This is a genomic window from uncultured Alsobacter sp., from assembly GCF_945952055.1.
Classification (GTDB): domain Bacteria; phylum Pseudomonadota; class Alphaproteobacteria; order Rhizobiales; family Beijerinckiaceae; genus Alsobacter.
In genome coordinates, this window is sequence record NZ_CAMFHB010000047.1 from 1 (window position 1) to 47760 (window position 47760).

At 69.9% G+C, this 47760-nt stretch carries 40 protein-coding genes; 24 read left to right on the forward strand and 16 right to left on the reverse strand.

Annotated features, from left to right (window positions below; genetic code table 11):
- Window positions 1–225: 225 nt before the first annotated feature.
- The gene (locus tag Q0Q47_RS25105) at window positions 226–813 is read right to left on the reverse strand and encodes a L,D-transpeptidase (RefSeq protein WP_293866621.1); all 588 of its coding nucleotides are present in this window, start codon (window positions 811–813) and stop codon (window positions 226–228) included.
- Between the two features lie 231 nt (window positions 814–1044).
- Between Q0Q47_RS25105 and Q0Q47_RS25110 the strand changes: the two genes are divergently transcribed.
- Window positions 1045–1977: a histone deacetylase family protein gene (locus Q0Q47_RS25110; protein WP_293866624.1), complete on the forward strand. Its 933-nt coding sequence runs from the start codon at window positions 1045–1047 to the stop codon at window positions 1975–1977.
- A gap of 72 nt (window positions 1978–2049) precedes the next feature.
- Here Q0Q47_RS25110 and ribB read toward each other — a convergent pair whose 3' ends face one another.
- The 5 genes from ribB to fabI all read right to left on the reverse strand — a co-directional run bounded on the left by ribB (window position 2050) and on the right by fabI (window position 10284).
- On the reverse strand, window positions 2050–3333 hold the full coding sequence (gene ribB / locus Q0Q47_RS25115) for a 3,4-dihydroxy-2-butanone-4-phosphate synthase (RefSeq protein WP_293866627.1): 1284 nt from the start codon (window positions 3331–3333) through the stop codon (window positions 2050–2052).
- 108 nt (window positions 3334–3441) lie between these two features.
- Complete coding sequence (gene aroC / locus Q0Q47_RS25120) at window positions 3442–4530, reverse strand: chorismate synthase (protein WP_293866630.1); 1089 nt, start codon at window positions 4528–4530, stop codon at window positions 3442–3444.
- A gap of 78 nt (window positions 4531–4608) precedes the next feature.
- Window positions 4609–8646, reverse strand: coding sequence for a Pls/PosA family non-ribosomal peptide synthetase (locus Q0Q47_RS25125; RefSeq protein ID WP_293866633.1), 4038 nt, complete (start codon window positions 8644–8646; stop codon window positions 4609–4611).
- A 216-nt stretch (window positions 8647–8862) separates the two neighbouring features.
- Window positions 8863–9450, reverse strand: a complete 588-nt coding sequence (locus Q0Q47_RS25130) for a histidine phosphatase family protein (protein WP_293866636.1) — start codon at window positions 9448–9450, stop codon at window positions 8863–8865.
- A gap of 3 nt (window positions 9451–9453) precedes the next feature.
- Window positions 9454–10284, reverse strand: a complete 831-nt coding sequence (gene fabI, locus Q0Q47_RS25135; RefSeq protein WP_293866639.1) for an enoyl-ACP reductase FabI — start codon at window positions 10282–10284, stop codon at window positions 9454–9456.
- Window positions 10285–10508: 224 nt separating this feature from the next.
- On the opposite strand from fabI, the gene Q0Q47_RS25140 reads away from it, so the two are divergent.
- The 3 genes from Q0Q47_RS25140 to Q0Q47_RS25150 all read left to right on the forward strand — a co-directional run bounded on the left by Q0Q47_RS25140 (window position 10509) and on the right by Q0Q47_RS25150 (window position 13964).
- A complete protein-coding gene (locus Q0Q47_RS25140) occupies window positions 10509–11015 on the forward strand; it encodes an RNA polymerase sigma factor (RefSeq protein WP_293866642.1) in 507 nt (168 codons plus the stop codon).
- Window positions 11012–11821 carry an anti-sigma factor gene (locus Q0Q47_RS25145; RefSeq protein ID WP_293866645.1) on the forward strand — a complete coding sequence of 270 codons (810 nt, stop codon included), beginning with the start codon at window positions 11012–11014 and terminating at the stop codon, window positions 11819–11821. Before Q0Q47_RS25140 ends, Q0Q47_RS25145 begins: the two co-directional genes overlap by 4 nt.
- Before the next feature lie 133 nt (window positions 11822–11954).
- Window positions 11955–13964, forward strand: a complete 2010-nt coding sequence (locus tag Q0Q47_RS25150) for a potassium transporter Kup (protein ID WP_293866648.1) — start codon at window positions 11955–11957, stop codon at window positions 13962–13964.
- A gap of 363 nt (window positions 13965–14327) precedes the next feature.
- On the opposite strand, the gene Q0Q47_RS25155 is transcribed toward Q0Q47_RS25150, so the two are convergent.
- On the reverse strand, window positions 14328–15281 hold the full coding sequence (locus Q0Q47_RS25155) for a J domain-containing protein (protein WP_293866651.1): 954 nt from the start codon (window positions 15279–15281) through the stop codon (window positions 14328–14330).
- A 143-nt stretch (window positions 15282–15424) separates the two neighbouring features.
- Window positions 15425–15877 carry an RT0821/Lpp0805 family surface protein gene (locus Q0Q47_RS25160; protein ID WP_293866654.1) on the reverse strand — a complete coding sequence of 151 codons (453 nt, stop codon included), beginning with the start codon at window positions 15875–15877 and terminating at the stop codon, window positions 15425–15427.
- Window positions 15878–15983: 106 nt separating this feature from the next.
- Here Q0Q47_RS25160 and pdxH point away from each other — a divergent pair, with 106 nt between their 5' ends.
- The 4 genes from pdxH to Q0Q47_RS25180 are packed head-to-tail and all read left to right on the forward strand — an operon-like array spanning window position 15984 to window position 18389.
- Entirely contained in the window at window positions 15984–16598 is a 615-nt protein-coding gene (gene pdxH / locus Q0Q47_RS25165) for a pyridoxamine 5'-phosphate oxidase (RefSeq protein WP_293866657.1), read from the forward strand.
- Window positions 16599–16649: 51 nt separating this feature from the next.
- The gene (locus Q0Q47_RS25170; RefSeq protein WP_293866660.1) at window positions 16650–17405 is read left to right on the forward strand and encodes an SDR family NAD(P)-dependent oxidoreductase; all 756 of its coding nucleotides are present in this window, start codon (window positions 16650–16652) and stop codon (window positions 17403–17405) included.
- The gene (locus Q0Q47_RS25175; protein WP_293866663.1) at window positions 17359–17859 is read left to right on the forward strand and encodes an NUDIX hydrolase; all 501 of its coding nucleotides are present in this window, start codon (window positions 17359–17361) and stop codon (window positions 17857–17859) included. Before Q0Q47_RS25170 ends, Q0Q47_RS25175 begins: the two co-directional genes overlap by 47 nt.
- On the forward strand, window positions 17856–18389 hold the full coding sequence (locus Q0Q47_RS25180) for a TIGR02301 family protein (RefSeq protein WP_293866666.1): 534 nt from the start codon (window positions 17856–17858) through the stop codon (window positions 18387–18389). Before Q0Q47_RS25175 ends, Q0Q47_RS25180 begins: the two co-directional genes overlap by 4 nt.
- 219 nt (window positions 18390–18608) lie before the next feature.
- Here Q0Q47_RS25180 and Q0Q47_RS25185 read toward each other — a convergent pair whose 3' ends face one another.
- Window positions 18609–19949: a dihydroorotase gene (locus tag Q0Q47_RS25185; RefSeq protein ID WP_293866669.1), complete on the reverse strand. Its 1341-nt coding sequence runs from the start codon at window positions 19947–19949 to the stop codon at window positions 18609–18611.
- Between the two features lie 105 nt (window positions 19950–20054).
- Here Q0Q47_RS25185 and Q0Q47_RS25190 point away from each other — a divergent pair, with 105 nt between their 5' ends.
- From Q0Q47_RS25190 to Q0Q47_RS25215, 6 genes are all read left to right on the forward strand, one after another.
- Window positions 20055–20930, forward strand: a complete 876-nt coding sequence (locus Q0Q47_RS25190; RefSeq protein WP_293866672.1) for a folate-binding protein — start codon at window positions 20055–20057, stop codon at window positions 20928–20930.
- The gene (locus tag Q0Q47_RS25195; protein ID WP_293866676.1) at window positions 20927–21541 is read left to right on the forward strand and encodes a DNA-3-methyladenine glycosylase I; all 615 of its coding nucleotides are present in this window, start codon (window positions 20927–20929) and stop codon (window positions 21539–21541) included. The genes Q0Q47_RS25190 and Q0Q47_RS25195 overlap by 4 nt, the downstream gene beginning before the upstream one ends.
- A gap of 47 nt (window positions 21542–21588) precedes the next feature.
- A complete protein-coding gene (locus Q0Q47_RS25200; protein ID WP_293866735.1) occupies window positions 21589–22182 on the forward strand; it encodes an HD family hydrolase in 594 nt (197 codons plus the stop codon).
- 11 nt (window positions 22183–22193) lie between these two features.
- Entirely contained in the window at window positions 22194–22706 is a 513-nt protein-coding gene (locus Q0Q47_RS25205) for a tyrosine phosphatase family protein (protein ID WP_293866680.1), read from the forward strand.
- Between the two features lies 1 nt (window position 22707).
- A complete protein-coding gene (locus Q0Q47_RS25210) occupies window positions 22708–23706 on the forward strand; it encodes an NAD regulator (protein ID WP_293866683.1) in 999 nt (332 codons plus the stop codon).
- 161 nt (window positions 23707–23867) lie between these two features.
- A complete protein-coding gene (locus Q0Q47_RS25215; protein ID WP_293866686.1) occupies window positions 23868–26660 on the forward strand; it encodes a DUF2339 domain-containing protein in 2793 nt (930 codons plus the stop codon).
- On the opposite strand, the gene ald is transcribed toward Q0Q47_RS25215, so the two are convergent.
- Window positions 26627–27745 (reverse strand): alanine dehydrogenase, encoded by a 1119-nt coding sequence (ald, locus tag Q0Q47_RS25220; protein ID WP_293866689.1) that lies wholly within the window; start codon window positions 27743–27745, stop codon window positions 26627–26629. The genes Q0Q47_RS25215 and ald overlap by 34 nt on opposite strands.
- Window positions 27746–27874: 129 nt before the next feature.
- Between ald and Q0Q47_RS25225 the strand changes: the two genes are divergently transcribed.
- The 3 genes from Q0Q47_RS25225 (at window position 27875) to dxs (ending at window position 30739) form a co-directional block, all read left to right on the forward strand.
- A complete protein-coding gene (locus Q0Q47_RS25225; protein WP_293866692.1) occupies window positions 27875–28342 on the forward strand; it encodes an Lrp/AsnC family transcriptional regulator in 468 nt (155 codons plus the stop codon).
- A gap of 115 nt (window positions 28343–28457) precedes the next feature.
- Entirely contained in the window at window positions 28458–28715 is a 258-nt protein-coding gene (locus Q0Q47_RS25230) for an exodeoxyribonuclease VII small subunit (RefSeq protein ID WP_293866695.1), read from the forward strand.
- Window positions 28716–28819: 104 nt separating this feature from the next.
- On the forward strand, window positions 28820–30739 hold the full coding sequence (gene dxs, locus Q0Q47_RS25235; RefSeq protein WP_293866738.1) for a 1-deoxy-D-xylulose-5-phosphate synthase: 1920 nt from the start codon (window positions 28820–28822) through the stop codon (window positions 30737–30739).
- Between the two features lie 211 nt (window positions 30740–30950).
- Here the strand turns inward: dxs and Q0Q47_RS25240 are convergent, their stop codons facing one another.
- Complete coding sequence (locus tag Q0Q47_RS25240; RefSeq protein ID WP_293866698.1) at window positions 30951–31472, reverse strand: superoxide dismutase family protein; 522 nt, start codon at window positions 31470–31472, stop codon at window positions 30951–30953.
- A gap of 304 nt (window positions 31473–31776) precedes the next feature.
- Here Q0Q47_RS25240 and Q0Q47_RS25245 point away from each other — a divergent pair, with 304 nt between their 5' ends.
- From Q0Q47_RS25245 to Q0Q47_RS25265, 5 genes are read left to right on the forward strand one after another with little or no spacing between them, the layout of a single operon-like run.
- A complete protein-coding gene (locus Q0Q47_RS25245; RefSeq protein WP_293866701.1) occupies window positions 31777–32535 on the forward strand; it encodes a TlyA family RNA methyltransferase in 759 nt (252 codons plus the stop codon).
- Window positions 32532–33812 carry a class I SAM-dependent RNA methyltransferase gene (locus Q0Q47_RS25250; RefSeq protein WP_293866704.1) on the forward strand — a complete coding sequence of 427 codons (1281 nt, stop codon included), beginning with the start codon at window positions 32532–32534 and terminating at the stop codon, window positions 33810–33812. Before Q0Q47_RS25245 ends, Q0Q47_RS25250 begins: the two co-directional genes overlap by 4 nt.
- On the forward strand, window positions 33809–35269 hold the full coding sequence (locus Q0Q47_RS25255) for an FAD-binding oxidoreductase (protein WP_293866707.1): 1461 nt from the start codon (window positions 33809–33811) through the stop codon (window positions 35267–35269). The genes Q0Q47_RS25250 and Q0Q47_RS25255 overlap by 4 nt, the downstream gene beginning before the upstream one ends.
- Before the next feature lie 38 nt (window positions 35270–35307).
- Window positions 35308–36996, forward strand: a complete 1689-nt coding sequence (locus Q0Q47_RS25260) for a flagellar hook-length control protein FliK (RefSeq protein ID WP_293866710.1) — start codon at window positions 35308–35310, stop codon at window positions 36994–36996.
- On the forward strand, window positions 36993–37265 hold the full coding sequence (locus Q0Q47_RS25265; protein WP_293866713.1) for an EscU/YscU/HrcU family type III secretion system export apparatus switch protein: 273 nt from the start codon (window positions 36993–36995) through the stop codon (window positions 37263–37265). Before Q0Q47_RS25260 ends, Q0Q47_RS25265 begins: the two co-directional genes overlap by 4 nt.
- A gap of 159 nt (window positions 37266–37424) precedes the next feature.
- Here Q0Q47_RS25265 and smpB read toward each other — a convergent pair whose 3' ends face one another.
- Complete coding sequence (smpB, locus tag Q0Q47_RS25270; RefSeq protein ID WP_293866741.1) at window positions 37425–37898, reverse strand: SsrA-binding protein SmpB; 474 nt, start codon at window positions 37896–37898, stop codon at window positions 37425–37427.
- A gap of 25 nt (window positions 37899–37923) precedes the next feature.
- Complete coding sequence (dapA, locus tag Q0Q47_RS25275; RefSeq protein WP_293866716.1) at window positions 37924–38817, reverse strand: 4-hydroxy-tetrahydrodipicolinate synthase; 894 nt, start codon at window positions 38815–38817, stop codon at window positions 37924–37926.
- Window positions 38818–39196: 379 nt separating this feature from the next.
- Here dapA and Q0Q47_RS25280 point away from each other — a divergent pair, with 379 nt between their 5' ends.
- Both Q0Q47_RS25280 and Q0Q47_RS25285 read left to right on the forward strand, forming a co-directional pair.
- Window positions 39197–41332, forward strand: a complete 2136-nt coding sequence (locus Q0Q47_RS25280; RefSeq protein WP_293866719.1) for a lytic transglycosylase domain-containing protein — start codon at window positions 39197–39199, stop codon at window positions 41330–41332.
- The gene (locus Q0Q47_RS25285) at window positions 41329–42249 is read left to right on the forward strand and encodes an alpha/beta hydrolase (protein WP_293866722.1); all 921 of its coding nucleotides are present in this window, start codon (window positions 41329–41331) and stop codon (window positions 42247–42249) included. The genes Q0Q47_RS25280 and Q0Q47_RS25285 overlap by 4 nt, the downstream gene beginning before the upstream one ends.
- A 369-nt stretch (window positions 42250–42618) precedes the next feature.
- On the opposite strand, the gene Q0Q47_RS25290 is transcribed toward Q0Q47_RS25285, so the two are convergent.
- The 3 genes from Q0Q47_RS25290 to Q0Q47_RS25300 all read right to left on the reverse strand — a co-directional run bounded on the left by Q0Q47_RS25290 (window position 42619) and on the right by Q0Q47_RS25300 (window position 47154).
- Window positions 42619–43935 (reverse strand): porin, encoded by a 1317-nt coding sequence (locus Q0Q47_RS25290; protein WP_293866725.1) that lies wholly within the window; start codon window positions 43933–43935, stop codon window positions 42619–42621.
- 324 nt (window positions 43936–44259) lie between these two features.
- Window positions 44260–45660 carry a porin gene (locus Q0Q47_RS25295; RefSeq protein ID WP_293866729.1) on the reverse strand — a complete coding sequence of 467 codons (1401 nt, stop codon included), beginning with the start codon at window positions 45658–45660 and terminating at the stop codon, window positions 44260–44262.
- Between the two features lie 129 nt (window positions 45661–45789).
- A complete protein-coding gene (locus Q0Q47_RS25300) occupies window positions 45790–47154 on the reverse strand; it encodes a porin (protein ID WP_293866732.1) in 1365 nt (454 codons plus the stop codon).
- Window positions 47155–47760 lie beyond the last annotated feature (606 nt).

Sequence of the window (47760 nt, forward strand, 5' to 3'; positions counted from 1 at the left end):
AACGAGTGTTCACCATGTCTCCGGTCTGTACACTTGGCCCGGCCACCCACGAATTCGGCACGGCCCCGGCAAAGTCGTGGATGCCCGGGCCAGGCCCGGGCAGGACGACGGAGAGGTGGTGGCGCGCTGGAGAAGCCAGATGCAACGCCGCAACTCCACAACTCTCAGGGTGAGGAACGTTGTTTTGTCAGAGGCAGGCTGCCGGAAACGCGGACGCGAAAGGCCTCAGAGCACAATCACCTTCGAGCCGGCCGGGACGCGGTTGTAGAGGTCGATCACGTCGACGTTGCGCATCCGGATGCAGCCCGACGACACCGCGCGGCCGATGGTCTCGGGCTCGTTGGTGCCGTGGATGCGGTACAGCGTGTCGCGGCCGTTCTGGTAGAGGTACAGCGCGCGCGCGCCCAGAGGATTGTCCGGACCGCCCTTGGTGAAATGGACGTGCGGCCAGCGCTTGATCATCTCCGCCGGCGGCTGCCAGTCGGGCCACTCGGCCTTGCGCTGGACGGTGGCGGTGCCAGACCAGCCATAGGCTTCGTCGCCCACGGCGACGCCGTAGCGGATGGCCTTCTTCCCGGGCAGCACGAGATAGAGGAACTTGTTGCGCGTATCGACGACCACGGTGCCCGGCGCCTCGCCGGTCGGATCCTCGATGCGGTAGCGCTCGAACGGCAGGTGCACCTGGTAGGTGGGCACCAGGGCCATGTACTCGCTGTCCTTCGAGCTCAGCGAGGGCTCCGGAACCGGCTCGTAACGGCAGCCGCCGACCAGCAGGGCCAACGTCACAAGGGCGAGTCGCGTCCGGATTGTCATGCCGCCAAAATTCCTCGTGCGATTGAAGCGGCAACAATCAAGCCGCAGTATGGTTAATGTTGGGCTAACGTCTTCGCATCCGAAAAGCGAAGTGGGTCTGCACGGCGCCGTTATGACGGCCGCCATGACCCAGATCAACCCTGGAAAGCCGTAGATTGTTCGATGGACGCGGGGGCGTGCATGACGGACACTATGCGCAACGAACGCCATCGAATGGGTCCCGGAGACGCCGTGAGCACTCTCTACATTTCGCATCCCTGCTTCGTCCGCCACCTGACGCCCGCTGGCCACCCCGAGCGCCCCGACCGGATCCGAGTCGTCGAAAGGATCCTGGAACACGAGCGGTTCCAGCCGCTTGCGCGCGAAGCTTCACCTGTCGCGACGCTCAAGACGCTGTCGCTCGCCCACCCGGAAAGCTACATCCGCTCGATCGAGGAGGCCTCGCCCGCCGAGGGCCTGCTGCAGATCGATGCCGACACGGCCATGTCTCCAGGGACCCTCGAGGCGGCGCAGCGCGCGGCCGGCGGCGCGGTCCTCGCTGTCGATGAAGTGATGACGAAGAAGGTCGCCAACGCCTTCTCGGCGGCGCGCCCGCCCGGCCACCACGCCGAGCGCGCGACGGCCATGGGCTTCTGCTTCTTCAACAACGCCGCCGTCGCGGCACGCCACGCGCAAAAGGTGCACGGCGCCGAGCGAGTCGCGATCATCGACTGGGATGTGCATCACGGAAACGGCACGCAGGACATCTTCTGGAGCGATCCCAGCGTGCTCTACTGCTCGACCCACGAGATGCCGCTCTACCCCGGCACCGGCGCGGCCAGCGAGACCGGCGAGCACAACACCATCGTCAACGTGCCGCTGCGCGCGGGCGACGGCGGCGCCGAGTTCCGGGAGGCGTTCGAGGTGGGCATCCTGCCCCGGGTCGAGGCCTTCCGCCCCGACCTGATCATCATCTCCGCCGGCTTCGACGCCCATGTGCGCGACCCGCTCGCCAACCTCAATCTCGTCGAGGCCGATTTCGGCTGGGCGACGGCACAGCTCATGGACATCGCCGACAAATCCTGCGAGGGCCGGGTCGTGTCGCTGATGGAAGGCGGCTACGACCTCGAGGGCCTCGCCCGCTCCGTCGCCGCCCACGTCATGACGCTGATGCGGGGCGGATAGCCCGCCCTCTCGTCACGCCCCAACCTCCTCATCCTGAGCCGGCCGCGAAGCGGCCGAGTCGAGGCGCGCTCCTTACCCCTCCAGCGGCTCCGTCCCGGCGATCTCGATGCCGAAGCCCGCGAGGCCCACATAGGAGCGCGCCGAGCTCGACAGGTTGACGATGGACGTCACGCCGAGGTCGCGCAGGATCTGCGCGCCGAGGCCGATCTCCCGCCACTGGGCCTGCCGCTGGCTCTCGGAGCTCGATTCATCGTGGCTCTTCACCGGCACACCGGCGGTGCCGTCGCGCAGGTAGACGAGCACGCCGCGGCCGGCCTTGCGGAAGCGCGCGAGCGAAGCCTGGATGGTGACGCCGCCACCCAGCGTGTCGGCGATGACGTCCGCCCGGTGCAGGCGCGTGAGCACGCCCCGGCCATCGCCGATGCCGCCATGGACGAAGGCGAAGTGCTGCACCGTGTCGAAGGGCGTGCGGAACGCGTAGCCGGTGAGTTCGCCGTCCTCGGTCTTGACCGGAAACGTGGCCACGCGCTCGACGAGCTTCTCGCGCGCCTGGCGGAAGGCGATGAGGTCGGCGACGGAGATGCGCTGCAGCCCGTGCTTCTCCGCGAACTCGACGATCTGCTGGCCCTTCATGACCGTGCCGTCGTCGTTGGCCATCTCGCAGATCACGCCCACGGGCGGCAATCCCGCGAGCTTGCACAGGTCCACGGCCGCCTCGGTGTGCCCGGAGCGCATCAGCACGCCCCCGTCACGCGCGATCAGCGGGAACACGTGCCCGGGCCGCACGAAGTCGGAGGCGCCCATGTTGCCGTTGGCCAGGGCGCGCACGGTGTTGGAGCGCTGCTCGGCCGAGATGCCCGTGGTCAGCCCATGCTTCACGTCGACAGACACGGTGAACGCGGTCCCCAGCGGCGCATCGTTGGCGGCGACCATCGGGTTCAGGTGGAGCCGCCGCGCATCGGACGCCGTCACGGGGGCGCAGACGATCCCGCAGGAGTGGCGCACGATGAAGGCCATCTTCTCGGGCGTGCACAGGGAGGCCGCGCAGATCAGGTCTCCCTCGTTCTCGCGGTCGTCGTCGTCGGTGACGATCACGATCTCGCCGCGCTTGAGGGCGTCGATGGCTTCGGTGACGGATTTCTGCACGGTGTGATCCTCCGGCGCGGCCAGGCCGATGAAGTCGTTGGGGGTGACGGCCCCGGCCGTGACACGCGCGATCGTCTCGGCGACGTCGCGCGACATCCAGGCTGCATCGTTGTTGCAGAGCGCCGTCACGGAAGCGGGCGACAGGCCGACGCGGCGCGCGAAATCGATGCGCGCGATGCCTTCCCGCTTGAGCCAGTCCGCCAGTTTCATGGGACGAACTTAGGAGAAACCGGCCATTTCAGTCAAACTGAAATGCTTGCGTCACCGTCGGTTCGCGCTTGCTGAAACGCACAGGCTGATTGCTCAGCCCCCCTGCGCTCAGCCCACCTGCGCCCGGTGCCGCAGGAAGTGGTCCGCGATCACGCAGGCCACCATCGCCTCGCCCACCGGCACGGCGCGGATGCCGACGCAGGGATCGTGGCGGCCCTTGGTCATGACGTCGACATCGTGGCCTTCCCGGTCGACGCTGCGGCGCGGCGTGAGGATCGACGATGTGGGCTTCACGGCGAAACGGGCCACCACCGGCTGGCCGGTCGAGATGCCGCCCAGGATACCGCCGGCGTTGTTCGACAGGAACACGGGCGCCCCGTCGTTGCCGGCGCGGATCTCGTCCGCATTGTCCTCGCCGGTGAGTTCGGCCGACGCGAAGCCCGCGCCGATCTCGACCCCCTTCACCGCGTTAATGCTCATCAGGGCCGCGGCGAGGTCCGCGTCGAGCTTGCCGTAGACCGGCGCGCCGAGCCCCACGGGCACGTTCTCGGCGACCACCTCGATCACGGCGCCGACCGAGGACCCCGACTTCCGGATCTCGTCGAGGTAGGTCTCGTAGAAGGCGGCCGCCTCAGCGTCGGGGCAGAAGAAGGGATTGTTGGCGATCTCGTTCCAGTTCCAGCGGCTGCGGTCGATCTTGTGCGGCCCCATCTGCACCAGCGCGCCACGAACCGTGAGGCCCGGGACGACCTTGCGGGCGATGGCGCCGGCCGCCACCCGCGCCGCCGTCTCGCGCGCCGAGGAGCGCCCGCCGCCCCGGTAGTCGCGCACGCCGTACTTCGCGTCATAGGTGAAGTCGGCGTGGCCGGGCCGGTACTTGTCGCGGATCTCGCCGTAGTCCTTGGAGCGCTGGTCGACGTTCTCGATCAGCAGCGCGATGGGCGTCCCCGTCGTGACCGGGCCGCCTGTGCGGTCGTCCTCGAACACACCCGACAGGATCTTCACCTGGTCGGGCTCGCGGCGCTGGGTGGTGAACCGGGACTGCCCGGGCCGGCGCCGGTCGAGCTCGGCCTGGATGTCGGCCTCCGTCAGCGGGATCCGCGGCGGGCAGCCGTCCACGACGCAGCCCAGCGCCGGCCCGTGGCTCTCGCCGAAGGTCGTGACGCGGAAAAGGTGGCCGAAGGTGTTGTGCGACATGGCGAGCGGTCCCGGCGGAAGGCTCGCTCATAGGGGCAAAGGCCGCGGCAGGTCAAACCCACCGCGGCATTTGCAACCTCATGCGGCGTCTCGGACCAGCTTCAGGACCGGCGCGCTGTGGCGCGGCACGGCGGACTGGGGCACGGCAGGGGCACCGACCCAGGCGGAGTTGGCGGGCAGGCCCTCGCCCTTCATGACCAGCGTCAGCGGACCGAGGCGGGCGAAGTCGCCGACTTGGGTGTCGTAGAGCACCGTGGAGCCGGCGGCGATGGTGACGCCCTTGCCCACGTTGACCCGGCCGACCTTCATGACGCGGTCTTCGTAGAGGTGCGTCTGCAGCGAGGACATCTCGTTCATGGCCACGTAGTCGCCGATGTTCACGCAGTCGAACTCGGTGAGGTCGGTCATGTTGAGCCACACGCCCTTGCCGATCTTCACGCCGAACAGGCGCAGGGCCCAGGGCAGCATCGGGGTGCCGCGCAGGTGGTCCAGCAGGACCTTGCCGGCGAGGCCCCAGTACATGACGGCGACGGCTTCCGTGCGCAGGGCCCACCACGACCACATGGGCTTCATGGTGGGAACGTAGCGGCCCATCAGGGTCCACTTCACCGCGGCCACGACGAGGGTCATCACGACCGGGATCACCACCGAGGCAGCCACGAAGAGGAGCGCGAAGGTGCCCCAGTGCTGCTCGACGACGGAGGGCAGGAACACTTCCACCGCGAGCGTGCCGAAGGTGATGAAGAGCATGGTCGGCAGCGACAGGTTGAAGGCTTCGAACACGGCGCGGCCGATGCGCGCGGCGCGCGAGGGCTCGAAGGTCCAGGAGGCGGCGATCCCGTCGACCTTCTGGCGGGTCGGCAGCTTGATCGGCGGGCTGCCGAACCAGGTGTCGCCCGCGGCCATCTCCTCGTTGGCCGGCGGCTTCGACTTGATGCCGATGAGCACGCCGTCCGGGATGGACGCGCCGGGAGGAACGACGCCGTCGTTGCCGACGAACACACGCGAGCCCGTCTTCACCGGAGCCAGCGTCATCCAGCCGTTGCGGATGTCCTCGTCGCCCAGCACCACCTCGTCGGCGATGAAGCACTTGTCGCCGATCTCGGTAAGGTCGTAGCGGCCCGACAGGTTGGAGGAGATCTCCGAGCCCCTGCCGATCTTGGCCCCCATCAGCCGGTACCAGTGACGCATGTAGACGGTGGCGTAGAGCGACGACAGCGTCTCCAGCGTCACCTCCGTGGCGAGCGCCACGATCCACTTGCGGACGTAGAACCAGCTGTGGACCGAGTAGGTGCCCGCCCGAACCCGCGGCAGGACGGTCCAGCGCACGGCGGCGATCAGGAACACGGTGACCGCGATCATGGCCATGGCCGTCGGCCAGGCGAGGAGCGGCAGGTAGTTCAAGTAGCTCGTCTCCACGAAGCGGGACACGAGGTCATCGATCCGGTCGAAGAGATAGAAGGCCGGGAAGATCGGCAGCAGGCTCACCGGCGGCAGAGCGAGCAGCGCGGCGACGTAGGCGGCCGTCTGCAGGGTGCGGCGCGTACGGCTGGCCAGCGGGGGAACCGGAAGCTCGTCGCGATCGACCTCGCCGACGCGGCGGCCGGGCGAACCGTCCCACATCTCCCAGGCTCCGACGCGGACGTCCTCGCCCACCGAGGTAAGGTCGGCCAGTTCGGCCCCGCGCCCGATCACGGCGCCCTGGCCGATCACGCAGGAGGTGCCCACATAGGCGCCCGCGCCGATCTCGACCGGCCCGATGACGAGCTCGTTGCCGATCACGTCCGCCGTGCACAGCACGACCTTGCCGCCGATCGAGGCTCCCGCGCCGATGGTGACGAGGTCGAGGGCGCCCGACTCGATTTCGCAGACGATCGCGTCGGCTCCGACCTTGGCGCCGAGCGCCCGCAGGTAGCCCCGCATGACCGGGGTGCCCTGGAACCACTTCATGTGGGTCAGGCTGAGCAGGCGCTGCACCAGCCACCAGCGGTAGTAGTAGGCGCCCCAGAGCGGATAACGGCCGGGCTTCGTGCGGCCGAGGATGAGCCACTTGCCGGCGATGGCGATGACCACCGTGGCGACGTTGATGCCCATGTAGACGCCGAGCAGCATCAGGATGCCGGCGAGCACCGTGGTCTCCTCGCCACCCAGCAGCATGTAGGTGACGAAGACGCCCAGCCACTGGGCCGTCATCAGCGCCAGGATGAAGGGCATCGCCGCGGCCTGGGCCAGGCCGCACAGGAACCGGCGGCGCAGCGAAGGCGGCGCGAACGAAAGGTCCTGCGGCTCGGCGTGCCCGCCGGCCGGGGCGCGCGCGTCCAGCGCCGCGGCCATGGCGCGCAGCGAGCGACCCGCATAGACGTCCTGAAGGGTAATGCCCGCGAGCGCCGGGGTCTCGCGAACCGCCGAGATGTAGCGGGCGGCGATCAGCGAGTGGCCGCCGAGATCGGTGAAGAAGTCGGCGTCGAACGGCAGGGCCTGGCCCGGAAACACCCGCTGCGCGGCGGCGAGCAGCAGCGCCTCGGTCGGCGTCTGCGGCGCCTCCTGCTCCTCGCCGCGGTCGGCACCGGTGGCGAGCGGCATGGCCTTCAAGGTCTTGCGGTCGATCTTGCCGGAGACGAGCCGCGGAACGGCCTCGAGCAGCTCGAAGCGGGACGGCACCATGTAGGAGGGAAGCTGCTCGGCGAGCGACAGGCGGAGCTGCATCCGGTCCACGCCGGACCCAACCTCGGGCACCACGAAGGCCACGAGGCGGTCAATGCCGTCGTCCTGCCGCAGCACGACCGCCGCCTGCGCGACGCCCGGAAGCGCGTCGAGGCGCACCTCGATTTCGCCCAGCTCGACGCGGAAGCCGCGGATCTTCACCTGGTCGTCGATACGGCCGTGGAAGACGATGCGCCCGTCGGCATCGAGGCTCACGGCGTCGCCCGAGCGGTACAGGACCGGATCGATTCCGTCCGTCGCGAACGGGTTGGGAATGAACTTCTCGGCCGTCAGCTCGGGGCGCTTGAGGTAGCCCGAGGCGACGCCGGGGCCACCGATCAGCAGCTCGCCCTGCTGGCCCGGGGCGAGCAGCGAGAGGTCCTCGCCCACCACGTAGCAGGTGTAGTTCGGGATCGGACCGCCAATGGTGACGGGCTCGCCGCGCACGACCTCGCAGGCGGTAGCCACGACGGTCGCCTCGGTCGGCCCGTAGGTGTTGAAGATGCGCCGGCCGGGCTTCGACCAGCGCTGCACCACGGACGGCTGCAGCGCCTCGCCGCCGAGCAGGATGAGGCGGAGGCTGGGCACGTCGCGGGTGAACATCGACAGCAGCGTCGGCACCGTGTCGACGGCGGTGATGCCGGCGCCGGCCATGACGTCGGCGAGCGTCTCGGTCTCGGCCAGCACCTCGGGCGTCGCGACCCACAGGGTCGCGCCGACGAGGTAGGGGATCCAGATCTCTTCCATGGAGAGATCGAACGCCACCGAGGCGCTCTGGAACATCACGTCGGTCTCGTCGAGCCCGTAGAGGGCATTCCCCGAGCGCAGATAGTGGCAGATGTTGCGATGGCTGATGACGATGCCCTTGGGCATGCCGGTCGAGCCGGAGGTGTAGATCAGGTAGGCCGGATGATCCGGCGTCAGGCCGAGGCCGCGGGCGTCGACGGCGGCGCCGGCCACCGCGATCTCGGCCGGGACCAACGCCACGATCCCGTGCGCGGAGGCCCTCGGGGCGAGGTCGGCGGAGGTGAGCAGGCCTTTGGCCGCCGCATCCGTCAGGCAGGTCGCGATGCGCTCGACCGGGGCGTCGGCGTCGAAGGGCAGCCAGGCGGCGCCCGACTTGGTGATGGCGATCTGGGCCACGAGCAGGTCCGCGCCACGGCGCATCCACAGGCCCACCACGTCGCCGGGGCCGATCCCGCGGGCGGAGAGCCCGGCGGCGATGGCGTCGGCCCGCTCGGCCACCTGACGGTAGGTCAGGGTCTCGCCGGCGCAGACGATGGCGGGATGATCGGGGCGTCGGTGGACGGTCGCGTCGAAGATGTCGGCGAGAACCTCGTCCCGGATCAGATCCGGAAGAGACGGGCCATGGAGGATGCCCTGTTTGGCCGTCGTGGCGTCAAGCGTGTTCATGCTCAGTCTCCGCCGCGGCCAGGCACGCGACCGACCACGGACCCGCTTGCCGCGGGTCCCGCGATCCGGCTCAGCGTTCTGGCTGCTCCCCGATCCCCCTTGCCGCCGTTGCAGGGCGGCAGACGCGTCAACTCGCGCCTTGCACAGGTTATCGGGGTTTCAGACTGAACCGAGAATGAACGATCCTGAACGGCGGAGGAAAATCGACACGCGGGGTCAGACCCAGCGGTAGGCGCCCGCCTCGAAAACGAGCACCTTGCCCTGCCAGATGTCGGCCGAGGCCGCTTCCGCGGCCGACATCCCGGTCACCAGGCGCATGACGGCGCGGGCGACGCCGCCGTGGGAGACCGCCACGGTCTCCTCGGTGAGCGAATCGAGCCACGGCCTGACCCGCTCCATCAGCATGCCGTAGCTTTCGCCGTCGGGCGGGACGAAGTTCCATTTGTCCTGCTCGCGCAGGCGCGCCATGGCCGGCTCGGCCTTGCGCACTTCTTTCCAGGTGTAGCCTTCCCACAGCCCGAAGGAGATTTCCTTGAGCCGCTCGTCCACCGTGTAGCCGGCCGGGTCGAGGCCGACGGCGCCGCGGCCGAGTTCCGCGGTCTCGCGGGTGCGCCCCATGGGGCTCACCAGCCAGGGTAAGGCGCCCAGGTCCGGCCTGAGCGCGGCGAGCCGGCGCCCGGCCTCGCCGGCCTGGACGCGTCCCTTCTCGTTGATCGGGATGTCGTGCTGGCCCTGCAGCCGGCCTTCGGCGTTCCAGTCGGTCTCGCCATGCCGGATGAAGTACAGACGCGGCCTCGCCCTCACCCGTCAGCCCTTGTCGAGCGTGAGATCGGGGGCGTCGGGGTTCTTCATGCCGACGACGTGGTAGCCGGCATCCACGTGCAGGATCTCGCCCGTCGTTCCCCGGCCCATGTCGGACAGGAGGTAGACGGCGCTGTCGCCGACCTCCTCGATCGTCACGGTCCGGCGCAGCGGGGCGTTGTATTCGTTCCAGCGCAGGATGTAGCGGAAATCGCCGATGCCCGACGCCGCGAGCGTCTTGATCGGCCCGGCCGAGATCGCGTTGACGCGGATGTTCTGCGGGCCGAGATCGGCCGCCAGGTAGCGCACCGACGCCTCGAGCGCGGCCTTGGCCACGCCCATGACGTTGTAGTGGGGCATCCACTTCTCGGCGCCGTAGTAGGTCAGGGTCAGCATCGACCCGCCGTTCTTCATCAGCTTCTCGGCACGCTGCGCGACGGCCGTGAACGAGTAGCAGGAGATCTGCAGGGAGCGGATGAAGTTCTGCTCGGTGGTGTCGATGTAGCGCCCGGTGAGCTCGTCCTTGTCCGAGAAGGCGATGCAATGGACGATGAAGTCGAGGCCGCCCCACAGGCGGTCGACCTCGGCGAACACCGCGTCGATCGAGGCCGGGTCGGTGACGTCGCAGTGCCCGACGACGGCCGCCCCCATCTCCGCGGCGAGCGGGCGCACCCGCTTTTCGAGCGCCTCCCCCTGGAACGTGAAGGCGAGTTCGGCCCCGTGGGACCGCGCGGCGCGCGCGATGCCCCAGGCGATGGAACGGTTGTTGGCCACTCCCATCACGAGCCCGCGCTTGCCGGCGAGCAGGGTCGAGACGGGAGATGTGGGATCGGTCATTGGAACCGCCGGGCGTTGGGCGTGGGGCAAAGCATTCGGCACTCCTTTAGCGGAAGCCGAAGGGGCTTGGAAGCGCCCGCCCTCCTTTCGTTGCATGGAATACGCCGGCCCGGGCGGTGTTCTGCACCGCGAAGGGATGGCACATGCGCGGCGAAGGTCTTACTGTGAGGCGAGAGTTCCGGGGGGTCGACCCCCGGTTTGTGCGCGTCGATGGACCACGGTGGATGCCCGATCTTCGGGGACAGCTGACCGATGAAATACCGCGATTGCGCCGTTTTGCGCGAGCGCTGACGCGGGACCGCGAGACCGCGGACGACCTGGTCCAGGACACGCTGGTGCGTGCGCTGCGGGCGGAAGCCCGCTGGGCCGGCACCAATCTTCGCGTGTGGCTGTTCACGATTCTGGCCAACCTGAACAGGAACCGGCTTCGCGGCCTGGCCCGCAAGGCGCCCCACGCCGAGCTGGAGGAGGCCGACGACGGCCACGCCATCCCGGCCACCTCCGGGGAATCGAGCGACATTCTGCGTGCTTTGGACGCGTTGAGCGCCGAACACCGCGAGGTCATCGTGCTCGTGGGTGTCGAGGGGCTGAGCTACGACGAGTGCGCGGAGGCGCTTTCCATTCCGGTGGGGACGGTGATGTCGCGCCTGTTCAGGGCGCGCTCGATCCTGCGCGACCGGCTGAATGCGGGGGATCCGGGCAGCCCGCCCCATCTGCGGGTGATCAAATGACCAGCCCGCTCGATCCCACCGAGATTCACGCCTTCGTCGACGGCGAACTGGACGCGCAGCGCCGGGCCGAGGTGGAACGCCTCCTGGCCGACGACGCGGACGCGGCGGCCGAGGCCAAGGCGTGGCGCGAGCAGAACGATGCGCTCAAGCGCGCCTTCGCCCCGGTGATGGCCGAAACCGTGCCGGCCCGCCTCGATCCCAAGCGGCTGTCGAGGGCGCTGCCGGGAATGGGGTGGCAGGACGCCCGCGTGCCGATGGCGGCCAGCATCGCGTTCGTGGCCGGCGGTCTCGTCGGCGCGGCCCTCCTGGCCCTGGTCCAGTACGGTGTCATGGGCGGCCCGCAGGCCGGGCCCGACCTGTCGACGCGCCTCGTCGTGCTGGCCGCCGACACGCATCGCGTGTTCGCCCCGGAGGTCCGCCACCCGGTGGAAGTCAGCGCCAGCGAGGAGGGTCACCTCGTCCAGTGGCTGTCCAAGCGGCTGTCCTACCCGATCACCCTGCCCGACCTCGCCGGCGAGGGCCTGAAGCTGGTCGGCGGGCGCCTCCTGTCGAACGCCCCGGGCGCGGCGGCCATGTTCATGTACGAATCGGCCAGCGGCGAGCGGATCACGATCGTGTGCAGCCGCATGACGGGCGCCCGCGACAGCGCCTTCCGAATCTCCGAGGGCAAGGGGCTGAGCACGGCCTACTGGTTCGACGACCAGATCGGGTTCGCCGTGTCGGGCCCGCTGGATCGCGAAAAGCTGCTGCGGGTGTCGCGGCGGGTGTTCGAAGCGATGGAACGGCACGCCGACCGGGCGGGTTGAGGGACGCGCTGACCGGGCGCGGCATTGCCCTGCGCTCAGGTCAAGCCTGCAGAGAGGCTGATGTGCGCCGCACAATGTGGTGATATAAGCCGCGCGCGGAAGACCGGTCCGCGTCAGTCATCCGGCAGAGTCCATGGCCCAACCCGAGTCCCTTCCGTCCAGCACCGACGCGCCCGCCGCAGCCGGCAAGACGGTTCCCCCTGCCGCGGACCCTGCGTCCCCGCCGCCTGCCCCGGCCTCGCCGGATCACGGGCATGGGCATGGCAACGGCAATCTCTTCGCCCTCACGCTGGGCAGCATCGGCGTCGTCTATGGCGACATCGGGACGAGCCCCCTCTACGCCTTCCGCGAGGCGCTGATCGCCGCCGTCGGGGCTCACAACACGACCGGCGCGACGGTTCAGGCGGTGCCGCGCGAGACGGTTCTGGGCGTCCTGTCGCTGATCGTGTGGTCGCTCCTGCTCGTCGTCACGGTCAAATACGTCCTCATCCTTCTGCGCGCTGACAACAACGGCGAGGGCGGCACGCTGTCCCTGATGGCGCTGGCGCAGCGGGTCCTGGGCCGCGGCCGCGTCTACATCGTGGCGGGCGGCATCATCGGCGCCTCGATGTTCTACGGCGACAGCGTCATCACGCCGGCGATCTCCGTCCTGTCGGCGGTGGAAGGCCTGAAGCTCGTGGCGCCCGGATTCGAGCACTATGTGGTGCCCGTGACCGTGTGCATCCTCGTGCTGCTGTTCGCGGTGCAGAGCCGCGGCACGGCCAAGGTCGCGGCCTTCTTCGGCCCGGTCATGGCGGCGTGGTTCCTGCTGCTGGCCGTCGGCGGCCTGATGCATGTAAGCGACGACCCCGGCGTCGTGCTCGCCCTCAACCCCGTCCATGGCATCGCCTTCGTCATCGAGCACAAGATGATCGGGCTGGTGACGCTGGGCGCCGTCTTCCTGGCGGTCACCGGCGGCGAGGCGCTCTATGCCGACCTTGGCCATTTCGGCCGCCGTCCCATCCAGATCGCCTGGCTCGGGCTCGTGCTGCCGTCGCTCGTGATCAACTATTTCGGGCAGGGCGCGCTCATTCTCTCGCACCCCGACCACATCGACAGCCCGTTCTTCCAGCTCTATCCCGACTGGGCCCTCATCCCGGTCGTCGCCATGGCGACCGCGGCGACCGTCATCGCCAGCCAGGCGGTCATCACCGGCGCCTTCTCGCTGACGCGCCAGGCTGTCCAGCTCGGCCTCCTGCCCCGCATCGAGATCCGGTTCACGTCCGAGACCCATTCCGGGCAGATCTACATCCCGCGAATCAATACGTTGCTGCTGATCGGCGTCCTGATCCTGGTGGTGCTGTTCCGCTCCTCGGGCGCACTGGCCTCGGCCTACGGCATCGCCGTCACCACCACGATGGTCGTCGACGCGTCGCTGGCCTTCATCATCATCTGGCGCCTGTGGAACTGGAAGCCGGCCGCCGCCGCCGCGCTCGTGCTTCCCTTCCTGCTGATCGACGCGACCTTCCTGGCTTCGAACCTTCTGAAGCTATTCGACGGCGCCTGGGCACCGCTGCTCTTCGCCTCGTTCCTGATCCTGCTGATGATGACCTGGCGGAAAGGGACGCGCATCCTCGCGGACAAGACGCGCCGCTCCGAGGTGCCGCTCGACATGCTCGTGCGCAACCTCGAAAAGAAACCGCCGCACCGTGTGCAGGGCACCGCGGTGTTCCTCACCAGCGACCCGGACTACGCGCCGACCGCCCTCCTCCACAATCTCAAGCACAACAAGATCCTGCACGAGAAGAACGTCATCCTCACCGTCGCCACGGCCGACACGCCGCGCGTGCGCGAGGAGGAGCGGATCACCATCCAGCCCGTCAGCGAGCACTTCTCCCGGGTGAAGATGAAGTTCGGCTACATGGAGAGCCCGAACGTGCCGCGCGGCCTCGCCATCGCGCGCAAGCTCGGCTGGACCTTCGACATCATGTCGACGTCCTTCTTCGTGTCCCGCCGCTCCATCAAGCCGGCCGCCCAGTCGGGCATGCCTTTGTGGCAGGACAAGCTGTTCATCGCGCTCGCCCGCAACGCCAGCGACGCCACGGACTTCTTCCAGATCCCCACCGGCCGCGTGGTGGAAGTGGGCACGCAGGTGACGGTGTAGACCAGGTCGACGGTCGGCTCGTTCCCGGCGTCCTTCGACGCGCCGCCGGCGAGACTGCTCAGAGCGCGTGACTCTTTCGGTCGTCCAGCGAGCACCTCCCTCTCCGCGTCATGGCCGGGCTTGGCCCGGCCACCCACGACTTGCGGATGGCCCCGGCAAAGTCGTGGATGCCCGGGCCAAGCCCGGGCAGGACGGCGGAAAGGTGGTGGCGCGCTGGAGAAGTCAGATTCAGCAACGCATCGGCGGTCGGTTCATGCTCTCAGAATGAGGACCGTTGTCGTTGAAAAACAACGATCTTCCTCATCCTGAGCAAGCCGCGAAGCGGCCGTGTCGCAGGACACAGAACCGCTCCGACAGCCCCGGTCAGAAATCCTTGCGCGGGTCGAAGTCGAGCGTCTCGCTCCAGCGCTCCATCAGCGCCTTCAACTCGTCGCTGGCCTGAGGCGGCAGGACGATCTCCAGCGTCACGAGCAGGTCGCCCCGGGTGTCGCCCGAGGGCAGGCCCTTGCCGCGCAGGCGCAGCGTGCGGCCGCTCGACGAGTTCGCCGGAATCGTGAGTTCCACCGCGCCCTCGAGGGTGGGCGCCCGCACCTTGGCGCCGAGCACGGCCTCGTCGAGCCGGATGGGCAGGCGCAGGCGGATGTCGTTGCCTTCCACCGCGAAGCGGCGATCGGGGCGCACGTGCACGCTCACCAGCACGTCGCCCGGCGGGCCGCCCGGCGCGGGGCTCGGATGGCCCTGCCCCTTGAGGCGCACGGTCTGGCCCTCGGCGATGCCGGCCGGGATCTTCACCTCCACGTCGCGGCCGCTCGGCAGCGTGACGCGCAGCGACGTGCCCTTGACCGCCTCGGCCAGGGTGATGGTCGCCTCGATCTTCACGTCTGCCCCGCCACGCGGCTTGCGCGGCCCGCCGCGGCCGCCCGAGAACAGGTCGGAGAAGATGTCGGAGGCATCGAACCCGCCAGGACCACCGCGGGCCGAGCGAAAGCCGCCCCCACCCTGGTCGAAGCCAAAGTGGAAGTTCTCGAAGCCGGCCCCGGCCCCGCCGCCGCGCGGCCCGCCCGCCCCGAAGCCCTCGAAGCCGGTGAAGCGCGGCTTGCCCTCCGCGTCGATCTCGCCGGCGTCGAACTTCTTACGCTTGTCGGCATCGCCCAGGATCTCGTAGGCGTTGTTGATCTCGGCGAACGTGTCGCGCGCCTTCGGATCGGTGGGGTTGCGGTCGGGATGGTGGGCTTTGGCCAGGCGGCGGAACGCCTTCTTGATGTCGGCTTCCGTCGCCGAGCGTCCGACACCGAGGACGACATACGGATCGCGCATCGATTCACACCTCTTCTGCCGCAGGCAGTGTGCCATGGCGCCCAGCATGCGCCATCGTCAGACGAGACCCCGCGGCCTTCTGTCGGACACGCATATGGGGAGCCTGTTGCCGAACCGCAACGGTGTGTCGACGAAGCCGCGCTTCAGATGCGGCGCGGCGGCTCGTCCTTGATCGACTTGACCTTGTGGAGCGACCAGGAGCCCGCACCCGCCCGGCAGGCGACGCCGCGCAGGTCGTCCGGCTTCTGCTGGACGACGATGGCGGCGCGGAACGAGCGGCACACCTGGTCGTCGCGGACATAGGCGTCGCCCTCGGCCAGGAAGCTGCCCTGGTTGCCGGTGGAGGGATTGGACCAGCGCACGGCGCCCTTGCGCACGGGATCGAGCGCCTGGTCGAGCGCTCCGCCGGCGATGACGAGATCCTCGCCCGTCGCGGCCTCGGACAGGACGACGGTCTGGACGATCGACCCGGTCGTCAGTTCGGGTTCGGAGAAGGGTCCGAGAGGCAGATTGATGGAGCATCCCGCCGACAGGACCCCGGCGGCAAGCACCGCGCCGGCCGCAGCGCCGATCCGCAAACCACGACCGGACGACACCGGACGCCTTCCTTCAGCAGCGGCTTGTCCCATATAACGGCTTCGACCCTGTTCGTGGCTGTACGCAGCGCCCGTCTTCGCGGGCGCAACCGCCATGATTTAGCCGATGGAAACGTTAATGGCTGGTGACTTCACGGCGTCCGACGACCCCTTTGCCCTCTTCGACACGTGGTTCGCCGAAGCGGCGAAATCCGAAGTCAACGATCCCAACGCGATGGCGCTGGCGACGGTGGACGCAGACGGGCTGCCCGACGTCCGGATGGTGCTCCTCAAGGGCGCCGATCCGGCCGGCTTCGTCTTCTACACCAACACGGAATCGGCCAAGGGCACGGAGCTCGCCGGCAACCCCAAGGCTGCCGTCGTGTTCCACTGGAAGAGCCTGCAGCGGCAGGTCCGCGTGCGCGGCCCGGTGGAACGGGTCACCGACGCGGAGGCCGACGCCTATTTCGCCAGCCGGGCCCGCGACAGCCGGATCGGCGCCTGGGCGAGCCAGCAGTCGCGCCCGCTGGAAAGCCGCTTCGCGCTGGAGAAGGCCGTCGCCTACCACGCGGCCCGGTTCGCCGTGGGCGAGGTGCCCCGTCCGCCCCATTGGACGGGCTTCCGCATCAGGCCCGTCTACATGGAATTCTGGCAGAACGGCCTGTTCCGACTGCACGACCGTGTCGTGTTCCGCAGGCCGGCGCCGGAGGGCGACTGGAACCGCCAGCGCCTTTACCCCTGACCTTTCCGCCGCGTGCTTGACGCGCGGCGCCGGACCTGAGCAGATCGCGCCATGCCCAACAGTGCCCCTTCCAACGAGTCTCGCCGCGCCATGCTGCTGACCGGCGCAAGCCGCGGCATCGGGCACGCCACCGTGAAGCGATTCTCGGCCGCCGGCTGGCGCGTGATCACCTGCTCGCGCCATGCGTTTCCCGAGAACTGCCCCTGGGAGATGGGACCCGAGGACCACATCCAGGTGGACCTCGCCGATCCGGCCAACACCGAGGAGGCGATCGCGGAAATCCGCAGCCGCCTCGAGAACGGCCGCCTCGACGCGCTGGTGAACAATGCCGGCATCTCGCCCAAGGGCCCCGGCGGCGCGCGGCTGGGAACCATCGAGACCGCCATCGCCGACTGGCAGAAGGTGTTCCAGGTGAACTTCTTCGCCCCCGTCATGCTCGCCCGCGGCCTGCGGGCCGAGCTGGAGAAGGCGAAGGGCTCCGTCGTCAACGTGACGTCGATCGCCGGCTCGCGCGTGCATCCCTTCGCCGGCGCGGCCTACGCCACGTCGAAGGCGGCCCTGATGGGCCTCACCCGCGAGATGGCCGCCGACTTCGGCCCCCTCGGCATCCGGGTGAACGCCATCTCCCCCGGCGAGATCGACACCTCGATCCTCTCCCCGGGAACGGACAAGATCGTGGCCCAGATCCCGATGCGCCGCCTCGGAACGCCCGAGGAAGTGGCCAAGGCGATCTATTTCCTGTGCACCGACCAGTCGAGCTATGTCCACGGGGCCGAGATCCACATCAACGGCGGCCAGCACGTCTGAGCCGCAGGCCGACACGCGGCTCTACCCGCCCCGCCCGATCCTGGCGGCGAGCGTCGCCGTGTTCCGCGACGACGGGCGCGTCCTCGTGGCCGCGCGGACGAAGCCCCCGGGCCCGGACGTCTTCTCGCTGCCCGGCGGCGTCGTCGAGATCGGCGAGACCCTGGAGCAGGCCGCCCTGCGCGAGCTGGACGAGGAGGTCGGCGTGCGCGCCCGCATTCTCGGCTTCGCCGGCCATGTCGAGGTGATCGAGCGCGACGAGGCCGGCGCCGTGCGCCGCCATTTCGTCGTCAACGCGTTTTCGGGCACCTGGCTGGAGGGCGAACCGACCACCGGGCCGGAGGCCTCGGAGGTTCGCTTCGTCGCCCTCGACGAGCTCGCCGGCCTGAAGACCACGCCGGGTCTGGCCGGCATCGTCGCGCGCGCCCACGCGGTCTGGCGGGAGCGCCGGCCATGAGGCGCGCGGCCGCCCTCCTCCTGTGTCTCGTCGCGCTCGTGGCGACCGCCCCCGACGAGGCGCTGGCCCAGTTCTACTGGCCCTGGCAGCAGCGCCCCGCGCCGCCGCCTCCCCCGCCCGCGCCGGTGCAGCAGCCCCGCCGCCCCCGCCCGGTGGCCAAGCCCGCGACCCCGCCCACGGCCGACGCCGCGAAGAAGGACGCCGCCGTGGAGCAGCCGGAGGCCCCGCCGCCGCCCTACGAGCCGCAGCTCCTGCGCCTGTCCGAGATCATGGGCGCGCTCGCCTTCCTGCGCCCGCTGTGCGGCGCCCAGGACGAGAACGAATGGCGCCAGCGCATGGGCCAGCTCATGGACGCGGAAGCCGCCACGGCCCGCCGCAAGGAACGCCTCGCCGGCGCCTACAACAAGGGCTACCGCGAATACGCCCAGAGCTACCTGCGCTGCACCCCGGCCGCCGAGACCATCATCGGCCGCTACGTCGACGAAGGCAGCAAGCTCGCCCGCGAACTGGCCAGCCGCTACGGGGGTTGAATCCTGGCCAGTCCAGCTTGCCTCACTCTCTCCGCGTCATGGCCGGGCTTGGCCCGGCCACCCACGACTTGAGCATGGCTCCGGCAAAGTCGTGGGTCCCCGGGCCAGGCCCGGGGAGGACGGCTGAGAGGTCGGTTCGAACTGGACTGACAGTCCTCTGGCAAACGATTCACACGCTCTGGGCCGCCGCAGGCGGCGTGTCGAAGGACGCACCATCTCTCACCCGCGCGGAGCGAGCGTTTCCACGAACTCGACCGGCTCGCCGCGCGAGGGCGTCACCAGTTCGCCGTCCCACATGACGATGGCGCCCCGGACGATTGTGCCCACCGGCCAGCCGGTGACGTCCACCCCGTCATACGGCGTCCAGGCGCTTTTGGAGGCGATCCAGTCGTTGGTGATGGTCTCGCGCCGCTTCAGGTCGACCACCGTCAGGTCCGCGTCGTAGCCCACCGCGATGCGGCCCTTGCGGGCCGTGCCGAAGATCCGGGCCGGTCCGGCGCTCGTCAGGTCCACGAGCCGCTCCAGGGTGAGGCGGCCGGCATTGACGTGGTCGAGCATGATCGGGACGAGCGTCTGCACGCCGGTCATCCCCGACGGGCTGTCGGGGTACGTCTTGCGCTTTTCCTCGAGGGTGTGCGGCGCGTGGTCGGAGCCGAGCACGTCGACGATGCCCTGCTCGAGGCCCTTCCAGATTCCGGCGCGGTGCGCGGCGTCGCGCACCGGCGGGTTCATCTGGGCGAGCGTGCCGAGGCGCTCGTAGCAGTCCGGCGCGACCAGCGTCAGGTGGTGCGGCGTCGCCTCGCAGGTGGCCACGTCCTTGGCGCCGGCGAGGAAGTCCATCTCCTGCGCGGTCGAGATGTGCAGCACGTGGATGCGCGCGCCGGTGCGGCGGGCGATCGCCACGAGGCGCTCGGTGCAGCGCATGGCCGCTTCCGGCGAACGCCAGACGGGATGGGAGCGCGGGTCGCCTTGCACGCGCAGGTCCTTGCGGGCCCGCAGCATCTCCTCGTCCTCCGAATGGAAGGCTGCCCGGCGACGAGTGCGACTCAGGACGGCCTCGATGCCGGGATCGTCCTCGATCAGCAGGCTGCCGGTCGACGAGCCCATGAACACCTTGATGCCGGCCGCGCCCGGCAGGCGCTCCAGGTCGCGCACCTCCGCGGCGTTGGCGTGGGTGCCGCCGACCCAGAAGGCGAAGTCGCAATGCATCCGGTGCCGGCCACGCCGCACCTTGTCGGCGAGCGCCTCCGGCGTGGTCGTCTCGGGCTTGGTGTTGGGCATCTCGAACACAGCGGTGACGCCGCCCATGACGGCGGCGAGCGACCCGGTCTCGAGGTCTTCCTTGTGGTCGAGCCCGGGCTCGCGGAAATGCACCTGGCTGTCGATGACGCCTGGCATGATGTGCAGGCCCGAACAGTCGACACGGCGGCCGGCTGAGGCCTGCGACAGGTCGCCGAGCGCGGCGATGCGCCCGTCGCGAATGCCGATGTCGGTCTCGTGCCGGCCGTCCTGGTTCACGACGGTGGCGCGGGCGAGGACGAGGTCGTAGGTCGCGGCCATGCGGAACTCCGGATCTTGATGCGTCTTCGGCAGGGCATAGGTAACGTGCAGCATCGGCGCAAGCGCGCCGTCACCGCCGTCCCCCGTTCCCAAAAGGAAATCCGCATGCCAGCCGTCTTCCTCGCCGACCGCGGGATCGTTCGCGTCGCGGGGGCCGATGCCCGAACCTTCCTCGATGGCCTCGTGACGAGCGCCATGGACAAGGTCACGCCCCGGCAGTCCCGCTGGACCGCCCTGCTCTCCCCGCAGGGCAAGATCCTGTTCGACTTCATCGTGTTCGAGGCACCCGACGGCGGCTTCCTCCTCGACGTGGGTCGCGCCGTGGCGCCGGACCTCGCCAAGCGCCTCGGCTTCTACAAGCTGCGCGCCAAGGTCGAGGTCGCCGACGTGTCGGAGGGCTTCGGGGTGCTCGCGAGCTGGGACGAGCCGCCGGCGGGCGACGAGGCCGCCGTCGAGACGGTGGACCCGCGCTGGCCGGCGATGGGCCTGCGGGCGATTCTCCCCCGCGACCGCGCCGCGGCCCGCGCGACGGCCGACGGCGACGCGTACCACGCCCGCCGCGTGCTCATGGGCATTCCCGAGGGCGGCCGTGACTTCGTCTACGGCGACGCCTTCCCCCACGAGGCGGACATGGACCAGCTTGCCGGCGTCGACTTCGACAAGGGCTGCTTCGTGGGCCAGGAGGTCGTGTCGCGCATGCAGCACCGGGGCACGGCGCGCACACGGCTTGTGCCCGTCACCTTCGCCGACGGCGTGTCGCCGCCGGAGGGCACCGAGGCCATGGCCGGCGGAAAAGCCGCCGGCAGGGTTTATTCGGCGGCCCCGGGCGGACGGGCACTGGCCATGCTGCGGCTCGACCGCGTCGAGGACGCACTCGCCGCCGGGGAGGCACTGGAGGCCGGCGGCCTCGCCTTCAGCCTGTCGCGCCCCGATTTCGCGACCTTCCCGATCCCGGGGGTTCCGGCTAAACCGGACGCATGACCGCTTCGCCCCTGATCATCCATGCCGACGGCAAGGCCCGTTGCCCCTGGCCCGGCACAGACCCGTTCTATGTCGCCTATCACGACACGGACTGGGGCGTGCCCGAGCGCGACGACCGCGCGCTCTTCGAGAAGCTGATCCTGGACGGTTTCCAGGCCGGCCTGTCCTGGATCACCATCCTGCGCAAGCGCGAGAACTTCCGGCGCGCCTTCGAGGGCTTCGAGCCCGAGCGGATCGCGGCCTGGGGCCCCGAGCGCGTCGAAGAGCTCATGGGAGACGCCGGCATCGTCCGCAACCGGTCGAAGATCGAATCGGCGGTCAAGTCGGCGCGTGCCTATCTCGCCATCCAGGAGCGCCAGGGCTTCTCGACCTTCCTGTGGGACTTCCTCGACGGCCGGCCGGTCCAGAACAGCTTCCGCACGCCCAAAGAGGTGCCGGCCGAAACCGAGATCTCGCGCAAGATGTCCAAGGCGCTGCGGGCCGAAGGCTTCAACTTCGTCGGGCCCACCATCGTCTATGCCTTCATGCAGGCGGTCGGCATGGTCAACGACCACCTCGTCGGCTGCTTCCGTCACGAGGAGGTGCGCGCCCTCTCGGAGAAGACGCGGTGAGCGGCCGGCGCAGCGCCCGGGACGCGGCGCCGCGCGCCTGGCAGCGCATGCTGTCGGGACGCAGGCTCGACCTGCTCGACCCCTCCCCCCTCGACGTGGAGATCGAGGACATCGCCCACGGGCTGGCGCGCGTGGCGCGCTGGAACGGCCAGACGCGCGGCGCGCACATCTATTCGGTCGCCCAGCACTCGCTGCTGGTGGCGGCCATCGCGCGCCTCGCGGATCCGGCGCTGGCGCCGGAGGCGGAGCTCTTCGTGCTGCTGCACGACGCGCCCGAATACGTGATCGGCGACATCATCTCGCCGTTCAAGGCGGTGCTGGGAGACGGCTACAAGGGTGTGGAGAAGCGCCTGCTCTCGGCCATCCACCTGCGCTTCGGCCTCGCCCCCGAGGCACCCAGGGCGATCGCGGTGCTCGCCAAGTCGGCCGACAAGGCCGCCGCCTTCCTCGAGGCGACGCGGCTCGCGGGCTTTGCCACCGACGAGGCCCTGCGCTTCTTCGGCCGCCCCTGCGCGGTGCCCCACGACATCGACCACATCGTGGAACCGTGGAGCGCGGACGAGGCCAAGACACGGTTCCTGGAGCGGTTCGAGGCCATCGAGGCGGCCCGGTCGGAGCCCGCCGTGGCCCGGCCGAGCTGAGGGAGGACGCCATGCCCGCGATCCACGTCACGCCGCTCTCCCGCCTGCACGAAACCGTGGAGGCGAGCGGCGCCAGCCACGTGGTGACGCTGATCAACGTGTCGACGCCGGTGGAGCGCCCCGCCTCGATCCCGCAGGAGCGCCATCTCTTCATCGGCGTGAGCGACATCGTCCAGGACATGGACGGCCACGTGCTGCCGGGCCAGGACCATGTCGAGCGTCTCCTGGGCTTCGTCCGACAATGGGACCGGGAGAAGCCCATGGTCATCCACTGCTGGGCCGGGATCAGCCGCTCCACCGCGGCGGCGTTCATCAGCCTGTGCGCCCTGCGGCCCGACCGCGACGAGGCGGAACTCGCCCGCGAACTGCGCCTGCGCGCCCCCTCGGCGACGCCCAACGCCCGGCTCGTGTCCGTCGCCGACGCCCTGCTGCGGCGCGAAGGCCGCATGACGGAGGCGGTGGCGGCGATCGGACGCGGCGCCGACGCCTTCGAGGGAACGCCCTTCCACCTGAAGGTGGAGTGACATGGCCGCGGCGCGCCCCGAGACCCCGATCGAGATCGGCGTCGCCGCCGCGGTCGTCGCCGTCGAGGGCAACGGGCCGCGCATCCTGGTCTCGCGCGGCGACGACGACGTGCCGGGCCTGCCGTCGGGCCGCTTCGATCCGGTGGGTCACCGCACCATCGAGATCGGTCTGCGCGCCTTCGTGACCGAACAGACCCAGCTTTCGCTGGGCTATGTCGAGCAGCTCTACACCTTCGGCGACCGGGGGCGTAGCGCCACCGCGAGCGACGAGGCGCCCCACGTCGTCTCCATCGGCTATCTCGCGCTCACGCGGCTGGCGGGCAGCACGGCCAGGCTGCCGCCCGGCGTGCGGCTGCGCGGCTGGTACGAGTTCTTCCCCTGGGAGGACTGGCGCGGCGGCCGCCCCGCCATTCTCGACCGCGCCATTCTGCCCAACCTCGCCCGCTGGGTGGCCGACACCGAGGGCGAGCGCGCCGAGGGCGACCGGCGCGTCCTTTCCCGCGCCGAGCGCCTGCGGCTGTGCTTCGGCGTCTCCGCCGATGCCGGCGAGCCGGAGGTGTGGGACGAGGAGAAGGTGCTGGAGCGCTACGAACTTCTGTACGAGGCAGGGCTCGTCGCGGAGGCCGCCCGGGACGGCCGCCCGGCGGCCGACGCCTGGTCGCCGGCCCCGACGCTGGGCGAACCGATGATGTTCGACCACCGCCGCATCCTCGCCACCGCCATGGGGCGGCTGAGGGCGAAGCTCAAATATCGGCCGGTGGTGTTCGAGCTCCTGCCGCCGGTGTTCACCCTCACCGCCCTTCAGAAGACGGTCGAGGCGATCTCCGGACGGCACCTGCACACCCAGAACTTCCGCAGGCTCGTGGAGGGCACGGCGCTGGTCGAGCCCACGGGCGAGTTCGCGACGACGGGGGGCCGCCCCGCTGCCCTCTTCCGCTTCCGCCGCGAAGTCGTGCAGGAGCGCCCCTCCCCGGGCCTGCGCCTGGGCGGCCGCGCCTGACGACGGATCTCCGGCCGCCCTTGCCATGCGACGCGCTGGGACCGGCGCCGGGATAACGGCGGCAGCCCCATCCAGAGGTTGGCAATTGTTGACCTCGCCGCATTAGACTGCGCGCGGGGATACAACCTGCACGGATTGTGCGGGCGGGGGCTCGGCGTCGCATGGAATGGGTCATTCTGGTTCTGATCGCGCTGGCGATCCCGATCCTGGGTTTCGTCGGGTTCTTCATCGCGGTCGGAGCGCGCAACCAGGGGCGCGAGACGTTGGCCCGCCTCGAGCGGCTCGAGGCCGCGCTGAAGGCAGCAGGCCTCAAGATCCCGGACGCGCCCCTCGCACCCGACTTCGCGCCGGCGGGCGAACCGACACCGCAGGCCGCACCGGCGGCGAGCGAGACGGCCTTCAAGACCATCCCGACACCGGACGCGGTGGCGCCGGAGCCGATCGAGGTCTTCGTACCCGCCTCGCAGCCCAACGACGTCGCGTCCGAACCGGAATCGGCCGTCGCGCCTCCGCCACCCCTGCCGCCGCCCGCCGGACCGCGGCCCAGCCTCGAGGAGCGCATCGGCACGCGCTGGGTGGTCTGGGTCGGCGGGCTGGCGCTCGGCCTCGGCGGCCTGTTCCTGGTGCGCTTCGCCATCGACGAGGGCTTCTTCGGCCCCGGCGCCCGCATCGCGGCCGGCACCCTTTTCGCCCTGGGCCTGCTGGCGGCCGGCGAATGGATGCGCCGGCGCGAGAGCGGCGCGCCCGTTCTCCGACTCGGGCTGCTGCCGCCCGCCCCCATTCCCGCGGTGCTGACGGCCGCCGGCACGCTGACGGCCTTCGGCACGGCCTATGCCGCCCACGCGCTCTACGGCATGATCGGGCCCGCGCTGGCGTTCATCCTGCTCGGCGCCATCGCCCTCGCAACGCTTGCCGCCGCCGCCCTGCACGGCCCGGCGCTCGCCGCCGTGGGCATCGTGGCCTCCTACGGCGCGCCGTTCCTGGTCTCGTCCAGCGAACCCAACGCCTGGCCGGTCATCCTCTATGTCGGGATGGTCGCCGCGGCGGGCTACGGGCTGTCGCGGGTCCGGCTGTGGATCTGGCTCGCGGCCGCCACTCTGGCCGGGGCCGGCGTGTGGACCTTCGTGCTGGCCGGGCTCTTCGCCGGGCGCACGGCCGAACTGACGCTCCAGTTCGCCGTGCAGACCGCCTTGGCCGCGGGCTTCCTCGTGCTCGCGCCGCATCGCGGCGACGAGGACGACAGACCCGATCCGCTGGCGCCCGCCGCGCTCGGGGTCTTCGCGGCGCTCGCCTGCATTGCCCTGCAAGCGTGGGGCTTCGGCCTCGGCCGGCCGCTCCTCGCCGGGGTCGTCGTGGCCCTGGTCTGGGGCACGGCCCTGCGCGTTCCCGCCGCCGCGGCCGGTGGCCTGATGAGCGGCCTCGTGGCCCTGGCCGCGCTGTGGGCCTGGCCGGTCGTCGGCGAAAGCGCGGCCGAGCCGGTCACGGTGCTGCCGGGGGCTCCCTCGTCGCCGCCGATGCCGGACGCGCTCTGGCTGTTCCTCATGTTCACGGCGGCCACCGCCGGAGCGCTCGCGCTGGGCGCCCTCGCCCGGCTGGCGCGCAGCGCGGGCCTGCGTTTCGTCGGAGCCGGCCTCTATGCGGCCGCCGGCACGGCAGGTCCCCTCGCCCTGCTGGTGATGGCGTGGTGGCGCGTGGCCGACTTCGACCGCTCGATCCCCTTCGCCCTCGTGGCCGGTGCCATGGCCCTGGCCTATGCCGGCGCCGCCGCGGTCTTCCAGCGCCAGGAAGCGCAGGACCCGACACCGGCCAGCGTCTGCGGGGTGGAGGCCACGGCCGCCGCCGCCCTCGGCGCGCTCGCCGCCGGCCTGACCATGGTGCTGGACAAGGGCGCGCTCACCGTCGCCCTGGCGCTGACCGCCGCCGGCGCGGCCTGGGTGACCACCCGCCGTCCGGTCGGCACGTTGCGCTACGCCGTCGGCGTCATGGGCGTGATCCTGCTGGCGAGGCTCGCCTGGAACCCCACCGTCGTCGCCGGCGACCCCGGGTCGATGCCGGTGCTGAACTGGCTGCTCTGGGGCTACGGCGTGCCCGCGGTCGCCTTCGCGGCCGCATCGGTCCTGCTGCGCCGGCAACGTGACGACCAGGTCGTGGCGCTTGCCGAGGCGCTGGCGCTGATCTTCGCCTGGCTGCTGGTCAGCTTCGAGATCCGGCACGCGGTCAACGGCGCCCTCGACGTGCGGGCGCCGGGCCACGTGGAGGCCGGCCTGCAGGTCTTCGCGACGCTGGGATTCGCGCTGGGCCTGCTGCGGCTCGAGGTGCTGCGACGCAGCCTCGTCCTGCGGCTCGCCACCTATCTCTTCGGCGTGATGGGCCTCGCCGGCGCGGTGGCGGGCCTCATGATCCTCGACAACCCCCTGCTCGATTCCAGCGAGCGGGTGTTCGGCGGGCTCCTCCTGAACACCCTCCTGCCGGGCTACCTGCTGCCGGCCATCGCGGCGGTCCTGCTCGGCCGGACCGCACGCGGCAAGCGCGCCCGCTGGTTCGTGCTGGGCGCCCTCGCGCTGGGCTTCGTGCTGCACTTCCTGTGGATGGTCATGGCCGTCCGGCACGCCTTCCACGGGCTGTCGATCCCGCTCTGGCGCAGCACCTCGGACGCGGAGGGCTACACCTACTCGGCGGTGTTCCTGCTGACGGGCCTGGCGCTGCTGGCCATCGGCATCGTGCTGCGCTCGGCGCCGGCGCGGCTCGCCTCGGCCCTCTACGTGCTGCTCACGGTCGGAAAGGTGTTCTTGCTCGACATGAGCGGACTGGAGGGCGCCTGGCGGGCGCTCTCCTTCATCGGGCTCGGCCTCGCCCTCGTCGGCATCGGGCTCGTCTACCAGAAGTTCGTCTTCGTGCGGCCGCCGGCGCCGCCCGAGGATCAGAGCCCCAGCACGGCCTCCGCCGACACGTAGGCCAGGCCGTGGGCCTCGGCCACCGGCTGGCAGGTGACCTTGCCGTCATGCACATTCAGGCCCGCCCGCAGGTGGCGGTCGTCGGCGAGCGCCCGGCGCCAGCCCTTGTCGGCGAGCGCGAGGGTGAAGGGCAGCGTCACGTTGTTGAGGGCAAAGGTCGAGGTGCGCGCCACCGCGCCGGGCATGTTCGCCACGCAGTAGTGCACCACGTTGTCGACGACGTAGGTCGGGTCGGCGTGGGTCGTCGCGTGGGAGGTCTCGCAGCAGCCGCCCTGGTCGATGGCCACGTCGACGATGACCGCACCGGGCTTCATCGTCTTCAGCATGTCGCGGGTGACGAGCTTCGGCGCCGCCGCGCCCGGGATCAGCACGCAGCCGATCAGGAGGTCGGCGCGCTTGACGATCTCGCGCACCGCGTCGCGCGTCGAGAAGATGGTGCGGACACCCGTCCCGAACTGGCTGGCGAGGCGGCGCAGCACCTCGGCCGAGCGGTCCACGACCGTGACGTTGGCGCCCATGCCGAGCGCGATGGTGGCCGCGTGGGTGCCCGAGACGCCGCCGCCCAGGATGATCACTTCGGCCGCCGGCACGCCGGGTACCCCGCCGAGCAGGATGCCGCGTCCCCCCGCCGCCTTCTCCAGGCAATGGGCCCCGACCTGCGGGGCCAGGCGTCCCGCCACCTCCGACATGGGCGTGAGCAGCGGCAGCCCGCCCGTCGGCGCGGTGACGGTCTCGTAGGCGATGCAGGTGGCCCCCGAGGCCACGAGATCGTGGGTCTGTTCGGCATCCGGCGCGAGGTGGAGATAGGTGAACAGCACCTGGCCGGGCTTGAGCCTCTTGCGCTCGGCGGGAAGCGGCTCCTTGACCTTCACGATCATGTCGGCCTTGGCGAAGACCGCATCGGCATCGTCGAGGAGCGTGGCGCCGGCGGCCACGTAGTCGGCGTCCGGAATGCCCGAGCCGATGCCGGCGCCCGTCTCGACGACGACCTCATGCCCGTGGTGGACGAGTTCGGCGACGGAGGACGGCACGAGGCCGACCCGGTATTCGTGGTTCTTGATCTCCCTGGGAACACCGACGCGCATGTTGTCCTCCGCTGAGTGAGCCCCCCATCAGTGTAGGGGCCGCCGCCGCCGCAGATCCCGCGAAAACGGCTTTCCTTCAACCGCAGGCTTCGCATAACGTTGCGTGGACAGGGCCTCTGGGCGAAGACCATGCGAACGATCGACCTTGACGCGCGGGATCGTGCGATCCTCAACCTCCTGCAGCAGGACGGGCGCATCACCAACGCCGAGCTGGCCGAACGCGTGCACCTGTCCCCTTCGGCCTGCCTGCGCCGGGTCAAGATCCTGGAGGAGAGCGGCCTCGTGAAGGGCACGGTGATGCTGCTGGACGAGGCCGCCGCCGGCCTGCCGGGCACCGCCTTCGTGTTCGTGACCCTCGACCAGCAGGGCCGCCAGAGCCTCGACGCCTTCGAGGCGGCCGTCGCCAAGCATCCCGAGATCCTGGAGTGCTACCTGCTCGCCGGCACGGCCGACTATCTCGTGCGCGTGGTCTTCGCCGACACCGCCGATTTCGAGCGCATCCACCGCAACGCGCTCACCACGCTGCCGGGCGTGGTGCGGGTGCAGTCCACGCTGACGCTGCGCACGGTGAAGCGGACGACCGTGCTGCCGGTGTAGCGCTCCCGTCTGCCGTTTCGCCGCAATGCGGCGCTGCAGCGCTTGCGTGCCGCGGCGTGGCGCTGCTAGACCGGCCGCGTCCCGCGGAGGTCCTCCCTTGCCCGAAGCTCCTGCCTTGTCCGAAGCTCCTGCCCACGCCGACGTCGCCGCCCTTCCCTTCGAGAAGGCCATGGCCGAACTCGAGACCATCGTCGCGCGCCTCGAGCGCGGTGACGTGCCGCTCGAGGAATCTCTCACGATCTACGCGCGCGGCGAGGCGCTGAAGGCCCATTGCGAGCAGCTGCTGCGCGCGGCGGAGGCGAAGATCGAGAAGATCACGCTGTCTGCCGACGGCCGGCCGAAGGGCGCCGAGCCGCTGGACGTGGATCGTTGAGCGGCAAGGTGCGTTGGGCTCGGCGTTGCGCTTGCACGGCCCGGCCTCGGGTGTATGGTTGAGTTGACACTTCGAGTGTCAGTCTGACAGGACAGGGCGCCTTCATCGTGACCAGACCGTCGACCCCTCTTCTCGACACCATCGAGACTCCCGAAGACCTGCGCCTCCTTCCCGCCTCCTCGCTCCGGCAGGTCGCCGACGAACTGCGGGCGGAGACCATCGACGCGGTGTCCGTCACCGGCGGGCACCTGGGAGCCGGCCTCGGCGTCGTCGAACTGACGGTGGCGCTCCACTACGTGTTCGACACGCCGCGCGACCGGGTGATCTGGGACGTCGGCCACCAGGCCTACCCGCACAAGATCCTGACCGGGCGGCGCGACCGCATCCGCACGCTGCGCCAGGGCGGCGGCCTCTCCGGCTTCACCAAGCGCAGCGAGAGCCCCTACGATCCCTTCGGCGCCGCGCATTCCTCGACCTCGATCTCGGCCGGCCTCGGCATGGCCGTGGCGCGCGACCTCGACGGGCGCTCCAACAACGTCATCGCCGTGATCGGCGACGGCTCGATGTCGGCGGGTATGGCCTACGAAGCCATGAACAACGCCGGCGCGCTCGATTCGAAGCTGATCGTCATCCTCAACGACAACGACATGTCGATCGCCCCGCCCGTGGGCGCCATGTCGACCTACCTGTCGCGGCTCCTGTCGGGGCGCACCTATCTCACTCTGCGCGAGATCGGCAAGCAGTTCACGGGGCACTACCTGCCCAAGCGCATCGACCGCACGATCACCCGCGCCATGGAGCATGCCCGCGGCTTCGTCACCGGCGGCACGCTGTTCGAGGAACTGGGCTTCTACTATGTCGGGCCGATCGACGGCCACGACATGGACCACCTCGTCCCCATCCTGAAGAACGCGCGCGACGAGGCGACGGGTCCGATCCTGATCCACGTGCGCACCCAGAAGGGCAAGGGTTATGGCCCGGCCGAGGCCTCGGCGGACAAGTATCACGGCGTCTCGACCTTCGACGTGGTGACCGGGACGCAGGCCAAGCCCAAGGCCAACGCGCCCGCCTACACCCGCGTCTTCGCCGACGCCCTGATCGACGAGGCCAAGCGCGACGACCGGATCGTCGCGGTCACCGCGGCCATGCCGTCGGGCACCGGTCTCGACCTCTTCGGCAAGCTCTTTCCCGAGCGCACCTTCGACGTGGGCATCGCCGAGCAGCACGCCGTGACCTTCGCCGCGGGCCTCGCGACGGAGGGCTACAAGCCGTTCTGCGCCATCTACTCGACCTTCCTGCAGCGCGCCTATGACCAGGTGGTTCACGACGTGGCCCTGCAGAGCCTGCCGGTGCGCTTCGCCATCGACCGGGCGGGCCTGGTCGGCGCCGACGGCCCGACCCATGCCGGCTCCTTCGACGTGGCCTATCTCGGCATCGTGCCGAAGATGGTGGTGATGGCGGCCGCCGACGAAGCCGAACTCGTGCACATGGTCGCCACCGCCTCGGCCTATGACGAGGGTCCGATCGCCTTCCGCTACCCGCGTGGCGAGGGCGTGGGCGTCGAGATGCCGGCCCGCGGGTCCATCCTGGAGATCGGCAAGGGCCGCATCGTGCGCGAGGGCACCCGCATCGCCCTGCTGTCGCTGGGCACGCGCCTGGCCGAATGCCTGGTCGCCGCCGAGGACCTGGCGGCCCGCGGCCTCTCCACCACGGTGGCCGACGCGCGCTTCGCCAAGCCGCTGGACACGCAGATGATCGCCCGGCTCGCCCGCGAGCACGAGGTGCTGGTGACGGTGGAGGAAGGCAGCGTCGGCGGCTTCGGCTCGCTGGTGATGCAGTTCCTCAGCGACGAAGGACACCTGGACAACGGGCTGCGCGTGCGCAGCCTGATCCTGCCCGACGACTGGATCGACCACGACAAGCCCGAGCGCATGTACGCGAAGGCCGGCCTCGACGCGAAGGGCATCGTCGCCAAGGTCCTCCAGGCGCTGGGCCGCCAGGCCCAGGCGACCAAGATCGCCTGAGAAGTTTTTCAGGCTCGCCCTCTCCACCGTCCTGCCCGGGCTTGGCCCGGGCATCCACGACTATGCCGGGGCCACGCGAAAGTCGTGGGTGGCCGGGCCAAGCCCGGCCATGACGCGGAGAGGGAGGTGCGAGCTGAACTTCCGAAAGATTCGCAAGCGCTGAGCAGCCGCCGAAGGCAGTGAAGGTCGCACCGCTGTTCAGCGTCTCCGACTACTTGATCACCGCGCACGCCACGCGCGCCCCGGCATTGCCGATGGGCTGGGTGGAATGATCGTCCTCGGCGGCGTGCACGATGAGCGCCGAGCCGTCGGCGTCCTTGAGGCCGTTGGCGCCCGAGACCTTGGCGAAGGGCGTGAACAGCTCCGCGTTCACCGAACCGTCGGCGGCGGCGTAGATGTTGGGCAGGTCGCCGTTGTCCGGGCCCTCGGCATTGAGCAGCCCGTGCTTGCGGTTGTCGTGGTTCACGTGGGCCTTCGAGTTCATGAACTTGTCGGTGTCGCTGCAGTCGCCGACGGCGTGCAGGTGAACGCCGTGCCATCCCGGCGTCAGCGATCCGGCTTTCAGCGACAGGCGCAGCACGGTGCCGGCCGCGCTGCCGCGCAGTTGCAGGGTGCCGATGCTGGCGCCCTTGGTGTCGATCACCGGCGCGTCGGCGGTCTCGGCGGTCTGCGCGGAGACGGGCATGGGGGCGAGCGCGGCCAGCAGCAGCAGGCAGGGCAAACGGCGAAACATCGGGAGCTCCGGGGGTTACGATGGCGGTCGTCATCGACGCTCGCGATGGTAAGGAGCCGCCGGGAGCGTGCAAGCGGACACTTGGCCGCTCCGTGATGTGCGACGAGGTCCTGCGTCCTTCGCCACGCCCGCTCCGCGGGCTGCTCAGGATGAGGACCGTTGTTGTTGAAAAACAACAAACTTCCTCATCCTGAGCAGCGGCCGCAGGCTGCGTGTCGAAGGACGCAGGATGCCGCCTCGGCCCCCAGAACTTGCACCCGCCCACCAGCGTGATACTGCACCCCCGTCACCGGAGCCGGACAGCATGACTGCGCGCCGCAGGGCGGACGTCGCCCTCGTCGAGGACGGGCATTTCGAAAGCAGGGCGCGCGCGCAGGACGCGATCGCCGCGGGGCTCGTGCGCGTCAACGGCAAGGCGCTGCGCAAGGCCTCCGAGCCCATCCCGCCCGGCGCCACGATCGAGGCCGAGAAGCCGCATCCCTGGGTGTCGCGCGGCGGGGTGAAGCTCGCCGCCGCGCTCGATCGTTTCGGCATCGATCCGGACGGGCGGGCCTGCCTCGACATCGGTGCCTCGACGGGCGGGTTCACGCAGGTGCTGCTGGAGCGCGGCGCCGCGCGGGTGGTCGCGGTGGACGTCGGGCGTGGCCAGTTGCACCCCGCCCTCCACGGCCATCCACGGCTTCTGTCGCTCGAGGAAACCGATGCGCGCGCCCTCACCGCCGAGACGATCGGCACCGTGCCGAGCCTCGTCACCTTCGACGTCAGCTTCATCGGCCTTGCGGCCGTCCTGCCGTCCGTTCTCGCGCTCGCAGCGCCCGATGCCACGCTGGTCGCTCTCGTGAAGCCGCAGTTCGAAGCCGGCCGGGAGCACGTCAAAAAGGGCATCGTGCGCGATCCGCAGATGCATGCCGCAGTCTGCCAGGCCGCCGCCGATGCCGTCGGTGCGCTCGGCTGGACGGTGCTGGGCACTATCCCGTCCCCCATCGAGGGCGGCGACGGCAACCGCGAATTCCTGCTGGTCGCCACGCGCGGCCAAGCGCAGGACAAGGGAGGCGCAGCATGAGCGTCAACACGCTCGCCGGTCGCCGGCTCCACATCGACAGGATCGGCCAGCGCGGAGACGGCATCGCCGACACCGATGCGGGCCCGGTCTTCGTGCCCTATGCCCTGGCGGGCGAAACCGTTATCGCCGAGGTGGACGGCGAGCGGGGCCGCCTCGTCGCGGTGGAAACCGCGTCGCCGGAGCGCGTCGACGCGCCATGCGCCCTGTTCGGCACCTGCGGCGGGTGCGCCACGCAGCATTGGGCCAGCGAGCCCTATGCCGCCTGGAAGACCGGCCTGGTGGCGACCGCGCTGCGGCAGGCGGGCCTCGACGCCCCCGTTCGCCCGCTCGTCATGGCCCATGGCGACGGCCGCCGCCGCCTCACCATGCACGCACGGCGCGGCGAGGACGGCCGGGTGGCGCTGGGCTTCATGGCCGCGCGCTCCCACGCCATCGTTCCCATCCCGGCCTGCCCGCTGCTGGTGCCGGCGCTGGAGCGCGCCTTGCCCAAGGCACGCGCCATCGCCGAACTGCTGGCCCAGACGGGAAAGCCGCTCGACGTGCAACTGACGGCGACGGCCGGCGGCCTCGACGTCGACGTGCGGGGGCACGGACCGGCCGGTCCGTCCCTGCGGGCCCGCCTCGTCGGGCTCGCCAACGACCTCGACCTCGCGCGCCTGTCGATCCACGGCGACGTCGTCGTGGAGCGCCGGCCGCCGCTGGTGCGCATGGGCAAGGCCGACGTCGCCATCCCGCCGGGAAGCTTCCTGCAGGCCACCGCGGCCGGCGAGGACACCCTGGCCCACCTCGTCACCGCCGCCGTCGGCAAGGCCAAGCGGGTCGCCGACCTCTTCTGCGGGTCCGGCCCGTTTGCCCTGAGGCTGGCCCAGGCGAGCACCGTGCATGCCGTGGAGAGCGACGCCGCCGCGGTCGCGGCGCTCGATAGGGCGGTGCGGTTCACGCAGGGGCTGCGGCCGGTGACGACCGAAGTCCGCGACCTGTTCCGCCGTCCGCTGGTCGGCCCCGAGCTCGCGACCTTCGACGCGGTCGTCTTCGATCCCCCGCGCGCCGGGGCTGAGGCCCAGGCCAAGGCGCTGGCCGCCTCCCCCGTCCCGCGGGTGGTCGCCGTGTCCTGCAATGCCGGCACGTTCGCCCGCGACGCGGCCGCGCTCGTCGCGGGCGGATACCGCCTCCTCGAGGTCACGCCGGTGGACCAGTTCCTCCACTCCGCCCACGTGGAACTCGTGGGCGTGTTCGACAAGCCGAGGACCAAGGGGCCCCGGCGCGCACTGGGATGACGCAGATGGACGGCGCGGCCTTTCTCGAACGCATCGCCGAACTGATCGGGCCGCGCTACGTGGTGACCGATCCGGGCGAGATGGCGGGCCACCTGGTGGAATCGCGCGGGATCTACCGCGGCACGGCGCTCGCGGTGGTGCGTCCCGGCTCCACCGCGGAGGTCGCGCAGGTCCTGGCGCTCGCCAACGAGGCCGGCTTCGGCATCGTGCCCCAGGGCGGAAACACCGGCCTCGTGGGCGGACAGATGCCTCAGGACGCCAGGCGCGAGGTGGTGCTGTCGCTGACCCGCCTGGACCGCATCCGCGAGGTCGACCCCACCTCCGACACCCTGACGGTGGAGGCGGGCGTGACCCTGTTGCGGGCGCAGGAGGCGGCGCAGGCCGTCGACCGCCTGTTCCCCCTGTCGCTCGCCTCGGAAGGCTCCTGCACCATCGGCGGAAACCTCGGCACCAATGCCGGCGGCACCGCGGTGCTGGCCTACGGCAACGCGCGCGACCTGGTCCTCGGGCTCGAGGTCGCGCTGGCCGACGGCCGCGTCTGGAATGGGCTCGGCAAGCTGCGCAAGGACAACACCGGCTACGACCTGAAGCACCTCTTCATCGGCTCGGAAGGCACGCTGGGGATCATCACGGCCGCCGTCCTGAAGCTGTTCCCCGCCCCGCGCTCGACGGTGACCGCCTTCTGCGGCGTCCCCTCGCCGCACGCCGCGCTCGACCTGCTGAAGGCGGCGAAGGCCCAGGCCGGCACGGCCGTGACCACCTTCGAACTCATGCCGCGCTTCGGCATCGACATCGTCGTCACCCACATGGAGGGGTGCCGCGATCCCCTCGCCGGCCGCCATGCCTGGTACGTCCTGATGGAGCTGTCCTCGGCCTCGCAGGCGAGCCTGGAGGAGACGGCCGAGACCATCCTCGGCGACGCGATCGAGGCCGGCTTCGTGGAGGACGCCACGATCGCCTCCTCGCTCGACCAGCGCAACGCGCTGTGGCGCCTGCGCGAGGCGCTGGCCGTGGGCCAGGTGCATGAAGGCGGCTCGGTGAAGCACGACATCTCGCTGCCGCTGGCGCTCGTGCCGGACTTCATCGACGAGTGCTCGGCGGCGCTACGGGCGCGCTTCCCGGGCTGTCGTCCCCTGCCCTTCGGGCACATGGGCGACGGCAACCTGCACTTCAACATCAGCCAGCCCGCGGGCGGCGACAAACAGGCCTTCCTCGCGCAATGGGGCGAGATGAACGAGCTCGTGCACGGCATGACGGTGGCGCGCGGCGGCTCGATCTCGGCCGAGCACGGCATCGGCCGACTGAAGCGCGACCTGCTGCCCGGGGTGAAGGATCCCGTGGCTCTCGAGCTGATGCATACCTTGAAGGCCGCGCTGGACCCTCGGGGCACGCTCAATCCGGGCAAAGTTCTCCGACCCGGTTTACCCTTCGTCAACCTGAGTGTGGCCTCGTCATAAGGCAACCCGCGGACGAACCGCGGCGGCGGAGCATCCGCATGCCGATCGAGAGCCTTCAGTCGCGCGCCCCCGTGACCGCCTACGCCACCGGCGAAGGTGCCACGACGGCCCTGCCGGCCGGCACGATCGAGGCGCGCGTCACGGCCATCCTCGAGAACGGCATCGCCCGCTTCGCCACGGCGTTCGGGTTCGTCGACCTTGCCACGCCCGAACAGATGTCCATCGGTGCCCGCGCGCAGCTTTTGGTCGAGAACACGGGGATCCGCATTCTCCTGACCCAGCTCGGCACCGCCTCTACCGCATCCGGCGGCGCGCCCGCCGGGACGCAGACCGCGGCCACCGCCTCCAATCGGCCGCTGCCGTCCGCACCGCCGTTCGATCCCGTCGCGACGCAGCTCGCATCCGCCGCCCGATCCGCCACCGCCACGCAGCAGAGCCCGGCGGCCCTCCTGTCGAGGCTCGTGCCCCTGCTCGCCCAGTCGACCGGCGCGCTGCCGCCCGACGTGCAACGGGCCGCCGCCCAGCTGCTGTCGCTGCCCCTGCGGGCGGACCAGGCGCTCGATCCCGCCGTCCTGCAGGCGGCGATGCGCCAGTCCGGCCTCTTCCGCGAAGCCAAGGGGGAGACGTCGGGACGCCCCGACTGGAAACAGGCTCTCGTGGCGCTGCGCGGCGCACTCTCCGCCTGGAGCCCGCAAGCCGCCGACATGCCGTCCACCGCGGCACAGGACACGGCGGACGCTCCCGAGGGGACGCCGCCACGCCCGCCCACATCGGGCCCGGCGACCCCGGGCACCGCTGCCGACGCCGGCGCGGCCGCGAGGCTTCTCGCCTCGGCCGCCTCGCGCGTCACCGGCGGCGGCGCGGATGCGACGGCAGCCCTGATGGCCGGCGGCCAGGACGGCGCGGATCCCGCCGCGCCGCCGCGCACTGCACCGGCCGGCGCCGGAACGCCGGAAAGCCTGCTCATAGGCGACGAGACGGCCCTCGCCTCCCGCGCCGCGTCTCCCGCCATGCTCGGCCAGCTCGTGGCGCGCGCCTTCGGCGCCACGCTCGCGGCCACCGCCGGCCGCCCGGCGGGGCCGATGGACGGAGCCACCGAACAGGACCAGCCGGGAACGGTCGTCGGACTGCCCTCGCGCGACCGCGTCGTGCCACCCCGGGCCGACCAGCCTCCGCGCACGCTGCCTCCCGAGACCGCGCCGGACCAATGGCTGCAGGCCGATCCCGCGACGCAGCGCGACACGCTGCTCGCCCTCACCGAGGGCGCGCTGGACCGGGTCAGGCTGTCGCAATTCGCATCCCTGCCGCGCGAGCAGCCGGCCGCCCAGCAGGCCCAGCCCCAGGTGCAGCAGCAGCCGGCCTGGGTCTTCGACGTGCCGGTCTTCGTCGGCCGCGAAACCGCGGTCGCGCAGTTCCGCGTGTCGAAGGACGGGCGCGGCGCGGGGGCCGGCGGCGGCTCCGCGGAGCGCTGGAGCATGGACGTGGCGATCGACACCTCCGAGACGGGGCCGGTGCATGCCCGCGTGCGGCTCGGCGGCGGTGCCATCGGCATCACCTTGTGGGCCGAGCGGCCCGACATGGTCGAGCGGCTCAAGACCGAGATGCCCGACCTGCGGCGCACGCTCGACGCGGCCGCCTTCACGGTCGACGATCTCTCGATTCTTCCTGGCAGCCCGCAGGCGCAAGCCGTTCGCGCCTCAGGCTATTTCCTGGACACGCGCTCATGAGCGCGCCGCCCGACACCCGCCGGCTCGCCGTCGCCCTGCAGTACGACCGCCAGGGCGCGCCGCGCGTCACTGCCAAGGGCCGGGGCGCCACGGCCGAGAAGATCATCGAGACGGCGAAGTCGCACGACATCCCGCTGGAGGACGACCCCGTCCTCGCCGAGGCTCTGGCCAAGATCCCGCTGGACGACGAGATCCCGGTGGAACTCTACAGGGCCGTCGCCACGGTGATCGGCTTCGTCCTGCGGCACCGCCGCGGGCCGGCACGATGACGTTTCCAGTTTGGGAATTCACCAGCCCCTCCACCGTCCTCCCCGGGCCTGGCCCGCGGATTCACGACTTTGGCCCGGCAGCGCAAAGTCGTGGGTGGCCGGGCCGAGCCCGGCCCTGACGCGGAGAGATGGAACTCGTCTGGAGAGACTGGCGCCGCCTCAGCCCTTGTCGCGCATCAGCCGGGCGCGCTCGCGGGTCCAGTCGCGCTGCTTCTCGGTCTCGCGCTTGTCGTGGAGCTTCTTGCCCTTGGCGAGCGCCAGCTCGACCTTCGCGCGGCCCTTGTCGTTGAAGTAGATCTTGAGCGGGACGAGCGTCATGCCCTCGCGCTGGATGGCGGCGACGAGCTTGTCGACCTCGCGCCGGTGCAGCAGGAGCTTCCGCGGGCGCTTCGTCTCGTGGTTGAACTGGTTGGCCTGAAGATATTCGGGGATATAGGCATTCACGAGCCAGATCTCCCCGTTCTTCTCCCCGGCATAGCTTTCGCCGATCGTGGCCTTGCCGCCGCGCAGCGACTTCACCTCGGTGCCCGAGAGCGCGATGCCGGCCTCGAAGGTGTCGTTGATCGCGTACTCGTAGCGCGCCTTCCGGTTCTCGGCGGCAACCTTGTAGTTCGGGTCGTCCTTTCCCTTGATGGCCACTGCTGCGCGATGCTCCGGTTCAGGCGTTCAGGAGCCCGGCGTGGACCATCGCGGCGCGGATGGCCTTGCGGGTGGGCTCGGTCGCGGGGACGAGCGGCAGGCGCGTTTCGTCCGACATGCGTCCCAACGCCGAGAGCCCGTACTTGGCTCCGGCGAGGCCCGGCTCCAGGAAGATGGCGACGTCGAGCGGCACGAGCCGGTCCTGCAGCGCGAGAGCGCGCTTCATGTCGCCTTCCAGCGCCGCTTCCATGCGCTCGGCGCTGAGGCGCGGCGCGACGTTCGACACCACCGAGATGGTGCCCAGCGCGCCGGCGGCGACCGACGGCATGGCGATGATGTCGTCGCCCGAGAGCTGGATGAACTCCGGGCCCATCGCCGCGCGCTGCTGCGAGATGCGCGCCACGCTGCCGGTGGCGTCCTTCACCCCGGCGATGTTCTTGAGCTCGTAGAGCCGCTTCATGGTGTCGACGCTGAGGTCGACCACCGAGCGCGGGGGAATGTTGTAGATGATGATCGGGATGCCGATGGCGTCGTTGACCGCCTTGAAGTGCTGGTACATGCCCTCCTGGGTGGGCTTGTTGTAGTAGGGCGTGACCACCAGCACCGCATCGGCGCCCGCCTTCTCGGCGTGGACGGCGAGGTCGATGGCCTCGACCGTGTTGTTGGAGCCGGCGCCGGCAATCACCGGCACGCGTCCGCGCGCCTCGGCGATGCACATCTCGACGACCTTCTTGTGCTCGGCATGGCTGAGCGTCGGGCTCTCGCCCGTCGTGCCCACCGGAACGAGGCCGTGCGTGCCATTCTCGATCTGCCAGTCGACATGGGCGCGGAAAGCGGCCTCGTCGAGGCGCCCGTCCTTGAACGGCGTCACGAGCGCCGTCAACGATCCCTGGAACCTGTGGCCCTTCGCCATCTCGCGCATCCCCCGAAAACATCGTCCCGCGCCGCGTCGCGGCGCGTCCCACACATAGACGCTCGATGCGCGTGGGGAAAGGGGACAAGGTGGACGCGAACCACCGAGGGGAGAACTGCGTCGGGAGGCGAGTGGCGAGTAGCGAGTAGCGAAAGGGGGAGCCTTGCCGGATGAGCCGCAAGCAGGCTCACCATGCCTACTCGCTATTCGCCATTCGCAATTCGCTCGCCACCCCGCTCCTCCGCCCCCCTGCCCCCGTCCCGCCATGGTGCTTCGCTATTGAATCGATCGGGCCCGTTCGGTTAACGGCGCGTCAACAAGCGCGCGCCCAGAGTGGACGGTGGGGGGCGAGAGTGAGACTCTACGCCGAAAGGTCGACATGACGCGCTTGACCCCGTCGCGGCTCTTCGCCGTTTTCGCTGCCTGCGCGGCCGTGCCCGTGCTGGTCGATTCCGTGCGTTCCGCCGACGATGGCATCTTCTCGGTCGCCAGGCTCGAGGAGGCCGCCCCCCTGGGCGAGGCGAAGCCCGAACCCGTCGCCGTGCAGCTGGACGCCGCCGATGGTGCCGCGTCGCCGCAGGGGCCTCTGGCCGACCGTCTCGCCCCGCGTCCCGAGCATCCGGACCTCGCCGCGCTGCGGGCCGCGCTCGACGCCTATCGCCGGGGCGACCTGGCAGGCGGCGACGCGAAGGCAGCCACCCTGGACGACCCGGCGGCCCGGACGGTGGCCCGCTGGGCCGCCCTGCGGCTGCTGCCGCGCGAGGCGGGCTATGCCCGGATCCAGGCGTTCCTCGCCGAAGAACCGCATTGGCCCGGACGGGGCCAGATGCAGAGGCGGGCCGAGGAGGCGCTCATGGCGAGCCGTCCGACGGCCGAACAGGTGCTGGCCCACTTCAAGGGCCACGTGCCGATGACCGCCATGGGCAAGCTTGCGCTCGCCCGCGCCTGGTCCGCCAATGGCCGCGCGGCCGAGGCGGCGGCCCTGGTCCGGCGCAGCTGGCGCGAGGACGACTTCAGCGCCGAGATCGAGAACGCGGTGCTGGACGATTTCGGCCGCGTCGTCACGCCGGCGGACCACATGGCACGGACCGAGCGCTTCCTGTTCGGCGAGGACTGGGCCGATGGCCTGCGCTGTGCCGCGCGAGCGGGCGCCGACTACGTGAAGCTGGCGCAGGCGCGCATTGCCGCGGCCAAGGGCACCTCCGACATGGCCGCGCTCGTCGACGCGGTTCCCAAGGCGCTGCAGGAGCAGCCCGCCTGGCTGTTCGCCAAGGCCCAGGTGCTGCGGCGCAAGGACAAGCCGCAGGAGGCCGCCCAGCTGCTGGCGCGGGCTCCGCGCGACGCGGCGGCCCTGGTCGCGCCCGAGGGCTGGTGGACGGAACGCCGCATCCTGGCGCGCAAGCTCCTGGACCAGGGCGAGCAGCGGCTGGCCTACGAGGTCGCCGCCGCGCGCCCGCCCGGCACCGGCGCCTATGCCATCGAGGGCGAGTTCCATGCGGGCTGGATCGCGCTGCGCTTCCTGTCCGACCCGGCCACGGCCGCCCGCCACTTCGCGGACGCCGCACGCCATGCCACGACGCCGATCTCGGTTTCCCGGGCGGCGTACTGGCAGGGCCGTGCCGCGGAGGCGGCCGGCGCCGACCCTCATGCCTTCTACGAGACCGCCGCCCGCCACGGCACGACGTGGTACGGGCAACTGGCCCGCGCCCGGCTCGGACGGACGGACCTCGTGCTGCAGCGCCCGAGCGCCTCGCCCACCGGCCCCGGCGCCCTTCTGGGCGATGCCGTGCGGCTGTTGATGGCGGCCGGCGCCCGCGACCTGGCCCTGCCGCTCCTGGCGGATGCCGCCCAGCCCAAGCGCGACCCCGCCGACATGGCCGCCGTGGCGACGGCGGTCGAGGAAATCGGCGATGCCCGCGCCCAGCTGATGATCGGCAAGGCAGCCCTGCAGCGCGGCATTCCGCTCGAGAGCCAGGCCTTTCCGACAGGCGGCATTCCACTGGACGGCCTCGCGACCGAGGGGATCGAGACCCCGCTCGTTCTGGCTGTCGTGCGGCAGGAAAGCTCGTTCGATCCGAAGGCTCAGTCGACCGCGGGCGCCCGGGGCCTGATGCAGCTCATGCCTGCGACCGCCCGCGAAACCGCCGGAAAGCTGAAGCTCGACTTCTCGCTCGACCGCCTCACCGCGGACCCCGGCTACAACGCCGCGCTGGGCTCGGCCTATCTGTCGGGGCTCGCGGCGGAGTGGCGGGGCTCCTACATCCTCGCCATCGCGGCCTACAACGCCGGCTCGGGCAACGTGAAGAAGTGGGTGGAAGCCTATGGCGATCCACGCAATGCGGCGATCGACCCGATTGATTGGGTGGAGCGGATCCCGTTTACCGAGACCCGAAACTACGTGCAGCGCGTGATGGAGAACCTGCAGGCCTATCGCAGCCGCATGGGCGATCGCGAGGCCATGTTGATCATGCAGGATCTGCGGCGCGGAGCGCCCAAGGGAGAAGCGAGCCGGTGAGTTCCGAAGGGTTCGAGAGCGTCTTCACCACGGCGTCGGACGGATGCCGCCTCCATGCCCGCATCTACGGCGCGCATCTCGAGGACCGGCTGCCGGCGCTCTGCCTCGCCGGACTGACCCGCAACAGCACCGATTTCCATGATCTCGCCCTGGCGCTCTCCGGGCACAAGCACCGGCCGCGCAAGGTGGTGTCGATCGACTATCGCGGCAGGGGCCTCTCCGGCCGGGACGCCGACTGGCGCCGCTACGATCCGCGCATCGAGTGCGAGGACGTGCTGGCCCAGTGCACGGCCCTGGGGATCGAGGAGGCGGCCGTCGTCGGCACGTCACGCGGCGGGCTCGTGGCCATGGCGATCGGCGCCATGCGGCCGGCGATGCTGCGGGCCGTGGTGCTGAACGACATCGGCCCCGTCATCGACTCGCAGGGGTTGATCCGCATCCGCGGCTCGGTCGGCAAGCTGCCGCCGCCGCGCTCCATGCACGATGCCGTGGCGATCCTGCGCAGCGTCTCGGACGCCCGCTTCCCCGGGCTCTCGGACGAGGACTGGATGGCCCTGGCACAAGGCACCTTCCGCGACGACGGCGGCCGGCTCGCGCCCACCTACGACACCGCGCTGATGAAGGGCCTCGCCGAACTCGACCTCGACGCCCCCCTGCCGCAGCTCTGGTCGTTGTTCGCGGGGTTGAACCACGTGCCGGTCCTCGCCATCCGCGGCGAGAACTCCGACCTGCTCAGCGACAAGACGCTGGCCGCCATGGAAGCCGCCCACCCGGCGTGCGAGCGCTGGGTTGTCCCCGGCCAGGGCCACGCGCCCCTGCTGCGCGACGCCCCCACCATGAACCGCATCGCCAGCTTCATCGCCCACGCCGAGGACGGCCGGGCGGGCGTCAAGACACCCGCGGAGGCGGGCGCGTGACTGTCTGATTTATCCTGCGTCCTTCGACACGCCCGCTCCGCGGGCTGCTCAGAGCTTGTGGATCTATCAGCGAAGGACTGGCAGTCCAGTTCAAACCGACCTCTCAGCCGTCATCCCCGGGCTTGGCCCGGGGACCCACGACCTTGCCTGTGCCATTCTGAAGTCGTGGGTGGCCGGGCCAAGCCCGGCCATGACGCGGAGAGGGAGGTGCGAGCTGGACCACCGAAAAATTCACGAGCTCTGAGCAGGCCGCGCAGCGGCCGTGTCGAAGCCTCATGCTGAGCCTGTCGAAGCACGCACGAACCCTCAACCCGACAAAAAAGCCCCGGCCGATGGCCGGGGCTTTTTCGTTCGACCCTGCCGTCAGGATCAGAAATCGCGCTCGAAGCGGATGCGGCCGGCCCAGTTGTCGCGCTCGTCGAAAGCGGCGATCGGGAGCAGGTTGCGCGGGGTCTGGGTGAGCTTCGAGTAGGTGACCTCGGCGCCGATATCGAGGTTCTTCACCGGCGACCAGATCAGGTTGGTGCCGGCCGAGAAGGCGGCGGTGTCGTAGAGCGGGCCCCAGTGGTCGAGACGGCCATAGGCGGCGAAGACGCCCTGGCGGACCGTGGGGGTCCAGTAGTGCAGCAGGCCGCCGGTCACCGACCAGGACTTGGTGGTGTGGCCATTGCCGTTCACGTCGTAGATGACGTCGGCGGTCGCCGGGGTCAGCGTGCCGGCGCCGGTCGCGGCCCAGCCGGTGTAGCTGTTGGCGCCGTTGGCGTAGGCTGCCTGCAGGAAGAGCGCGTCGCCCGGGGCGAGCATCGGCAGGTTGACCTTCAGGCCGCCCTGGATGGCATAGCCGTATTCGGTGTCGCCGATCGTGTTGCCGAGGCCGAACACGTTGTTGACGTTGCTGCCGAGGCCGACGCGGCTCTGGTGCACGGCGGCCGACAGAGCGGCCTGGCCCCAGGCGGCGGTGTAGTCGAGGCGGCCGACGATGTCGGGCATCACGTGCCCGCCGTAGGTCGGGTTGCCGATGATCGTGAAGGCACCGTTGGCGCGGGCGAGCGCGTTGGCCCGGCGCTCCGTGCCGTCCTCGATGGCGATCGTGGCCGAGAAGTCGCCGAAGGTCGCCGTGTAGGCCAGCGTGTTGATGGAGCTGTAGTCAGCGCCGCGGCCCAGGTTGCCGCCGCCCTCGAACGAGATGCCGCCGAAGGGCGCGAACTCGAAGAAGGAGGTCGCCACGCGGCCGGCCGTGATGCCGGCGAACTGGATGTAGGCCCAGTCGAGGACGACGTCGGCGTTGGTGGTGCCGGCACCGTTGCCGATGTTGGCGTTGTTCACGTTGTTGGCGTTGAAGCCGCGGCCGGAGTCGCGCGTCACGTAGATGCGGGTCGAGGCGCGCAGCGGGCCGTAGCCGGTGTTGTTGATCGCGTCGAGCGTGAAGTAGCCGCGGCCACGGAAGGACGTCGTGTTCGCGTCACGCGTGAACGGCTGGTTGTAGTAGTACTCGGCGCGGACACGACCGCCGACCTTCAGGCAGGTATCGGTGCCGGGAACCACGAAACCGGTGACTTCGCCGATGGAGCAGATCCGGACGTACTCAACCGGGGCGGCCTTCTTGGAAGGCAGGTCCGCTGCGGAGGCGACGCCGACGATGGACAGGGCGGCAGCCGAGCCGAGGAAGATCGAGGAAAGGCGCATGGAAGTCTCCGAGCGGAACGTCTGGATGCGTCAGGGGCAAAGGGCCCTGCCATGACCAAACAGTGTCCGCCAGCCGGAAGCTTTGCAACCGTATGTTGCAGTAGCGAAGGCATCGCGGCTCTACACGCGCTTCAGCTGTGTTTTCGACACAACACTCTTCTTGAAGAGATGAACGTTTCAGGGCACTTAGCCTGAATTTTGGGCAGCCAGAATCCAACATTACGCCCTCGTCATCTTGCAAAAGACGACCGACGCAAGAGACCCCGGCACGGGGCCGGGGCTCCTCCTCCACGTCGTGACGAATCGCGAGCTGGGCCGGAGGCCTCAGAAGTCCCGTTCGAAGCGCACGCGGCCCGACCAGGAGTCACGCTGGTCGAAGGCCTGCAGCGGCAGAAGGCTGCGCGGGGTCTGCGTCAGCTTGGCGTAGACGACCTCGGCCCCGACGTCGAGGTTGCGCACCGGCGACCAGATGAGGTTCGTGCCGGCCGACACGGCCGCCACGTCGTTCGACGGCCCGAACTGGTCGAGCCTGCCCCAGGCCGCGAAAACGCCCTGGCGCAGGGACGGCGTCCAGTAGTGCAGCAGGCCACCGGTGACGGACCAGGAGTCCGACAGCTTCGCTTTCCCGGCCGCATCGTAGGCGACGTCGTAGCTCTGCGGCGCGAGCGTCCCGGCTCCCGTGCCGCCCCATCCCGTGTAGCTGTTGGCCCCCGTGGCATAGGCCGCCTGGAGGAACAGCGCGTCGCCCGCGCCGAGCGACGGCAGGTTGACCTTGAGGCCCCCCTGCACGGCGAAGCCATACGCCGTCTCGCCGACGGCGCCGGCGGTGAAGGCGTTCGGGTAAGTCGTGGAGATCGCGAGGACGCCACCAGCACCAATGAACTGGGCCCGGAAGGCCGTCGACGGAGAGGCTGCACGCGACTGATGGATGGCACCCGTCAGCGCGGCCTGGCCCCAGTCGTCAGTGTAGTCGAGACGGCCGACGAGATCGGGAACGGCGTGACCAGCATACGCGGGCGTGTCACCGGAGACCGCGCCGAGCCCGACGCGCCGCTCGGTCCCGTCCTCGATGGCGAGGGTTGCAGTCAACAGGCCCAGGTTCGCGGTGTAGGCTAGGGTATTGATCGATCCGTAGTCGGAGCCACGGCCCAGCGTCCCGCCGCCGTCGAATGAGACGCCACCGAAGGGCGCGAATTCGAAGAAGGACGTGCCGATCCGCCCTGCCGTGAGGTTGCCGAATTGCACATAGGCAAAATCGAGCGTCGGGTTCGCGTCCGTTCCGGAGGGCAGCCGCGTTCCTGCAGGCGCGCCCGACCCGGCGGTGACGCGACCGGTGTCGCGGGTCACGAACACGCGCGCCGCCGTTCGCACGACACCGAACTCCGTGCTCGTGAGAGCGTCCAGGCCCACATAGCCACGACCGCGCGTCGCGGTCGCATGGGAGTCCCGACTGAAGGTCTCCGCATAAAAATATTCGGCCCGCACACGCCCGCTGACCTTGAGGCAGGTGTCCGAGCCGGGGATCACGAAACCGCTGACATCGCCAATCTTGCAAATCCGAACATAGTCGACGGCAGCAGCCTTCTTCGACGGCAGATCGGCCGCCTTGGCACCTGTCGAAAGAAAGACGAGGGTGCTCGCATAAAGAATTGACTTCAACATCGCGCATCCACCGCAAGAAATTAAGGCAATACCACTATTATCTTCATTTTCCCTGAAGATCAATGTAATTTTCGCAGTCGCAGCAAAGTACTAGAAACAATAATACTTATTCGGCAAATCTATCGTTGGTTGTAGTGATGACCAAAAAAGAGCCCTGGCTCACGCCAGGGCTCCATATGCTGTATCGATCGATCAGAAATCGCGCTGGAAGCGAATGCGGCTAAAGTAGTTGTCGCGAGATGAACCAACGGCCAGCGGAAGAGCCGAGTTCGGCGTGTCCGTGAGCTTCTGGTACCCAACTTCGGCGCCGATATCCAAGCCCTTCACCGGCGACCAATACACGTTCGTGCCGACGGTCAAAGCCGCTGCGTCGTACAGTTTGCCGTACTGGTCAAGCTTACCGTAGCCGACGAACACGCCCTGGCGGACCGTGGGCGTCCAGTAGTGCAGCAGGCCGCCGACCACCGAATAGGACTTCGACGTTTTCGCATTGCCCGCCGGATCGTAGATCACGTCAGCCGAGGTGATCGTGCTGAACGTACCGACCCCCGTGGTGCTCCAGCCAGTGTAGCTGTTGGCGCCATCGGCGTACGCCGCCTGAAGGAACAGAGCATCACCAGCAGCGATCATCGGGAGGTTGATCTTCAAGCCACCCTGGATCGCGAAGCCGTATACCGTGTCACCGACGGCGCCATTGGTGTAGCTGTTGCCGAAACCTTCAGTCACGGCGCCAGTGGCAGCAGTCATCGTGCGGGTCTTGGTACCAGGCGAACCGACGCGAGTCTGGTGGATGGCGCCGGTCAGCGCGGCCTGCCCCCAAGTGCCGGTATAATCGAGGCGCCCCACGACGTCCGGCATGGAATGGCCACCGTAGGTCGGAGCCTTCTCACCGGTAAGCAGCTTGAAGTCGGCACCGGCATTGGCAATGCCAACGCGGCGCTCCGTGCCGTCTTCGATCGCGAGCGTGGCCGTGAACCCACCGCCGAACTGAGCCGTATAGGCCAGGACGTTGTTCGCGCCGTAGTCAGAGCCGCGGCCGAGAGCATTGCCGCCAACCATCGACACGCCGCCGAGCGGGGCGAATTCGAAGAAGGAGACGGGGAGGCGGCCAGCAGTAATTCCGGCGAACTGGATGTAAGCCCAATCGAGCGTGATGTTGGCGTCAGTGCCGCTCGGAAGAGTCGTGCCGCCAGCAGCGCCCGAACCGCCCGTCACACGACCAGAGTCACGCGTGACAAAGATTCCGGTCGTCGCGCGCAGCGGACCCCAGTCGGTCGGGGTGTAACTGTCAAGGCGGACGTAGCCGCGAGCGCGGGTCGAGGTCGTGTTGGAATCGCGCGAGAATGGCTGGTTATAGTAGTAGTCCGCACGGACGCGGCCATACACGCGCAGGCAGGTGTCGGAGCCCGGGACGTAGAAGAACCCGGCGCCGAACTGCGAGCAGACGCGCACGTACTCGACAGGAGCCGCCTTCTTCGACGGCAGGTCGGCAGCGAAGCCGACGGTCCCCATGGCGAGCAGGGCCGCCGAGGACAAAAGGGGCGTGGTGAAACGCATGGGTGTCTTTGCTCCTGAAATGGACCCTGCGGCTTGAAAATGAGACGACCGCAGGCACGGCAGCAGAGTTGCTCTGCTTCGGACGGCGCTTCAACATCAGAAAGACATGAAGAGCCCCAAAACAGGCCAATTGCCGTCAGTGTTGCTCAGGAAACACAGAGTATTCGCGTAAGGGTTGTATTTTCTAAGAGATATTACAACTACAGGTTATATTTGTCCCGAAACGTCCGCGGATCCTCTCTTTGCGCAGCTTCCACTCTCCTCGTCCTGAGAGCGTGTGAATCGATCCCAGCACCCATTCCTTCGTCCTGAGAGCTTGTGCACCGAACCCCGGTAGGGCGTTGCATCTGACATCGGCGGCGGGCGACCAACTCTCCGCCGTCCTGCCCGGGCTTGGCCCTTCTGGATTCACACATCTCTGCACGGCCTGGATTGAAGGCGCTCTCCCTCCCCTGCAGGGGAGGGTGGCAGCCGCAAAGCGGCTGACGGGTGGGGACCGCGACGAAGAACGAGGCGGTCAAGCCGGGGCCGGTCCTGTCGTCGTACAAAAGCCTGCCGCACCGCCCCCACCCGTCTCGCGCTTCGCGCGATCCACCCTCCCCTGCA

Excerpts from the sequence above, each read along its gene's own strand:
- Q0Q47_RS25105 (WP_293866621.1), bottom strand. The coding sequence starts at position 813 with ATGACAATCCGGACGCGACTCGCCCTTGTGACGTTGGCCCTGCTGGTC.
- ribB (WP_293866627.1), bottom strand. The coding sequence starts at position 3,333 with ATGAAACTGGCGGACTGGCTCAAGCGGGAAGGCATCGCGCGCATCGAT.
- aroC (WP_293866630.1), bottom strand. The coding sequence starts at position 4,530 with ATGTCGCACAACACCTTCGGCCACCTTTTCCGCGTCACGACCTTCGGC.
- Q0Q47_RS25125 (WP_293866633.1), bottom strand. The coding sequence starts at position 8,646 with ATGAACACGCTTGACGCCACGACGGCCAAACAGGGCATCCTCCATGGC.
- fabI (WP_293866639.1), bottom strand. The coding sequence starts at position 10,284 with ATGACCGATCCCACATCTCCCGTCTCGACCCTGCTCGCCGGCAAGCGC.
- Q0Q47_RS25140 (WP_293866642.1), top strand. The coding sequence starts at position 10,509 with ATGCCCGATCTTCGGGGACAGCTGACCGATGAAATACCGCGATTGCGC.
- Q0Q47_RS25145 (WP_293866645.1), top strand. The coding sequence starts at position 11,012 with ATGACCAGCCCGCTCGATCCCACCGAGATTCACGCCTTCGTCGACGGC.
- Q0Q47_RS25150 (WP_293866648.1), top strand. The coding sequence starts at position 11,955 with ATGGCCCAACCCGAGTCCCTTCCGTCCAGCACCGACGCGCCCGCCGCA.
- Q0Q47_RS25155 (WP_293866651.1), bottom strand. The coding sequence starts at position 15,281 with ATGCGCGATCCGTATGTCGTCCTCGGTGTCGGACGCTCGGCGACGGAA.
- pdxH (WP_293866657.1), top strand. The coding sequence starts at position 15,984 with ATGGAAACGTTAATGGCTGGTGACTTCACGGCGTCCGACGACCCCTTT.
- Q0Q47_RS25170 (WP_293866660.1), top strand. The coding sequence starts at position 16,650 with ATGCCCAACAGTGCCCCTTCCAACGAGTCTCGCCGCGCCATGCTGCTG.
- Q0Q47_RS25175 (WP_293866663.1), top strand. The coding sequence starts at position 17,359 with ATGTCCACGGGGCCGAGATCCACATCAACGGCGGCCAGCACGTCTGAG.
- Q0Q47_RS25180 (WP_293866666.1), top strand. The coding sequence starts at position 17,856 with ATGAGGCGCGCGGCCGCCCTCCTCCTGTGTCTCGTCGCGCTCGTGGCG.
- Q0Q47_RS25185 (WP_293866669.1), bottom strand. The coding sequence starts at position 19,949 with ATGGCCGCGACCTACGACCTCGTCCTCGCCCGCGCCACCGTCGTGAAC.
- Q0Q47_RS25190 (WP_293866672.1), top strand. The coding sequence starts at position 20,055 with ATGCCAGCCGTCTTCCTCGCCGACCGCGGGATCGTTCGCGTCGCGGGG.
- Q0Q47_RS25195 (WP_293866676.1), top strand. The coding sequence starts at position 20,927 with ATGACCGCTTCGCCCCTGATCATCCATGCCGACGGCAAGGCCCGTTGC.
- Q0Q47_RS25200 (WP_293866735.1), top strand. The coding sequence starts at position 21,589 with ATGCTGTCGGGACGCAGGCTCGACCTGCTCGACCCCTCCCCCCTCGAC.
- Q0Q47_RS25205 (WP_293866680.1), top strand. The coding sequence starts at position 22,194 with ATGCCCGCGATCCACGTCACGCCGCTCTCCCGCCTGCACGAAACCGTG.
- Q0Q47_RS25210 (WP_293866683.1), top strand. The coding sequence starts at position 22,708 with ATGGCCGCGGCGCGCCCCGAGACCCCGATCGAGATCGGCGTCGCCGCC.
- Q0Q47_RS25215 (WP_293866686.1), top strand. The coding sequence starts at position 23,868 with ATGGAATGGGTCATTCTGGTTCTGATCGCGCTGGCGATCCCGATCCTG.
- ald (WP_293866689.1), bottom strand. The coding sequence starts at position 27,745 with ATGCGCGTCGGTGTTCCCAGGGAGATCAAGAACCACGAATACCGGGTC.
- Q0Q47_RS25225 (WP_293866692.1), top strand. The coding sequence starts at position 27,875 with ATGCGAACGATCGACCTTGACGCGCGGGATCGTGCGATCCTCAACCTC.
- Q0Q47_RS25240 (WP_293866698.1), bottom strand. The coding sequence starts at position 31,472 with ATGTTTCGCCGTTTGCCCTGCCTGCTGCTGCTGGCCGCGCTCGCCCCC.
- Q0Q47_RS25245 (WP_293866701.1), top strand. The coding sequence starts at position 31,777 with ATGACTGCGCGCCGCAGGGCGGACGTCGCCCTCGTCGAGGACGGGCAT.
- Q0Q47_RS25250 (WP_293866704.1), top strand. The coding sequence starts at position 32,532 with ATGAGCGTCAACACGCTCGCCGGTCGCCGGCTCCACATCGACAGGATC.
- Q0Q47_RS25255 (WP_293866707.1), top strand. The coding sequence starts at position 33,809 with ATGACGCAGATGGACGGCGCGGCCTTTCTCGAACGCATCGCCGAACTG.
- Q0Q47_RS25260 (WP_293866710.1), top strand. The coding sequence starts at position 35,308 with ATGCCGATCGAGAGCCTTCAGTCGCGCGCCCCCGTGACCGCCTACGCC.
- Q0Q47_RS25265 (WP_293866713.1), top strand. The coding sequence starts at position 36,993 with ATGAGCGCGCCGCCCGACACCCGCCGGCTCGCCGTCGCCCTGCAGTAC.
- dapA (WP_293866716.1), bottom strand. The coding sequence starts at position 38,817 with ATGGCGAAGGGCCACAGGTTCCAGGGATCGTTGACGGCGCTCGTGACG.
- Q0Q47_RS25280 (WP_293866719.1), top strand. The coding sequence starts at position 39,197 with ATGACGCGCTTGACCCCGTCGCGGCTCTTCGCCGTTTTCGCTGCCTGC.
- Q0Q47_RS25290 (WP_293866725.1), bottom strand. The coding sequence starts at position 43,935 with ATGCGCCTTTCCTCGATCTTCCTCGGCTCGGCTGCCGCCCTGTCCATC.
- Q0Q47_RS25300 (WP_293866732.1), bottom strand. The coding sequence starts at position 47,154 with ATGCGTTTCACCACGCCCCTTTTGTCCTCGGCGGCCCTGCTCGCCATG.